Below are 56,067 nucleotides of genomic sequence, written 5' to 3' on the forward strand. Positions count from 1 at the left end.
ACGGCTCCGACGCCTACGCCCACGGTGACGCCCACGGTGACGCCGACGGCTCCGACGCCTACGCCCACGGTGACGCCCACGGTGACGCCCACGGCTCCGACGCCTACGCCCACGGTGACGCCCACGGTGACGCCCACGGCTCCGACGCCTACGCCCACGGTGACGCCCACGGTGACGCCCACGGCTCCGACGCCTACGCCCACGGGTAAGCCGACCTGCAAGCACCATGACAAGAAGGGCTGCAACTGCGAGAAGCAGTGCCAGGAGGAGTGCCAGTCCCACGGAAAGCCCAAGTCCTGCCACAACGGGCTTCCTCCGGCACCCGCTCCTAAGCCGGTCAAAGGGGACTACCCCGTGGACGATTGGATGGCTCCGCCAAGCTGAACCATCGCGTTCTTTCCTCACGGAGGACTTGAGCTCCGACGAAGGATCGTGATGGGGACCTAGCGGGTCGCGAAGGGCCCGGCCCACAGAAACATGGGCCGGGCCCCTTCGTCCGCGGTCGCGTGGAACGCGCTCCGCAGATCAATTACTGTCTGTGATATATCTGTCGCAGAAGGTGAGCGACAGGAGGAGGGATAATCGTGGGACATAGGTTCTGGGCTGTTACCGCGCCGGGAGCCGCGGCGATTGTCGCCATGGTCACGGTGGCGGGCTGCAGTGGTTCGCACGGCGGGGCGCGGGCTCAAGGGGATGACCTCGACATCTCGAGGCTCCTCGAAGCGACCACCTATTCGACGGTTCTCAAGGCGCCGCTGGATACGAACTCGTCCAATCCTGGCGATGGGACGGTCCTGCATCCCAAGACGCCACAGCCGGTGTACGAGCGGCCGGGCGGCCCTCCGATCGCGCGGCTACCGGTGACACAGCTGAACAGTCCTGCTTGGATGCCGGTGATCGCCAGCCGCGCAGGATGGCATCAGGTGCTGCTGCCATCCCGTCCTAATGGCGCTACCGGCTGGGTTGCCGCCAACGACAGTCTGCAAGTGGCTTACACCCCCTACGTCATAAAGGTTGGGCTGTCGGATCGGCGGCTCATTCTGCTGAAGTCGGGTCGGCAGGTGGGGAGCTGGAAGGTCGCGGTGGGCACCGCCGCCACCCCCACCCCGGTCGGCCGCACGTTCCTGCTCTCCTCACTGAAGGGGTCCAAAACCGGGCCCAGCCCGCTGATCCTTCCCGTGGGTGCGCATTCGCAAGCCCGCGACACCATCGGGGGCGGGCCGGGCACGGTCGCCTTGCACGGCTGGCGCGACCGGTCGGTGTTCGGGCGGGCGAGCACACACGGCAGCGTCGCCGTGCCCAAGAAAGCCTTGAAGGCGCTGTCGGTCGTGCCACTGGGAAGCCTGGTCCTCATCAGCAAGTGACCCATGGGCCCTGGCCCCGGGACGACTGCGGACGGCGCCCGCCCGCGCCCGGCGGTGGTGAAGAGTGCCGAGTCGCCACCGAGCTGCCACGGGGATGAAGTGGGGCATAGCGAGCGGCGGGCAAACCGGGCATTCTCGCGTTTGCCCTGGTCAGGATGGTGGGTCGCGTGGGACTCGAACCCACAACCTACGGATTAAAAGTCCGGAGCTCTGCCAATTGAGCTAGCGACCCGTCTGGCAAGGGTACCGAGATCGGCGAGGGGTTCGCGACGGGGTTATGGGGTGGGGGTCAGGTGGACGGGGAGGTGCTTCAGGCCGTTCTGGAAGTTGGAGGCCAGGCGGACGGGGGCCCCGGTGAGGGTGATGCGGTGGGGGAGGAGTTCGCGGAACATGGCGCGCATCTGGGTTCGGGCCAGGTGGGCGCCCAGGCAGAAGTGGGGGCCGAAGCCGAAGCTGACGTGGTCGTTGGGGGTGCGGGTGATGTCGAAGCGGTCGGGGGAAGGGAAGACGGTTTCGTCGCGGTTGGCGGAGGCGTGGTAGACGACCACCTTGTCGCCGGCCTCGACCTTCTGGCCGGAGAGGGTGACGGGTGTCGTGGCGGTGCGGCGGAAGTCCATGACGGGGGGCCAGTAGCGGAGCATCTCCTCGACGGCCGTTGGGAGGCGGGACGGGTCCGCGCGGAGGCGGGCCAGTTCGGAGGGGTGGGAGAGGAGGGTCAGGAGGCCGCCGGGGATGCCGTTGCGGAGGGTCTCGTTCCCCGCGACGGCGAAGAGGAAGAACATGTTCTCGAACTCGTGGGTGGTGAGGCCGCCCTCCAGCATGCGGGACATGATGTCGTCCGAGGGGTGGGAGCGTTTCTCGGCGGCCAGGGCGTGGGCATAGGCGAACATGTCGGCTAGGGCCGTGTAGGAGCGCGGGTTGATGGGGCGGCCGTCCGGGTGGGTGGTGGTGTCCGGGCGGTAGGTCATCGCCTTGCGGGCCACGGGGGTCATGGAGGCGGCGTCGGCGGTGGAGAGGCCCGCGTATTCGTCGTCCTGGTAGCCGATGACGCGGGACGCCCAGTCGTAGAGGAGGCGGCGGTCGGCGTCGGGGACGCCCATGATGTGGGCGAGCGTCCAGACGGGGAGGTCGGCGGCGAGTTCGACGAAGTCGGTGTCGTTGCCGAGGGCGGAGGTGATGAGTGTGCGGGCCCGGTGCTCGATCGTCTCCTCCAGGGCGCGGACGGCGCGGGGGGTGAAGGCGGCGGCGACGATGCGGCGGAGGCGGGAGTGGTCGGGCGGGTCCTGGTTGAGCATCATCGCGCGGACGAACGCGAGATCCTCGGGCGTGTCGGGGTCGCGGATCTGGGTGGCGCCGAGGTTGGACGAGAAGAGGTCCGGGGAGCGCAGGACGTGCTTGACGTCGGCGTGCCGGAAGACCGCCCAGTAGCCGGGGCCGGCGGGCCAGGGGCCGACGGCCGGTTCGGGGACCCGGGTGACCGGGGATTCGGCGCGGAGCCTCGCGAAGGTGTCGTAGGGCACCCCCGTGGCGTACGTGGTGGGCAGGAAGATCTCCTCGTGCATGCCATCAGCGTGCATCATGTCGGGATGACGTTGAAGCCCGATGAGATTCTGCGTGACAATTTCGCGCCCTGGGTGCTGGACCTCGGCCTCGTCGCGGAGGAGGTGGGGGATGGGACGGCGGTGCTGCGGCTGCCGTGGTCCGACCGGCTGGCGCGGGAGGGCGGCGCGCTGTCGGGGCAGGCGTTGATGGCGGCGGCCGATACGGCTGTCGTGCTAGCGGTTTCAGGGGCCAAGGGCGGGTTCGTGCCGATGACGACCGTGCAGCTCAGTACGACATTTCAGCGGCCCGTGGTGGGACGGGACGTGCTCGTGGGCGTCGAGCTCAGCAAGCTGGGGCGGACGATGGCGTTCGCGGAGATCGATATGACGGTCGATTCGATGACCGTGGCCCACGCCAGCGCGGTCTACGCCATCATCGGGTGACATGACGCGTATTGAGAAGGTCGTTGTTGCGGACGGTGAGTTCGACCTGCGGGTGTGGGGGACGCGAGGGCCGGGGGTTCTGCTCGTCCAGGAGATCTTCGGGGTGGGCGAGTACATGGAGGCGGTCGCCGAAGACCTGGTGGCGCTCGGGTACGTGGTTGCGGCGCCCGACATGTTCTGGCGAATCCAGCCGAACTGGACGACGAAGCACAACGAAGAGGCTCTCCCCAAGGGGATGTCGATGGTCTCCCAGTTCGACTGGGAGAAGGGCGTAGAGGACGCTGAGGCCGCGCTGGACGTTCTCAAGGGCCTGCCCGAGGTCGGCAAGGTCGGTGTCCTCGGGTTCTGTTTCGGCGGGACGCTCGCTTACCTGCTCGCCGCCCGGACGCAGGTCGATTCCCTGGTGTCGTTCTACGGGTCCGGTGTGCCCGGGGCCTTGGACCAACTCGATGCCGTCCATGCTCCGGTGCAGTTCCACTTCGGTGGCGCCGACGCGTACATCCCCAGGGAGGACGTCGCCCGAGTGGAGCAGGCCGCGGACGGACGGGAGAACGTCGAAATCCACGTCCAGGAAGATGGCGGCCACGCGTTCCACAACCGGAAGGCGCCGATGTTCCATCAGCCGGAGCCAGCCGAACGGGCGTGGCGGCTTACGGAGGACTTCCTGCGGCGGACGCTCTCATAGCGCCGTGATGGCGAGCGGCGGCCCAGAGCGTGAAAGGACGGGGCGCCGTGATGCAGGGAGGCGTGGGGGGTCACACGGGCTCCAGGGTGAGGCGGGACAGTTCCCTGCGGGACGAGATGCCGAGCTTGGGGTACGCCTTGTAGAGGTGGTACTCGACCGTGCGCGGGCTCAGGAAGAGTTGGGCGGCTATCTCGCGGCTGCTCGTGCCCGCGGCCGCCAGGCGGACGACTTGCAGTTCCTGCGGGGTGAGGCGGTCGACGAGGTCCGGAGCGGTGGGTGTGGACGAGCCGGACTCGCCTGTGGCCCGTAGTTCGGCGCGCGCGCGGTCCAGCCAGGGGGCGGCGCGTAGGCGTTCGAAGATGGACGCCGCCGAACGGAGCGGGACGCGTGCGTCCGAGCGGCGGCGGGCCCGGCGCAGGTACTCGCCGTAGAGAAGTTCTGTACGCGCCCGCTCGAACGGCCGTGACGACTGCTCGTGCAGGCGCAACGCTTCGACGAACGGTTCCTCGCTGTCGTCCAGTAGGGCCTCGCAGTGCAGGGCCACCGCTTGAGCCCAAGGCTGCTTACCTGCCTCGGCCCAAGTGCGGAACCGGGAGAAGGCCGCGCGCGCTAGCGAGATCTCCCCTGCACGTACGGCGGCCTCCACCTGGTCTGCGGCGGCTAGGACGTTGCCGTGCCGGTGCGGGCCGTGCGCGATCTCTTCCAGGCGGCGCAACGCGTCGTCGTAGCGTCCGAGGCCCAGGTCGAGGAGGGCGAACGCGCCGTCCGCCAAGCCCGGCGGTGCGGAGGCCGTCAGCTCGCGCAGCCGGGGCTCGTCGCCCTCGATGGCCGCGACGCGGGCCAGGACGGCGCGGAGCCGTCCCTCGCGCTGCGGGCGGCCGGTGTCGCGGGCCAGTGCGATCGCCTCCGCGACGGTGGCCTCCGCGTCCGCGTGCCGTCCCGCCGCGATCTGCGTCTGCGCCCGCACCTGCAGGATGGTCGGCAGCTCGCCGACCAGGCCGTGCCGGCGGCAGTGCGCGACCTCGGCGGCGGCGAGTTCGAGCGCCGCGTCGTCCGCGCCGATGATCAGTGCGAGCCAGGCGCCGCGCAGCCGGTCGCCGGCGCCGTCGCGTGCGGCCGCGACCTGCTCGGCGAGCAGCGGCACGCCGCCCGCGCCGTCCCCGTCCGCGAGCAGCGCCAGGCCGCGGAGCGTCCGGTCGTCCGGCAGCAGTTCGGACGCGCGCCGCACGGCGGGCAGCTCGCCGGACGTCCACCCGTACATGGCACTGGTCCGCAGCATCGCCGCGCGCTCCGCGCCGGCGGCGCGGTCGACCAGCATGCGGGCCGCGGCGCGCGGGTCGCCGCGCTCGTACTCGACCGCGGCGTGCACGCGGGCGAGCCCGGCCAGGTCCGCCGTGCCGAGCTTCTCCGCGTGGACGGCGAGGTCCCCGGCCTCGTCCAGCCGGCCCGCCTGCAGGGTCAGTGACGCGGCGGCGCCGAGCCGGGCCGCGCGCTCCTCCCGGCCGGGCGTGAGGTCCGCGGCCTGCCGGTAGAGCGCCGCCGCCGTCGCGTGGCCGGCGCGGACGCGGGCGCGCTCGGCGGCCTCCTGCAGGTCGGCGGCGACGTCCTCGTCCGGGGCCAGGGCGGCGGACGCGCGGTGCCGCGCCCGGCAGTCGAGGTCGGTCGCGGACTCGGCGAGCGCCCGGTGGACGGCGATGCGCCGCGCCGCCGTCGCGCCCTGGTACGCGGCCGCCCTGATCAGCGGGTGCCGGAACTCGATGTTGCGCCCGGCGACCCGCACCAGCCCGGCGCGTTCGGCCTCCTCCAGATCGGTGAGCCCGACGCCGAGCGTGCCCGCGGCGGCGAGCTGGCTCGGCATGTGCCCGCGGCCCTCGGCGGCCGCGATCAGCAGCATGAGCCGCGCCTTCTCCGGCAGCCGCGCGATCTGGTCCTGGAACGCGGCGAGGACGCGGTCGGCGACGGGCAGCGGCGAGGTCTCGGGCGGACGCTCCCCGGCGGCGGCGAACTCCCGCAGCGCGAGCGGGTTGCCCGCCGCCTCCCGCAGCACCCGTTCGCGGGCGAGCGGCGCCAGGCCGCGCGCCGCGAGGAACCGCTCGGCGTCGGCGCGGCCGAGCCGGCCGAGCCGCAGCTCGGGCAGGCCGGTGCCGGTGAACCCCTCGTCCCGCGCGGCGAACAGCATGACGACGCCCTCGACGGCCAGCCGCCGCGCCGCGAACAGCAGCGCCTCGGCGGTCGCGGTGTCGATCCAGTGCGCGTCGTCGACGACGCACAGCACCGGGTCGTCCTCGGCGAGGTCGGCGAGCAGCGTCAGCACGGCGAGCCCGGTGGCGAAGCGGCCCGGCCCGTCGGCCGTCTCGCCGAGCGCGGTCCGCAGCGCGGCGGACTGCGCCGCGGGCAGCGCGCCCAGCCGGTCCCGGACCGGCCACAGCAGCTGGTTGAGACCGGCGAACGCCATGCCGGACTCCGCCTCGATCCCGGTCACCCGCAGCACGTGCGGCACCCGGGCGGCGGCCTCCGCCAGCAGCGCCGACTTGCCGATGCCGGCCTCGCCGCGCAGGACGAGCGCGCCGCTGCGCCGCTGCTCGTGCGCCTCGTCGATCAGCGAGGTGAGCCGCGACCGTTCGTCGTTCCGCCCGTAGAGCACAAGACCAAACTACGGGGCCAACTACCGAAACCTTACGGATTCGCCCCCTAGCTGGCGGCTCGTACGTTCTTGATCAGCGATAACGCCAGATGGAGGACGTCATGCAGGGACTCTTCGAGCCGCTCTCCGCCGGAAAGCTGGAACTGCCCAACCGCCTCGTGATGGCGCCGATGACCCGCAGCAGAGCGGGCGAGGGCGGCGCCGTCACCGAGCTGACCGCCGAGTACTACCGGCAGCGCGCCGGGGCCGGCCTGATCATCACCGAGGGCACGCAGCCGAGCGTCCGGGGCCAGGGCTACATCAACACGCCGGGCCTGCACTCCGGCGACCAGGTCGCGGCGTGGCGGACCGTGACCGGCGCCGTGCACGCCGAGGGCGGGCGGATCTTCGCGCAGCTGATGCACTCCGGGCGCGTCGGCCACCCCGTCCTGTACCCGGACGGCGGCCTGCCGCTGGGGCCCTCGCCGATCGCGACCGGCGAGCAGCTGTTCACCCCCGGCGGGATGCTCGACCATCCTGTCCCGCAGGAGATGACCCTGGACGACATCGCGCAGGCCGTCGCGGAGTTCGCCGCCGCGGCACGCAACGCGGTCGCGGCCGGGTTCGACGGCGTCGAACTGCACGGCGCGAACGGCTACCTGATCCAGCAGTTCCTCGCCGACGGCAGCAACACCCGCACCGACGCCTACGGCGGGACGGTCGCCAACCGCATCAGGTTCGCCGTCGAGGCCGTCCGGGCGGCATCGGACGCGATCGGCCCCGAGCGCGTCGCACTGCGCATATCGCCGGGCGGCACGTCGAGCGGCGTCAGCGAGAGCGACACGCCGGAGCTGTACTCGGCCCTGATCGAGGCGCTCGCCCCGCAGGACCTCGCGTACCTGCACGTCATGGAGGAGGTGAACCGCGACATGACCCGCCGGATCCGCGCAGAGTGGCCGGGCACGCTGATCCTGAACCCGCACCCGACCCCCGACTCCTTCCCCGCGAGGCCCGAACACGGCGTCGAGGCACTGCGCGACGGCGTGGCCGACGCGATCGCCTTCGGCGAATTGTGGCTGGCCAATCCCGACCTGCCTGCCCGCATCAAGGCCGGCGGCCCCTACAACAAGGCCGACCGAGCGACCTTCTACGGCGGCGACCAGCATGGCTACACCGACTACCCGCCCCTCCGCTGACCCGCCGCCCGGCACCCCCGTGGTCGCGCAGATGGGTGCCGCCGCGGACGATGGGGTGTGCGGGTGGTGGAGCGCAACCCGCGGCCCTCGGTGGGGCCGCGGGTTGGGCGGGGTGCCCGGAACCGGGGTCAGAGACCCGGGCGGACGGCGCCGTTGAAGTGGCGCTTGTAGTACTTCGTCAGCTTGATCTTCTTGACGCGCTTGCCAGAGCTGGGCGCGTGGATCATGTAGCCGTGCCCGGCGTAGACGCCGACGTGGGTGCGGCCGCCGTAGAAGAAGAGGAGGTCGCCCTTGACGGCGCCCTTCCACGAGACCTTCTTCTTGACGGCGCGGTAGATCTGCTGGCTGGTGCGGGGCATCTTCACCCCGGCCTTGCGCCAGGCGCCTCCGGCGAGGCCGGAGCAGTCCCAGGAGCCGGGGCCGGTGCCGCCGTAGCGGTACGGGTCGCCGATCTGCTTCGCCGCGTACTTCACGGCGTAGGCGGCGCGCTTCTTCTGCTTGGCGGCCCGGGACTGCGTGGCGGAGACCTTCGCGACGGTCGTCACGACGGCGGCCTGCCGCGGTGGCGCCGCCTCGGCGCTGCCCGCGACGAGGACGCTCGCGCCGAGCGCCGCGGTCGTGGTGAGCACGAGGCCACCGGTGGTGATTCCGGCCTTCAGGGGGTTTCGAGGGGTATGCAGAATGTCTCCAGACCTCACGGTGGATGCCTACCGGGCAGCCGTCACCCCGGTGGTCTTCCACAGGGGGCGGCATGCCGCGGCCATTCCGCGGCGCCATTGGGGGGACGCGAGGAAAGGTGTGGCCGCTTCCGGTTCCGTGCCTCTTGGCTGCACGGATTCGGCGTCCGACGGCGGTTTCCGAGCGGGGTCCATGGAGGGGACGACCTGGGGGGTCCGCGCCCGGCCCCGGTCGAGGGTGGCCGTGCGCGCCGCAGTTGCGCGTCGGGGTACGTGTTCTGTTATTCGGGCGGCTGCTGTGCCGCATGAACCGGCAGGAACGTATGCAGACTCGGATGGGCATGGCAAATCCTTCCGGGCATTCCGGGGTCGGCGGGCCTTGGTAAGGGAGCACTTGCCCCAGCCTTGGCCTGCGCTGATTTCGATCAGCGCGAGAAAAGTGTGAACTGGGTCACGAATTCCCGAATGAAGATCGACTTCATCGTGGCGGACGCCGGGCCGGACGGGAGCTGGAATCGCGTTCTGTGGAAAACTCGGCCGCCGCTTCGGGGAGATTTGTGGCGTATATCACGTATCGGTAAACGTGGCGGAAGTGCCGAGGGGCGGCTGTCTCCCACCGGCTCGGCCCGCCCGAGGAGGAGGAGGACGAGGCCCGGTTGCGGACAGTCAAGATCCCCGGATTCGGTCTGGACGAGGGTTGACGGCCCGGCTTCGGCCACCTGTAGTCCGAAGGAGATGCAGGTTCCGTTCCGGCCGGCGAAGGAGTCCCGTGTTCGGCAGGCTCGCCAGACCGACCCGCACCGCCCGACCGACCCGCACCGCCCGACCGACTCACACCGGCGTCCACCTCCTGTGCGGGCTCGTCCTGTCGGCCGCGTTGGTGCTCCTTCCCGTGCCGCCGGCGGCTGGCGCAGCAGGCCCGGCCTCGACGGCGGCCGGACCCGCGACCGCGAAGTTTCCGGATGGGTTCCTGTGGGGGGTCTCGACCTCCGGCTTCCAGGGTGAAGGGTTCTTTCCCGACAGCAACTGGACGCGCTACGCCGAGCGCAAGGCGAACGGGGTCACCGATCCGTACGGCAACTCCGTCGACTTCAGGCACCGGTACCCGGCCGATCTGAGCCTTGCCAAGGGGCTTGGGGTCGGCGTCTTCCGGACGTCCATCGAGTGGGCGCGAGTCGAGCCGCGGCGCGGGCATCGGGACGCTGCGGCGCTCGCCTACTACGACGACCTCGTGCGCAGGATCAAGGCGAACGGGATGCGGCCCATGCTGACCCTTGACCATTGGGTCTACCCCGGCTGGGTCGCCGACCAGGGTGCCTGGGACAACCCCCGTACACAGGACGACTGGCTCCGCAACGCGCGGTTCATCGTCAACCGGTATAAGGGTCAGGGCGTCATCTGGATCACCTTCAACGAGGCCAGCGCCTACATCTACAAGGAGCTCACCACCCGTCCGATGGATCTCGGGCAGATGCTGAAGATGCGCGATGCCCTCATCAAGACGCACCGGGCTGCCTACGACATGATTCACAAGGTCGACCCAGGCGCGCCCGTGTCGAGCAATGTCGCCTATGGGACGGCCCTCAACGGCATCTTCGACGCGGCCCTGTTCAATGACGCCACCGACAAGCTCGACTTCATCGGCATCGACTACTACTACGGCGCCAACCTGCAGAACTTCACGTCGGTGTACGCGCTCACCGGTGAGTTCTGGAAGATCGACCCTGAGCCGGAGGGGCTGTACTACGTCCTCAAGAACTACCAGCGGCGGCTGCCGAACCTGCCGGTCTACATCGTCGAGAACGGCATGCCCACCGACAACGGCAAGCCGCACAAGGACGGTTACACGCGCTCGGACCATCTCCGCGACCACATCTACTGGATCCAGCGCGCGATGGCCGACGGCGTGAAGATGATGGGCTACAACTACTGGAGCCTCACCGACAACTACGAGTGGGGCAGTTACCGGCCGCGGTTCGGCCTCTACACGGTGGACGCGCTGACCGACCCGACCCTCGAGCGGCGTCCGACCGACGCCGTTCCGACGTACCGGTCGATCATCAAGAACCGGGGCGTCCCCGCCGGGTACGTGCCGGTGCGCAAGCCCGGCTGGTGCTCGATCGAGGACCCCGTCGCGACCTGTCTCGGCACGACTCCGACGCCGCCCGCCGCGTACCGCGTCCCTGGATGAGGGGAATGACCTGCGTGTCCGGGGGTACCGCCACGGCGACCACAATCGACCTGGGGAACGCGTGGGGGACGTGCAGACCGAGCCGATGGCCGCTACGCGCGGGTCCGGCACCGCGGCGCGGGGCGCGGGCGGCGTCGCCGAGGGTCTGCTCAACGCCCTGAAGCGCGCCGCCGCCGGGCTCCGCGACGCCGGAATCGGGTACGCGCTCGCCGGCGGTTTCGCGGCGTACGCGCATGGCGCTGCCGTGTCGACGCATGACGTCGACTTCGTGGTGCGTGAGCGCGATGTCCAGGTCGCCTTGGACGCGCTCGAAGCGGTGGGCATGACCCATCTGGAAAGCCCGGAGAACTGGCTGGAGAAGGCGTACGACGGCGAGCACGTCATCGACCTGATCCACACCCCGTCCGGCCGTCCGGTGGACGTGGAGCGATCGACTCGGCCGGCCGGCTACGAGCCGGGCCGGTGGACGATCGCGAGATCGCGCGGAGGGGAGTGATCTCCCGGTCGCCCCACCGGCTCAGCCGGACGCCGAGCGCAGCAGGTCGAGGACGGCCTGCTCGACCGGTCCCTGCGTCGCCAGTTCGCCCTCGGACGTCTCCACGCCGAGCCGGCCGAGCGCGGGCGCGACCGTCTCGCCGTCCTCGTAGAGCGTGATGATGCGCGGGTCGATGTAGGACGCCCGCGCCACGGCCGGGGTGTTGCCGAGGTAGGCGGCGACCTCCTTGACGACGCGGACGATGGCGCGCTTGCGGGCGGTGTCGCTGCCGCCCGCGCGGACCGACACCGCGAGCCCGACCGCCGCGAGGACGGTGGCGTGCCAGGTGCGGAAGTCCTTGGCGGTGAAGTCGCCGCTGGTGACCTCCCGGATGAAGTCGTTGATGTCGGACGTCGTGACGTCGTGCCAGCCGTCCCGCGTCCGGTACGCGAGCAGTTCGGGGCCGCCGCCGCGGCGCCGCTTGAGGCCGCCGACGACCCGGCACACGTTCTCCTCCGCGACCGCCCGGTACAGGTCCTTCGAGCCCTTGGCCGGGTACTCGAACGTCACTTCGGCGCGGCGGCACGTCACGTGCTCCCGCAGGACGGTAGCGAGCCCGAACGTGCCGTTCTCCGCCGCGTACGACTCCCCGCCGATGCGGAAGAAGCCGAGGTCGATGAGGCGGACCGCCGCCGCCAGGACCCGCTCCCGCGTGTAGCCCCGCCCGGCCAGGTGCTCGTTGATCGTGTAGCGGACCTTGGGGAGCCGTTCGGCCAGTTCCAGGACGTGGTCATGCTTCTCTTGGTCGCGCTGTTCCCGCCATGCCTCGTGGTAGAGGTACTGACGCCGTCCGGCCGCGTCGGTGCCCATCGCCTGGATGTGGCCGTCCGGGTCCGGGCAGATCCAGACGTCCTTCCAGGCGGGTGGTATGACGAGCGCCTTGATGCGTTCCTTCTCGGCGGGGTCTTGTAAGGGACGGCCGTCCAGCCCGAGATAAACGAAGCCCTTGCCGGCCCTGCGCCGTCCGTAACCGGATTCTCCTGTGTCGCTCCGCTGCAGCTCCATCAGCCCGGATGTATCTCTCCACCGGCAGGGACCAGAGTCTGCCCGGTGTAGTACGACGACTGGCGGTTGGAGGCGAAGAACACGTAGGACGGCGCGATCTCGTCGGGGTCGGCGGGACGTCCCATCGGCGCGTTCTTCCCGAAGCTCTCCACACGCTCCTCGTCGAACGTCGCGGGGATCAGCGGCGTCCACACCGGGCCCGGCGCGACGCAGTTGACCCGGATCTCACGGTCCATGAGGCTCTGCGCGAGGCTGGAGGTGAGAGACATCACGGCTCCCTTGCTCGCCGAGTAGTCGATGAGCGACTTGTTGCCGCGCAGCCCGTTGATGGATCCGGTGATGACGATGGACGACCCGGGCCCCAGGTGGTCGAGGGCCTGCTGGATCGTCCAGAACACGGCGAACACGTTCACCTCGAACGTCCGGCGGAGCTGCTCGTCGTCGATCTCCCGGACGTCCTTCACCGGCGTCTGCGTGCCGTGGTGCAGGACGAGCACGTCCAGCCCGCCCAGGTCGCGGACGGTGTGCTCGACGACCTCGCGGCAGTGCCGCTCCTCGGCCATGTCGCCGCCGAACGTGACGCAGCGCCGTCCCTCTGCCTCGACCAGGTCGGCGGTGTGCCGCGCGTCGTCGTCCTCCACCAGGTAGGTGATCGCGACGTCGGCGCCCTCCTTGGCGAACGCGACGGCGGTGGCGCGCCCGATGCCGGAGTCGCCGCCGGTGATCAGCGCGCGGCGGCCGCGCAGCAGGTGGCCGCCGGTGTAGTCGCGCATCTCGTCGCGGGGTTCGGGTGCCATGTCCCCGGTCCGGCCGGGGTAGGACTGGCTCTGTGGCGGACGCTCGCTCATGTTCGGCGGGTGCCCGCAGCCGCGAGGAGCAAACGCGACCCCTATTGTAACTCGTGAGTAATAAGCGCCTCCGTGATCCGCCGGGGTGTGAGCGGAGCGCGCGACGACGTCTGGATAGCATCACCCCGAACCACATTCGGTCCCTCACGTAAGGTGTCGCTTATGGACCTGAACGGAGTTTCCGCCGTCGTATCCGGTGGCGCGAGCGGCCTCGGTGAGGCCACCGTCCGCGCGCTGGCCGCCGAAGGCGCCAAGGTGGTCGTCGCCGACCTGAACGAGGACAGGGGCAAGGCCCTCGCCGACGAGATCGGCGGCGTCTTCGTCAAGACCGACGTCTCCAGCGAGGAGCAGGTGCAGGCCGCCGTCCAGGCCGCCGTCGACACCGGCGCCCCGCTGCGCGTCATCGTCAACAGCGCCGGGATCGGCTGGGCCTCGCGGACCGTGGGCCGCGACGGCACCCCGCACGACCTCGCGTCCTACGAGACCGTCATCCGGGTCAACCTCATCGGCACCTTCAACCTGATGCGGATCGGTGCCGCCGCCATCTCCAAGACCGAGCCCGCCGACGCCGACGGCGCCCGCGGCGTGGTGATCAACACCGCGTCCGTCGCCGGCTTGGAGGGCCAGACCGGGCAGATCGCCTACTCCGCGTCCAAGGGCGGCATCATCGGCATGACGCTGCCGGCGGCGCGCGACCTCGCCGCGATCGGCGTCCGGGTCAACACCATCTGCCCGGGCATCATCGACACGCCGATCTACGGCCAGGGCGAGCAGGCGGACGCGTTCAAGGCCAAGCTCGCCGCGCCCGTCCCGTTCCCGAAGCGGATGGGCAAGGCGTCGGAGTTCGCGCACCTCGTCAAGGCCCTGATCGAGAACGACTACATGAACGGCGAGACGATCCGCTTCGACGGCGGTATCCGCTTCCAGCCGAAGTGAGGCACTGAATGACCGACGCTGTTCTAACCGAGGAAGACGGCGCCGTCCTCGTCATCACCATCAACCGCCCGGAGGCCCGCAACGCGGTCAACGGCGAGGTGGCGCGGGGCATCGCGGCGGCCGCTGAGGAACTCGAGTCCCGCAAGGACCTCTCCATCGGCATCCTCACCGGCGCCGGCGGGACGTTCTGCGCGGGCATGGACCTCAAGGGCTTCCTGACCGGCGACAACCCCGTCGTCGAGGGACGCGGGTTCGCCGGCCTGACCGAGCGTCCCCCGGCCAAGCCGATGATCGCCGCGATCGAGGGCTACGCCCTGGCCGGCGGCTGCGAGGTGGCGCTGTCCTGCGACATGATCGTCGCGGCGCGGGACGCCCAGTTCGGGCTGCCCGAGCCGAAGCGCGGCCTGGTCGCGGCGGGCGGCGGGCTGCTGCGGCTGCCGCAGCGCATCCCGTACCACATCGCCATGGAGATCGCCCTGACCGGCGACAAGTACCCGGCGGAGCGGATGGCCGAGCTCGGGTTCGTCAACCGGCTCGCCGAGCCGGGCGGCGCGCTCGCCGCGGCCAAGGAGCTGGCCCTCAAAGTCGCCGAGAACGCGCCGCTGGCGCTCGCGGCGACGAAGAGGGTCATCGTCGAGTCCGCCGACTGGTCGACCGAGGAGGCGTGGAAGAAGCAGCAGGAGATCACCCTGCCGGTCTTCACGTCCAAGGACGCCCAGGAGGGCCCGGCGGCGTTCGCCGAGAAGCGCAAGCCGAACTGGAAGGGCGAGTAGCCCGTCCCGTTGTGAGACGCCCGGAACCGCGTGGTTTCGGGCGTCTTGACGTCTGTGACTGATGTGACTGGTGCGTCCTGATCCGGCCGGGTGGGGGGTTCCCCTTACCGTGCAGTAAGTAATGCCGTACTCTTTTGCCCACGCTTGGTGTGATCTTGGGAGTGGGAGCATATGAGACGCAACGCGGCGCTGGTGGTCGCCACCGTCCTGGCCTGTGGCGCCGGGACGGTCGTGGTGGCCGCTCCGGCGAACGCCGCCGGCTGGAAGAACATCTCCAGCGGGGCGCTGAACTACAACGGCAGCCTCGACCGGGTCGACTTCGGCGCGAAGAACGCCGGCTGGGCGGTCGGCGCCGCCGGCTCCTTCTTCAGCCCGCAGGCGAAGATCGTCCGCTGGACCGGTTCCGCGTGGGCCGCCGACGCGAGCCCGGTCGGCTTCACCCCGACCGACGTCGCCGTCGCCAGCGCGTCCAAGGCATGGATCATCGGCTACAACCTCGGCGGCACCCTCGGCCTCTACTGGAACGGCACCAAGTGGAGCCAGGTCGCCTACCCGATGGTGGGCTTCCCGAGCGCCGTGTCCGCCGCCTCCGACGGCACCGCCTACTCCGTCGCCGGCATCGACGCCGCCGCCGGCGGCCCGTCCGCCATCCTCCGCTGGACGGGCAGCGCCTGGGTCGACCCCAAGGTCCCGCTGCCGGCGTCCTCGTCCATCACCGCGGTCGACGTCCGCTCCAAGAGCGACGTGTGGCTGGCGGGCACGACCTCCGCCACCGGCACGTCCGTCACCGGCCTGGTGATGCACTTCGACGGCACGTCCTGGAAGAAGATCGACGTCCCCGGCTCCCTGGGCGTCCCCGGCTACCAGGGCACCCTGCACCGCATCGTCGCGAACTCGCCGACGAACGTCTACGTGCTGCGCGTCCGGCAGAACGCCCAGATCACCAACGCGATCCAGCGCTACGACGGCAAGACCTGGACGACGATCAACACCCCGCTGAACGCGGCCGGCATCGGCCTGTCGGCGGACGGCAAGGGCGGCGTGGTCATGCTCCCGATCACGACCGGCACGAAGAGCCAGTACATGCACTACAACGGCTCGTCCTGGACGACCCTGAACGGCCCGGCACGCACCGGCACCGTCCAGGCGTCCGACGCCGACGCCCGTCCCGGCACGACCGCCATCGTGAGCACCGGAACGGCTTCCCAGCCCTCCAAGAACGTCCCGTTCATCGAGTACTTCAGCTGACCTGGACCCCCTGCGAACGCCCGTCCCGCCACCCCGGCGGGACGGGCGTTCGCGTTGGCGTCCCGGACGACGAGATGCGGCGCCGCGCGAAACCCTAGGCGAGCCTGACCCGGACGGCGCGATCGATGACCGGGGCAAGGCACGTCCCGCTGCTGCACGCACCATAGGAGACCACGACCTCCCCCGAGCGTCCCGACCTCTCGACAGGCAGGGAAAGCGCGACCGGACCGTCCGGGTAGACCGGCAGCCTCACCCCGAGTGAGGGCAGGTCGAGCATTCGCACGGGCTTGTCGGCGGTGACGCGTCCCGAGGCGGTCAATCCTCCGCGCACGGCCACTCTGGTCGGAATGCCCAGGCCGTCGACGCCGCCGTCCGGCATGTCAACGCTGTAGACGTGGAATCCGGGCCGTGTCGGCCGGAACACCGCCTTGACCTCGGAGCCCGACACGGTGACGGAAACCTCGACGCCACTCTCGGTGAAGCCGGCCGACGCCGGCGGAGCCTCCTGCCGGCCGCACCCGCAGGCCAGCAGCAGAAGACCCGCGCCCAGTGCCGCCCACCTCATTGCCAGCGCTTCAGGAAGGCGGCCACCTGCGCCGGCTTCATCGAGCGCGCATTGGCGAACGAACCGTCATTCGTCCTGGTCTTCACCTTCCCGCCACTGGACACGACGACCAGCGCGGGGATCCCGCTCGTCTGCAGGTTCAGCCCGTATTTGCGTGCCACCGACAGATTGCGATCGAACTGCCCCACGTCAATCGAGACCACGTGGTAGCGAGCGATGACCGGACGCACCGTTCTCGTCCGGAAAGTGCGCCCCAGGACGACGCAGTCCGGGCACCAGTCCGCGCCGAAGTCGAGCAGCACCGGACGCTTGTCGAGTTTCGCCCTCGTGAGCGCCTCGGCGATGTCGGCCTTCGGGTTCCGGGCCGGGTCATAACCGTCCGGCAGCGGCTCGCTGCTCGCGGAACGCTCGGGCGAAGGAGCCGCGGACGCCTCTTTCGCCGCGGCGGTGGCCGGGGCCTCGGACGTGGCGGAACCGCCATCACCGCAGGCCGCGACGACGAATAGCCCGCAGGTGAGCACAAGGAATGGCTTGATGTGCATCGAGGACGAACTCCCACAGTTAAGGAACCGCCCAAGAATACCGACTCCAGAACCCGGCCAGAACCCGATTCGGGCGAAAAGCGGAACACTTCCTCAACGCTTGGCCACCGTGCGCGATCCCGCTGACCGCCCGGCGTCACGACTGACCGCCCGCGTCAGTCCCAGCGGGAGGAGCGCTGGCGTTTGACCGCGGAGCGGCGCTTCTTGTTCTCCAGGCGGCGCTCGTTGATGCCGCGCGGGACCTTTTTCGGAATGCGCTTCTTCGGGGGTGGGGCCGTCGCCTCGGCGAGGAGGGTCGCGAGGCGGGTGCGGGCGGCGTCGCGGTTGCGCTGCTGGGAGCGGTACTCCTCGGCGCGGATCGTGAGGACGCCGCGGACGAGGCGTCCGGCCAGGCGGTCGAGGGCGCGGGCGCGCAGGTGCTCGGGGAGGGACGGCGAGTTCGCGACGTCGAAGGAGAGTTCGGCGGCGGTGGCGCTGGTGTTGACGTGCTGGCCGCCCGGACCCGAGGAACGGGAGAAGCGCCAGCCGAGCTCGGACTCCGGGATGGAGACCGAGCCGCGGACGTGGATCTCGGCGGGCATGTCCCCATTGTCGCAGCAGACAGATGATCTCGTCGCCTGAATTACCCCGGGTAGCGGCGACTGCAAGTACTTACTTACACTGCTGGTCATGACTGAGGGAATCTTCAAGGACGGCGATCTCATCCGCCTGATCGCGCAGGAGGGCGCGCTCATCGCGGCGGGCGGGGCGGCCTCGCTGCTGCAGACGGCGCATCCCAAGGTGGCGCAGGGCGTGTACGACCACAGCTACACGGCGGACGATCCGGCGCGGCGGCTGCGGAACACGATGGGATGGCTCTACGTCGTGCAGTTCGGGACGCGGGAGGAGGCCGAGACCCTCAGCGCGCTCGTCACCAAGGGGCACGAGTCCATCACCGGGCCCGGCTACGAGGCCAACGACCCCGAGTTGCAGGTGTGGGTCGCGTCCACGCTGTTCGCGGTGGCGACGCAGTTCTACCAGCTGCTCTTCCGCCGGACGTTCAGCGAGGCCGAGCTTGAGGAGTTCTACCGGCAGACCAAGGTCTACGCGACGATCCTGGGCTGCCCCGAGGAGCGGATGCCGGCGACCTACCGGGACTTCCGCGAGTACTACGCGGGCATGCTCAGCAGCTTGAAGATCAGCGACGCGTCGCGGGCGGTCGCGGAGCAGGTGCTGCACCCGAAGCTGCCGGGCGGGCCGCTGAACGCGCCGGGGCTGATGATGATCCGGCTGCTCACGGCGGGGCTGATGCCGGAGCCGATCCGCGTGCAGTACGGGTGGAAGTGGAGCAGGGCGCGGGAGGCGCGGTTCCGGCTGCTCGTGGCGGTGCTGGCCACGGTGTACCCGCGGCTGCCGGTGCGGGTCCGGACGCTGCCGCGGGACGCCTACCTGCTCGCCACCCGCAAGATGCTGTCGAAGCTGAAGCGCAAGCAGCCGGCGATCAGGGTGCGGAGCTGAACGGCCGCGTGACCCACAGGCAGGGCACGCGGCCGTTCTCCCTTGCCGGTCCTCCCGTGCCCGGCCCGGCCGGGAGGACCTTCTGACCGGTCCGCCGCCCGTCCGCCCGCTCCCCCCAGAGCCTGGCCGGACGGCGATCCGGGTCAAGAGTGCGTCCCGGGGCTGCAGGCCGCCTGGATTGAAGCTGAAAGTGTGCTGAAAGCCGCTTTGGTATGAAAAAACCGCAGCTGGGGGGACGTGTGGCGTCTCGTCCCCAGCCGCGGTGTCCGGGCGACCCGGAGTGAACCGGCCCGGAGTGAAGCTGGCCAGGGCGCGGACTCCCGTACTCCGTCGAGTCCGGGGCGCGCCCTGTGCGGCCACCTAACAGCACCCACCTGAACGCTGCCTGAATGTGGCCCGCGTCTCTCTCGGCGCATCTCTTCTAGTCGTCGTCGAGGGGCAGGACGACCCGGAACGCGGCGCCCTCGCCGGGGGTGGAGTCGGCCTCCACGACGCCGTCGTGGGCGGCGACGAGCGCGGCGACGATGGCGAGGCCGAGACCGGCGCCGCCGTAGTCGCGGGAGCGGGCCTCGTCCGCGCGGTAGAACCGCTCGAAGACCCGTTCGGCCTGCTCGGGCGGGAGGCCGGGCCCTTCGTCCGCGACCGTGATGACGGCCGCCGGGACTCCGCGCAGCGTGCCCGGCGTGAGCCGGACCTCGGCCGGCGTGCCCTCCGGGGTGTGCGCGATCGCGTTGGTCAGCAGGTTCCCGATCACCTGGCGGAGCCGCGGCTCGTCCCCCCGCACCTGGTAGGCCAGCCCGCCTTCGACTGACAGGTCTATCCTGCGGTCGAGTGCGAGAACTCTGGCCTCCTGGACAGAGTCGGCGGCGACGGCGAGCAGATCCACCGGTCGCCGCTCGATCGGCCGCTGCCGGTCCAGCCGGGCGAGCAGCAGCAGGTCCTCGACGAGCAGCCCCATCCGGGACGCGGTCTCCTCGATCCGGCCGATCAGCCGGTCCAGCTCCGCGGGGCTGCGCGCCGCGCCCTGCCGGTAGAACTCGGCGAACCCGCGGATCGCGGTCAGCGGGGTGCGCAGCTCGTGGCTGGCGTCCGCGACGAACCGGCGCATCCGCTCCTCCGACCGCAGCGCCGTCTCCTCCGAGCGCCGCGCCGCCGCCTCCGACTCGGCGCGCGCGACGAACGCCGCCTCGATCTGCCCCAGCATCGTGTTCAGCGACCCGCCGAGCCGCCCCATCTCGGTCCGCGGATCCGCCTGCGGGACGCGGCGGGACAGGTCCCCGGCCGCGATCGCGCCCGCGGTCTCCTCCACGGCGGCGAGCGGGCGCAGGCTCGCCCGCACGACCCACACGCCCAGCACCACCAGGACGGCGAGCACCAGCAGGCCCACGATCGCGTCGATCACGACGAGCCGCTGGACGGTGCGGTCCACCTCGTCCAGGCTGAACGCGAGGACGATCACGCCGCCCGGGAGGTGCTCGGCCAGGATCCGCCACTGCGAGCCGCCGGTCCCGCGCACGGTGAACGGGCGGTCGATGTGCCGGTCCAGATCGGCGGGGAGCCGCGGGTGGCCGGTTTCGCTCCACGCCGGGTTCTGCCCGACGGCCCGCCCGTCGTCGGTGATGACCTGCCCGTACATCTCGCTCGGGATCCGGACCTCGATGTTCTTGTCGCCGCGCCGCAGCTGCGGGACGACCTGCTCGACCGCCCGCCCGACCGAGCCGCGCAGCTGGTCGTCGGCCCGCCCCACCAGGTACTGGCGCAGCACCGACGCGCCCGCCGCGCTCATCACCGTCATCCCCAGCGTCACGAGGACGAGCATCCCGGCGATCAGCTTGACGCGCAGCGGCGTCCGCCCCCACAGCCGTGCGAGGCCGCGGCGCGGCGTCCGGGCCGGCGCGCCGGCCGGGACGCCCTCCCGTTCCGGCGCTCCCGGGCCGTCCGTCGCGGACGCGGGGACGCGAGCGGTCATCAGCCCGGTCTCGACGGCTCGCGCAGGACGTACCCCACACCGCGCAGCGTGTGGATGAGGCGCGGCTCGGCGTTGTCCACCTTGCGGCGCAGCGCGGACACGTACGACTCGACGATGCCCGCGTCGCCGCGGAAGTCGTAGTTCCACACGTGGTCGAGGATCTGCGCCTTGGACACGACGCGGCCCGCGTTGGCCATGAAGTAGCGCAGCAGCTTGAACTCGGTCGGCGACAGCTGGATGGACGTGCCGCCGCGCCACACCTCGTGGCTGTCCTCGTCCAGTTCGACGTCCGCGAACACCATGCGGGGCGGGGGGTCGGACAGGCCGCCGCGGAACCGGCGCAGCACGGCGCGGATGCGGGCGATGACCTCCTCCAGGCTGAACGGCTTGGTGACGTAGTCGTCGCCGCCGATCGTCAGCCCCTTGATCCGGTCCTGCACGGCGTCGCGCGCCGTCAGGAACAGGACGGGGGTGTGGTCGCCGCCGGAGCGCAGCCGCCGCGCGACGTCGAACCCGTCGATGTCGGGCAGCATCACGTCCAGGACGATCAGGTCGGGACGGTGCCGGCGCGCCGACTGCACCGCGTCCGCGCCGTTGGTCGCGGTGACCACGTCGAAGCCGGTGAAGCGCAGGCTGCCGGCGAGCAGCTCCAGGATGTTGGGCTCGTCCTCGACGACGAGCAGGGTCGCCTCCGCCGTCGCCGACTTGCCTCCGCCGTTCGCGGTCCGTTCAGTCACGTGCCCAGTCCCCCTCCACATCATCGCAGAGGATTCCAGCCGAACCTGGACGTCCGCTGAACGTCCGCAGAGGAACGGTCGAGTGCGGGCCCGGTCACTCCTGGAGTGCGCGGATGGCCCTCATTGCCTCGCGGCGCGCGTCCCCGGACAGGACGTCGATGTAGACGCCGCCCTCCAGGTGACCGCACTCGTGCTGCAGGCAGCGGGCGAAGTACCCGGTGCCCTCGACGCGGACGGGCCTCCCCTTCACGTCCACGCCCTCGACGACGGCGTGCGCGTGGCGAGGCGTGTCGAACCGCAGGCCCGGGAGGGACAGGCAGCCCTCCGACTCGACGAGCTGCTCGCCGTCGGCCGCGACCAGCGCCGGGTTGACCACGTGGCCGATGTGCCGGCGCCCCTTGTCGTCCTCGCAGTCGTACACGAACAGCCGCAGGCCGACCCCGATCTGGTTCGCGGCCAGCCCGGCGCCGTCCTCCTCGTACATGGTGACGAACATGTCGTCGACGAGGCGCTCAAGGGAGGCGTCGAACGCCCGGACCGGGTCGCATCCGGTCCGCAGCACCGGATCCCCGAGCAGCCTGACCGGGCGGACGTTCCCGCCCCGCGCGTGTCTCCGCTTCCTCACCCGGAAGATCCTATAGAGCGTCCGGCGGTGCGCCCCGCCCGCGAGGGGCCGGGCGCACCGCCGGACGTGCCGAGGGCCGGGCCCCCGCTACAGCTCGATCGGGCCGCGGGGCTGCTGCGGCGGGACCGGGTGCTGGGACGGGCCGGCGTCCTCGGCCGGGCGGACGGGCTTGGGCTGCGGCGGTGCGGGCGGCGCCGGCGGCACCGGGGTGTCGGCGGACGTGGGCTCGGGCTTCTTCATCGCCGGTGCGGCCGGCGGCGCGGCGGCAGGGGCCGGCTTGGGCGCGGGCGCCGCCTGGGCGGGCTTGGGGGCCGTGGCCTGCATCGGCTTGACGGCGGGCGCTGCGGCCTGCGGCGCGGGCTGCGCCGGCGGGGCCTGCTTGCGCGGGGCGCTCTGCCGGACGGCGTCCTCGACCATCTTCTCCAGCGGGCCCGCCTCGTTCTCGGCGCTGAGCAGCCGGTGCAGCGTGTCACTGATCTCGGTGAGGCGCTGCAGCGCCTGCGTGTGGTTCTTGGTGAGCGCGGTGAGCCGCTGCGTCGCGCCCTCGTTGATCACGCTGGCGCGGCGCTCGGACGCGGTGAGGGTGCGCTCGGCCTCCAGCCGCGCGCTCGTCACCGTCTGCTCCGCCTCCTGCTTGGCCGACGAGAGGACGCTGTCCGACTCCTTCTTGGCGGAGGCGAGCACCTGGTCGGCCTTCTCCTGCGCCTGGGAGAGGTTCTTGTCGGCGTGCGCGCGGGCGTCGTCGATGATCCGCTTGGACTCCTGCGCGGCGTCCTCGCGGATCTCGGCGCCCTTGGCCTCGGCCTCGGCGACCTTGTCCTGGGCCTCGTCCTCGGCGAGGTTGATGATCTGCCGGAGCCGGTCGCTCAGGTCGTCGCCGGTGGGCTTGCGCGCCTCCCTGAGCTCGGCCATCTCGCGGCGGAGGCGTTCGCCGTCGTCCTGGGCGCGGGCGAGCCGCGCCTCCAGTTCGCGGTGCTTCTGGTGGGCGCGGGCGATGTAGTCGTCGACCTGGCGGCGGTTGTAGCCGCGCATCACGATCTCGAAGGACTCGTCTTGGAGGAGGTTCGGCAGGATCTCGGCTTCGTTGCTCATGGTGCCTTGGGGGGTCGTTGGCGGGGGTCATCACCCCGTCAGGGTCGGTTGCGATAACAGCCACCCGCCTGGGCGGGCCCACATGGAAACGTCAGGACGACTCTCGTCCGGTCCACCCCATTCGCGCAACCGGAACGCGCTTCTTGCTGCCGTTTCTTCATATGGATGAGCTCGACAAACTATCTAATCCCGGCAAAGTCCGCTTCCCGGACGGGGCCGTGCCGGGGGCCGGAACCGGCCCCGCCGGGCGGGGGCGCCCTGCGGGACGGCGCCGGACGCGTCCTAGCATCGGCGCCATGAGCAACCCCGTGAGCTACGTCGGAGCGCTGGGCGAGGACCGGCCGGAGATCGACCCGGAGGCGTGGGTCGCGCCCGGCGCGGTCGTCGTCGGGCGGGTGACGCTGGGCCGCGCGTCCAGCGTCTGGTACGGCTCGGTGCTGCGCGGCGAGGACGAGGAGATCGTCGTCGGCGCCGAGTGCAACATCCAGGACCTCAGCTGCCTGCACTGCGACCCGGGCATGCCCGCGATCCTGGAGGACCGCGTCAGCCTCGGCCACAAGGCGATGGTGCACGGCGCGCACGTCGAGACCGGCGCGCTCATCGGCATCGGCGCGATCGTGCTGAACGGCGCCCGCATCGGGGCCGGGACGCTGATCGCCGCCGGCGCGCTGGTGCCGCCCGGCAAGAAGATCCCGTCCGGGGTGCTCGTCGCCGGCACGCCGGGCAAGATCGTCCGGGAGCTGAACGACGGCGACCGGCTCGTCCTGGAGCACACGCCGACGATCTACATGGAGAAGGCGAAGCGGCACCGGGCCGCCGCGTGGGAGTAGCGTCAAGGCCGGTTTAGCCCCCCGCTGACCTGGGGTGACGCGGCTTCTGTGCCGGTCAGGGACAGCCCGGCCGATTTCTGCTGACTACGATGACCATCGTGGTGTGGGGACCAGGCTATGGCAGTGCTCCGCCGGCCGGCCCGCAGCGGGGACAGGGGCCGTTCGCGGATCCGTTCGCGGAGGCGGAGCGCGACACGCGGGCGATGGTGGCCGCCGCGTGGTGGCCGACCGCGCCCCCGCAGCAGCGCCACCACGCCATCGGCGGCCGCATGCTCGTGCTGCCCGACGGGACGTGGTGGCTGTTCGGCGCGTGGGCCCGCTGGTACCGGCTGCACCCGTCCGACGGCCAGTGGTACCTGTGCCCGCCGCCCCGCACGCCCGCCGTCCGGATGGCGGCGCGGCCCGCGCAGCAGGGCGCCGGGCAGGTGCCGAACCTGCCGCCGCACGTCGTCCCGGCCGGGCCCGACTTCGCCTACGACCCGCCGTCTGGGCTGCCGTTCGTCGGACACGGGTTCGCGACGGAGCTGACGTCGCGCGTCCGGTCGACCCTGGAGTCCGCGGCGGCGCTGCCGGCGCCCGACTACCCGCACCCGTGGCCGGACTTCACGAACGGGACGCCGTCCACCGTCGCCGCCGCGTGGGGCGTGATGCTGTGGTGCTCGGCCGCGCCCGCGTTCGACGCGCGGCTCGACGCGCAGATGCTCGATCTCTGGAAGCCGTACCGCGCCAAGCCCCTGCCGGACGTGGACGGCCCGCGCTGGCTCACCCCGCCCACCCTCGAATCGCTCGTCGCGCTCTACGCCGAGCGCCTGCGCGCGAGCCGCGTGGACGCGGCGGTCGTCATCCTGCGGACGATGTGGGCCATCGCCAGCGTGCTCCGCGAGGACGTCCGGTTCCAGGTTCGGGCGGACGCGCTGCTCGCCATCCTCGGAACCACGCTCGCCAACCCGACGGTCGACTACGGGGCGCTGCCGTACGGGGACCAGGCGATCGTCCAGCAGTGGCTTACGCGGTGCCCGCCGAACCTGGTTCCCTCGCTGCGGAACGAGAGCTCGCCAGGGGACAACTTCAGGCATGCCTTCTACACGCTCAGCGAGCTGATTGCGGAGCTGTCGGGCGACCCGGCGGAACCTGCCTACCTGGAGCCCCGGCTGGTGGCCGCCGCGCTGGTCGCCGCCGATCTGAACGTCGTCCGCAAGGACATGGTGGGCACCATCGTCCCTTGGCTGGATCCTGAGATCCGCTACACGGTGCAGGCGGTGGCGGAGCAGAAGGGGCATCCGCTGCGCCGCCTGTGGCCGGAGGACATGCGACTTCCCGAGCCGCTGCGGTCGGCGGCCGGGTCCGGTCCGGGCGCCGAGTCGCTGCTGGCCGCGATGTACGAGGTGGACCTGGCCTGGTGCCGGCTCGGCGGGATGCCCGCGCGCCCGCGCGGCTTCCCCGTCCCGACCGCGATCATCGCCGGGATCATCGGCCGCAACCGGGCCCGCGCCACCGCCGCGTCCCAGCTGCCGACGCCGCCGCCGAACCCCGCGCCCGCGCAGCCGGCGCCGTTCGGGCTGCAGAGCCAGCCCGGCCTCGCCCCGGGCACGCCGCCGCACCCGCAGGGGACGCCGTCGGAGCCCGACCGCCCGTTCGTCCAGCCGCCCGCGCAGCCGGGGTGGGAGAACGCGCCCGGCCCGGCCGCCGTCCCGGCGGGCAACCAGCTGCCGGGGCCCGGTCAGCAGGCCGCGTTCGCCTCGCCGGACCCGATCATCAGCGGGTCTTCGGGCGAGGAGGACGAGGCGGGCGCCGCGCCGCCGTACACCGAGCTCGGTTTCCAGCGTGGCGCGCCCGCCGCCCGGCCCGCGCCCATGCAGAGCCCGGCGCCGCCTCCGCCCGAGCCGGAGCCGCAGGCCGGCGGCTTCTCCCCGCCGGAGGAGGAGAAGCGGGACGAGAACTTCGTGCCGCCGTACACGCAGCTCGGCTACCAGCCGGCCGGCGCCGCCCCGCCCCAGCAGCCCGCCTCCCCGCAGCAGGCCGCCCCACCTCAGCAGGTCGCCCCGCCTCAGCAGGTCGCCCCGCCTCAGCAGGTCGCCCCGCCTCAGCAGGTCGCCTCCCCGCAGCAGGCCGCTCCGCAGCAGGCCGCGCCGCCGAAGCCCGTGGCGCCGCCGCAGAGCCCTGCCGCGGGGGAGCCGCAGCCGACCGCGTTCGACGCGTACGCGACCCGCGTCGAAGGGGGCCGGGGATCGCCGCGGCCCGGCCCGCCCGCGCCTCCGAACTCGCCGCCCGGCACGCGCGTCCTCGGCCCGGGGGACCTCGAGGACGAGCCGGCCGCGCCGCCGCCGCCCGTCGCGGGAGGCGGCCCGGGAACGAAGGTCATGTCCAAGACGATGGTCGGCGACTTCGACTTCCTGGACGACACGCCGTCCCCGGAGCGTCCCGTCGCCGAGATCCCGCCGCCCAGCGACCGCAGCACCCGCCGCGTCCTGGAGCGGTTCGGGTTCGGGTTCCTCTACGGGGAGCACGACGCGTCCGTCCTGCTCGGCGACGTCCGCGCGCAGGCCGAGGAGTGGAACGCACCGGCCGGCGACGAGATCGAGCAGACGCGGGTGGACGGCGCGCCCAGCGCGATCAAGTCGGGCCTGCCGGGCGTGCTGCTGGTCGGCGACCCGCACTCGGGGCAGCGCCGGCTGTCCCGGATGATCGCGCTGACGCTGGCGAACGCCGGGCTCGGCGACGGGTCGATCCGCGCGCACGACGCCGAGGACGTCCGGAACGCGCCGCCGGAGCGGATCGGGCTGCTCCTCGCCCAGCCGGGGCCGGTGATCCTGTTCGAGCGGCTGGACGTCGCGATCAACGACGCGGCCGATCCCGGCGCCGTCGTCGGGGCGGTGCGCCGCGCCCGCCGCGACCCGGTGAACACGACGCCGATGATCGCGACGTGCGAGCCGCGCGCGTACCGGCGCCTCCTGCAGCAGCATCCGAAGCTCGTGCAGGCGTTCCGCGTCCACCGGCTGCCCGACTTCAGCGACCTCGACAACCGGATGACGCTGCTGCACCTGCTCGCGGACGAGCGGCGCGTCACGATCGGCGCGTCCGCGCTGGAGACCGTCCGAGCCGACCTGGAGCGTCTCCGCGGCCCCGGCGACCTGGTCAACGCGCGCCTGGTCGAGGCGTACCTCGACCAGGCGGCCCAGCGGAACATGGAGCGCGCCGGGGCGTCCCACGACCGGCTCGTCCTCACCCCGGACGACCTGGCGGGCGTCGCCGAGGGCATCGAGCCGGCGCTGCGCCCGCCCGGCGACATCGGCGGCTACCTGCGGCAGCTCGACCAGCTCACCGGGCTGGAGGACGTCAAGACGGCCGTCCGGGAACTGGCCGACGAGGCGGCGCTGGCCGCCGACCGGGCTCGGTACGGGGTGTCCGGCGAGGACGCCCGGCATCTGGTCTTCACCGGTCCGCCCGGCACCGGCAAGACGACCGTGGCGGGGCTCCTGGGCGGCATCTACGCGGCGCTGGGGCTGCTGCGGTCCGGGCACGTGGTGGCGTGCCGCCCCGTCCACCTGGCGGGACGCGACCAGACCGACACCCGCAACCGCGTCGGCGGCATGGTCGACCAGGCGCTCGGCGGGGTGCTGCTCATCCAGGAGGCGTATCGGCTCGACCGGACGCCCGCCGTGGTCGACGAGCTGCTGCGCCGCATGAGCCAGGGCCGGTTCATCGTCGTCTGTTCGAGCCCGGCGGCGGAGATGGAGGGCTTCCTCGCGGGCAACCCCGCGTTCCGCGCCGAGTTCGGCCGGATCCTGGAGTTCACCGGGATGGGCGACCGCGACATGGTGCACCTCTTCCAGAGCTATGCCGAGCGCGATCTCTACATGCTGGACGAGGAGCTGCGCGTCGAGCTGCTGTCCCGGCTGGCGACGATGCGCGAGGACCCCCGGTTCGCCTACGCCCGGACCGTCCGGGCGCTGTTCGAGCAGACGGTCGCGCGGCAGGCTGCCCGGCTGGCGGGCGCCGACGTCAACGCCGCGACCGTGGCCCGGCTGACCGCCCGCGACCTGCCCGAAACGCCCCTGGAGCAGCTGCTCGGCGACTTCCGGGCGGGGGGCTGACCGTCCTGCGCGTCCCGTCCGGGCGGGTCGGTGGCATCAGATGGGCATCACCCGGGAAGACCAGTGGGCAAGGTGGTCCGCGAATGGCCCTCTTGGGTCATGCGCCCGTCGGGGCCCGAAGCGTAGCCTCGACTTGGGTGTGGGGGAACGAACGGAGGTGGACGCGGTGCGCCAGAATCTCGATCTGCGCGTCCACGACCGTGTTGCGCTGGACGAGATCGAACTCTATGCCGAGATGCTCAGTGCGGTGGCGGCGGCGGAGCGGCCGCTGACCGTCGCGGAGATCGACATGGTGCTCGGGGTACGGTCCGACGAAGCCGGTCGTCGCGAGCTGACGCCGCAGGACTAGTTCCGCAGGGCTCGCAGGTTCCGGGGACGCCGATTCGGGGCGTCCCCGGTTCGTCATTTCAGCCCCGCCCCGCCCCCGTCCGCCCCGGCCCCACTCGGCCCCGCCCGTCCGGGGTGTCACCTTGGGCGATGTAAGCAATGTCACTGCGGCGCGCCGGTGCGGCCGGAGGTGGCCGCCGCGCAGGCCCGAACTGGCGGGCGTTCCTCCAGATAGGGCCGCCCGCGGGGGGTATGTACCTGGTGATCTCGGGCAATCTTGTAGGTGAGAGGATGGGTGACACCAGTCGAAGCTGGGGCAAAGGTTCTTTTTACGGCGGGTAGCGCCTACGATCCTCTGCGGACTGTTCCGGCACATCAGGAGAACGACGTGCGCTTGCGTCTCACGCCGCGTGAGGACAGCTTCTACGACATGTTCGCCGACTCGGCGAACAACCTGGTCACCGGCGCCAGGTTGCTCGTGGAACTCATCAGCGACGGCGCCGACCGGGCGGCGATCGCGGAGAAGATGCGCGCCTGCGAACACGCAGGCGACGAATGCACCCACGCGATCATGCGCCGGTTGAACGAAACGTTCATCACGCCCTTCGATCGCGAGGACATCTACCGGCTGGCGTCGACCATAGACGACGTCATGGACGAGATGGAGGAGGCGGCGGACCTCGTCGTCCTCTACAAGATCGACGAGTTCCCCAAGGGCATCGTCCACATGGTGGAGGTGCTGGAGCGCGCCGCTGAGCTGACCGCCGAGGCCATGCCCAGGCTGCGCTCGATGAAGGAGCTCAACGAGTACTGGATCGAGATCAACCGGCTCGAGAACCAGGGCGACCAGATCTACCGCAAGCTGCTGGCGCACCTGTTCAGCGGCGAGTACGACACGCTGACCGTGCTGAAGCTGAAGCAGGTCATCGACCGGCTGGAGGACGCGGCGGACGCCTTCGAGCACGTCGCGAACACGGTCGAGACCATCTCGGTCAAGGAATCATGAGCGCTGCCAAGGATCCCGGCGTGACCATCACCCGGGAACCGTCCGCGGAGGACGATGCCGCCTCCCTTGGAGAGCAGGCCACGCGCCGGGTCTCCGGACGGGCCTGGCTGCTGCTGCTGGCCGGGATCCTGCTGGTCATGGTGGGCGGCGCGCTCGGGCTCCGGTCCGACGCGCAGATGGCCGTCCTCATCCTCGTGGTGGTCGTGGCCCTGGTCTTCGACTACACCAACGGCTTCCACGACGCGGCCAACGCGATCGCCACCGCCGTGTCGACCCGCGCGCTGACACCGCGCGTCGCGCTGGGCATGGCCGCGGCCATGAACATGATCGGCGCGCTGCTCGGGGTGGGGGTCGCCAAGACCGTCAGCGAGGTCATCAGCCCGCCGTCCGGCCTGCACGGGCTCACCGTGGTCGCCGCCGGCGTGCTCGGCGCGATCACCTGGAACCTGATCACCTGGTACTTCGGGCTGCCGTCGTCGTCCTCGCACGCCCTCATCGGCGGCGTGGTCGGCGCCGGGCTGGCGTCGCTGTCGGCGGTGAACTGGTCGACCGTGGTCGACAAGGTCGCGATCCCGATGGTGGTGTCGCCGGTCGTCGGCTTCTGCCTCGCCTACATGGCGATGGTGGCGATCCTGTGGATCTTCCGGCACGCCAACCCGTCCCGGGTCGGCCGCCGGTTCCGCATCGCGCAGACGATGTCCGCCGCGTCCCTCGCGCTCGGGCACGGCCTGCAGGACGCCCAGAAGACGATGGGCATCATCGTCCTCGCGCTCGTCACCACCGGGCACGCGGACGGCAGCACGGTGCCGTGGTGGGTCATCGTCTCGTGCGCGGGCGCGCTGTCCGCGGGGACGTACGCGGGCGGCTGGCGGATCATGCGGACGCTCGGCCGGAAGGTCATCGAGGTCGACCCGCCGAAGGGCTTCGCCGCCGAGGCGACCGCCTCCCTCGTCCTCTACACCACCGCGTTCATCTGGCACGCTCCAATCTCCACCACCCACACGATCACCTCGGCGATCATGGGCTCGGGCGCCACCAAGCGCCTGTCCGCGGTCCGCTGGGGCGTGGCGGGCAACATCCTCGTGGCCTGGGTCCTCACCATGCCCGCCGCCGGGGCCGTGGCCGCGGTGGTCTACTACGTCGTCCACTTCTTCGGCGCGTGACCGAACGGCACGGCCCGCCGTCCCGTCCGGGGCGGCGGGCCGTTCTGGTTCCTACTGGCCGGAGATGCGGTCGAGGGGTGGCGGGGCGATGGTGCCCTGGGCGTTGAAGTAGGCGACGAAGGTGTCCAGGTCGATGGCGCCGAGGACCTGGCCCGTGCCCTCGGTGAAGACGGTGAAGCCGTCCCCGCCGCCGAGGAGGAAGTTGTTCGCCGCGACCTTGTAGGCGGTGGCCGGGTCGACCGAGGCGCCGTTGATCGTGATCGCGGAGACGCGGTCGCCGGCGGGCTTGGAGCGGTCGATGGTGAAGTTCAGGTTCGCCGAGGGCTGCAGGATCTTCTCGCCCGCGGACGTCCACTGCTGTTCGAGGAGGGCGTCGAGCTGCGCGCCGGTCAGGGACGTCACGCCCATGACGTTGCTGAACGGCTGGACGGCGAACGCCTCGCCGTAGGTGACGACGCCGTCGCCCTCGGAACCGCTCGCCGCGTAGGTGAGGTCGGTGCGGACGCCGCCGGGGTTCATCAGCGCGATCTGCGCGCCGAGGTCCTGCGTGCCGGCGAGCTGGGCGTCGGCGATGACGTCGCCGAGCGCGGTCTCGCCCGCGGGAGACGGGGTGCGGGTCAGGTCGGCGGTGATCTTGCCGATGGGCTTGTCGGCGATGCCGGAGACGCGGTCCTTCCAGGTCTGGACGAACTTCTCCGTCGCAGGGTCCGGCGGGACGTCACGGGTCACGACGTGGTTGTCGGCCTTGACGGTCGAGCGGATGATGTCGCCCGTGCGCCGGTTCACCTTGAGGTCGACCTGGGTGATCACGCGGCCGAACGACGAGCCGGACGAGAACAGGCGGGGGTTGCCGTCCGGGTCCTTCACCGAGCAGATGTACTGCTGGTGCGTGTGGCCCGACAGGACCATGTCGATCTCGGGGTCGGCCTCCTGCGCGATGCGGGAGCCGGCGCCGGGGACGATGCCGCACTGGTCGGGACGGGTGCCGGGCACGACCTGGTCGCCCTCGTGGACCAGCAGCACCATCGCGCGGACGTGCCGGCGCTTCAGCTCGCGGGCGGCCCGGTTCGCGGCGGCGACCTCGTCGTCGAACTTCAGGCCCTTGATGCCCTCGGCGGTGACGATGCTCGGGGTGGTCTTGGTGACGACGCCGATGAACCCGACGCGGACGCCGTTGATGCGCCGGATCGTCCACGGCTTCAGGATCGGACGATCCCGGTGGCCGCGCTGCTTCAGCACGTTCGCGGCGAGGTAGTCGAACTTCGCGCCGCGCCAGCGTCCCTCGGGTGAGCAGCCGTCGACCGGGTGGCAGCCGCCGTTCTGGATGCGCAGCAGCTCCTGGTAGCCCTCGTCGAACTCGTGGTTGCCGACCGCCGACGCCGTCACGCCGATGTCGCCCATGAACTGGACGGACGGCTCGTCGTGGTAGGCGGCCGAGAGCAGCGGCGAGGCGCCGATCAGGTCGCCCTGCGCGACGGTGAGGGTGTCGCGGTTCCGCAACTGCTTGAGGTGGGTCGCGATGTAGGCGGCGCCGCCCGCGAGGACGGTGTCGCCGTTCTCGTCGATGGCCCTGCCCGAGCTCCCGGTCGGCGGTTCCAGGTTGCCGTGGAAGTCGTTCAGCGCGAGCAGGCGCACGGACGCGGTCGGTGCGGGGCGCGCGGCGGCGGGTTGCGCCGACAGGCCCACGACCGTCAGCCCCGCCGCGGCGCAGGCCAGGATGGTGCGTCGTCGAGTCATTCTGTGGACGCTAGGTTCGCCCGGCATACGGATCCCGGCGGTGCGGTGACGTTTTTGTGACGAATTGATCAGGATCCCAGGTGATCTTCGCTTCCGGCCGTCCGCATAGGGTGGCGAACGTGAGTGAGCTGCGGGCGCGCGGGACGCTGGGGGAGACCGAGGTCGCGGAGGCGCTGGCGCTGGCCGAGGCGGCCGCGCGGGCCGACGGGGTGGGGCCGCTGTCCGAGCACGCCCTGCTGGCCCTGCGCGGCGGGCGGTCCGGGCCGGCGATCTCCGCCGCCGGGACGATCGTGGCCTACGCGCACGTCGACCCGGCGAGCGGGGACGAGCCCGCGGCCGGGGAGCTGGTCGTGCATCCGGAGCATCGGCGCAGGGGGCACGGGCGCACGCTGCTGCGGGCGCTGCGGGACGAGGCCGCCCCGCTGCGGGTGTGGGCGCACGGCGATCTTCCGGCCGCCGCCGCGCTGGCGGCCGCGGAGGGGATGGCGCGGGTCCGCGCGCTGTTCCAGCTGCGGCGCCCGGCGTCCGAGCCGCTGCCGGAGACGAGTGCCGCCGGCGGGGTGACGGTGCGGACCTTCGAGCCCGGACGGGACGAGCAGGCGTGGCTGGACGTCAACGCCCGCGCGTTCGCCGGCCACCCCGAGCAGGGCGCTTGGACGATGGACGACGTCCGCGAGCGCGAGGCCGAGGACTGGTTCGACCCGGCGGGCTTCTTCCTCGCCGAGCGTGACGGGCGGCTCGCCGGCTTCCACTGGACGAAGGTCCACCCGGGGAAGATCGGTGAGGTGTACGTCGTGGGCGTCGACCCCGATGCGCAGGGTCTCGGGCTGGGACGCACCCTCACGCTGAAGGGCCTGCATCACCTGCGTGACACCGGCATGGAGCAGATCATGCTCTACGTGGACGAGTCCAACGTCGCGGCCGTCCGCCTGTACGAGTCGCTGGGCTTCACCCGCTACGCCGTCGACGTCATGTACGCCTGAGGCGCCGGCGCTCAAACCCGGTGGGGCAAATCCCGACCGGGTTTTTCCATGCGTGAGCTGCGCTGTTAACCCGGCGTCCACGGCAAATCGGGGCATTCTTCGTGACCGTGCACGTCTCCGTTCATCTGCCGTTCACCTGGAGCGGGGCGGCTGGTCACCTCGCCTACTTAGCGTCGGACTCGACGGCGAAACCGCCGCCCGGCCGAGGCCGGGACGGGGATCCGCCCCACGAAACTAAGAGGAGACCCTCCGGTGAAGAACGGTTCCCGACTTGCCGCCCTGGGCGGCGTGGTCGTCGCGGGCGTGCTGGCCCTGTCCGCCTGCGGGAGCGACAACAACACGACGGCCACCACGGGCAACGCCCCGTCCGGTGACATCGACTGCGCGAAGGGCAGCGTCAACGCGGCCGGGTCCAGCGCGCAGAAGAACGCGATCGAGGAGTGGACGAAGGTCTACGCGAGCAAGTGCGCGGGCGCCAACCTGAACTACAACCCGAGCGGCTCCGGCGCCGGCATCCAGGCGTTCACCGGCGGGCAGGTGTCGTTCGCCGGCTCGGACTCGGCGCTCAAGCCCGAGGAGGTTCCCGCCGCGCAGAAGCGCTGCCAGGGGGGCAACGCGCTGAACCTGCCGATGGTCGTCGGCCCGGTCGCGGTCGTCTACAACGTGCCGGGCGTGGACGGGCTGAAGCTGGCGCCGGAGAACATCGCCAAGATCTTCTCAGGCAAGATCACGAAGTGGAACGATCCGGCGATCGCCAAGGAGAACGAGGGCGCCAAGCTCCCCGCCTCCGCGATCAAGCCGGTCTACCGCTCGGACGAGTCCGGCACGACCGACAACTTCACGAACTACCTGCACACGGTCGCTCCGGACATCTGGACGTGGGAGAAGGCCAAGAAGTGGCCGAACTCCACCGGCCAGGGCGCCGCCAAGTCCGACGGCGTCACCAGCCAGGTGAAGAGCACCGAGGGCGCGGTCTCCTACGTGGAGATGTCGTACGCGACCAACAACAAGCTCCAGACCGCGCAGGTGAAGAACGGCGCCGGCGAGTACACCCGGCTCTCGCCGGAGACCGCGTCCAAGGCCGTCGCGGGGGCGAAGGTCGTCGGCACCGGCAACGACGTCGCGCTGAAGATCGACTACGCGACCAAGGAGCCGGGCGCCTACCCGATCGTCCTGGTCACCTACGAGATCGCCTGCGAGAAGGGGCTGCCGGCCGAGCAGGCCGGGTTCGTCAAGTCCTTCCTCACCTACACCTCCAGCGCGGACGGCCAGAAGATCCTCACCGAGCAGGGTTACGCGCCGCTGCCGCAGAGCGTGCTCACGAAGGTCCAGGCATCCGTGAAGGCCCTGTCCTGACACCGGACGACGGCTCCCGCAGCCCCGCCGCCGATGACCTCGGCGGCGGGGCCGGCGCGGGTTCCGCCGTGATCGAAGGAGGTTCCCCCATGACCACCGAGACCGGTGTCGCGGCGCGCGCCGCCGCCCGGCGGGGCGCCCTCGGGCCGATGGGCACCGGACGGGCCGGCGACCGCGTCTTCGCCGGCGCGGCCCGGGGCTCCGGCATCACGGTGCTGGCGATCGTCGCCGCGATCGCCGCCTTCCTCGTCTGGAAGGCGATCCCCGCGCTCCAGGACAACCGGGCGAACTTCCTCACCACCGAGGAGTGGAACCCGAACGCGACGCCGCCGGAGTTCGGCATTGCGCAGCTGGCGTTCGGCACGGTGCTCTCGTCGCTGCTCGCGATGCTCATCGCCACGCCGATCGCGATCGGGATCGCGCTGTTCATCTCGTTCTACTCGCCGCGGCGGCTGGCGTCCGGGCTCGGCTACGTCGTGGACCTGCTCGCCGCCGTCCCCAGCATCGTCTACGGGCTGTGGGGCCTCGCGTTCCTGTCCCAGCACATGGAGGGGATCAGCGCGGCGCTCAACGCGGCGCTCGGCTGGATCCCGCTGTTCGGCGGCGACAGCCCCGGCAAGAACTCGATCTTCACCGCCTCGGTGGTGCTGGCGATCATGATCCTGCCGATCATCTCGTCCATCTCCCGGGAGGTGTTCCTGCAGGTCCCGCGCGCCAACGTGGAGGCGGCGCTGGCGATCGGCGCGACCCGCTGGGAGATGATCCGGCTGGCGGTGCTGCCGTACGGGCGGTCCGGCATGATCGGCGCCTCGATGCTCGGCCTCGGCCGCGCGATGGGCGAGACGATCGCCGTCGCGATGGTGCTGACGTTCGTGCCCGGCATCAACTGGCACATCCTGGAGAACGGCGGCGCGACGTTCGCCGCGAACATCGCCAACAGCTTCGCCGAGGCGTCCGTCACCGGGCGCGGCGCGCTCATCGCCTCCGGGCTCGTGCTGTTCGTGATCACCCTGGTCGTCAACATGGCCGCCCGCGCGGTCGTCGCACGCCGGAAGGAGTTCGCGTGACCACCCTCACGACGGGCGAGGGCGGGAGCCTGACCTCGGTGTCGCCCGCCCGCAAGATCAAGGACCGGCTCGTCCAGGGGCTGGTCTATCTGGCGTTCGCGCTCGCGCTCATCCCGCTCGTGTCGGTGCTGTGGACGGTCGCCGTCAACGGCGCCAAGCGGTTCGACCTGACGTTCTTCCAGTTCTCGATGAACGCGGTCAGCGGCAGCGACGCCGGCGGCGGCGCCTACCACGCCATCATCGGCACCCTGGAGCAGGTCGCGATCACCACCGCGATCGCCGTGCCGCTCTCCATCCTCACCGCGATCTACCTGGTCGAGTACGCCGGCAACGGGCGCCTCGGCAAGGTCGTCAGCTTCACCGTGGACGTGATGACGGGCATCCCGTCCATCGTCGCGGGCCTGTTCGTGCTGGCGCTGTGGCTGCTCACGTTCGGGTTCGACTTCTCCGGCTTCGCCGGGGCGCTGTCCCTGACGATCCTGATGATCCCGACCGTGGTCCGGTCCGCGGAGGAGATGCTGAAGCTCGTCCCGAACGACCTGCGGGAGGCGTCCTTCGCGCTCGGCGTGCCCCGCTGGCGGACGGTCTGCTTCGTCGTCCTGCCGACCGCGATGACCGGGATGGTGACCGGCGTGATGCTCGCCGTCGCCCGCGTCATGGGCGAGACCGCGCCGCTGCTGCTCACGATCTTCTTCACCAAGGCGATCAACAACGACCCGTTCAACGGACCGCAGGCGTCCCTGCCCACCTTCATCTGGGAGCAGGCCGCCGACCCCAGCCAGCACTCGATCGACCGCGCCTGGACCGGCGCGCTCGTGCTGATCGGCATCATCATGCTGCTCAACCTGGTCGCCCGCCTCGTCGCCCGGCGCACCGCGCCCACGAGCCGCTGACCGTCAGAAAGGAAAACCCATGGCCAAGCGGATCGACGTCTCCGGGCTGCACGCCTACTACGGCGGCGTCCACGCCATCGAGGACATCTCGATGACGATCGAGCCGCGCTCGGTGACGGCGTTCATCGGTCCGTCGGGGTGCGGCAAGTCCACGTTCCTGCGCACGCTGAACCGGATGCACGAGGTCATCCCGGGCGCGCGCGTCGAGGGCAAGGTCATGCTGGACGACGAGGACCTGTACGACTCGTCCGTCGACCCCGTCGCGGTGCGCCGCGTCGTCGGCATGGTGTTCCAGCGGCCCAACCCGTTCCCCACCATGTCGATCTACGACAACGTCGCCGCCGGCCTCAAGCTGAACGGCGTGCGCCGCAAGTCCCGCCTGGACGAGATCGTCGAGGAGTCGCTGCGCGGCGCCAACCTGTGGAACGAGGTCAAGGACCGCCTCGGCAGGCCCGGCGCCGGCCTCTCCGGCGGCCAGCAGCAGCGCCTGTGCATCGCGCGCGCCATCGCCGTCCAGCCCCAGGTCCTGCTGATGGACGAGCCGTGCTCCGCCCTCGACCCCATCTCCACCCTCGCGATCGAGGACCTGATCGACAAGCTGAAGACCCAGTACACGATCGTGATCGTCACCCACAACATGCAGCAGGCCGCCCGCGTCAGCGACCGCACCGCCTTCTTCAACATCGCCGGCACCGGCAAACCCGGCAAGCTCATCGAGATCGACGACACCAGCAAGATCTTCGCGAACCCCGAACAAAAGGCCACCGAGGACTACATCACCGGCCGCTTCGGTTAACGGCGTCCCCCGGCCGCCGGCCGGAGGGTCACGTGCGGGCGGCTGTCTTCTCCTCCGCGTCGCCGGGGCGGTGGTCGGGCACGAAGCGGTAGCCGACGTTGCGGACGGTCCCGATCAGCGACTCGTACTCGGCGCCCAGCTTGGCGCGGAGGCGGCGGACGTGGACGTCGACGGTGCGGGTGCCGCCGAAGTAGTCGTAGCCCCAGACCTCCTGGAGGAGCTGGGCGCGGGTGAAGACGCGGCCCGGGTGCTGGGCCAGGTACTTCAGCAGCTCGAACTCCTTGAACGTCAGGTCGAGGACGCGGCCGCGGAGGCGGGCGGTGTAGGTGGCCTCGTCGATGGTGAGGTCGCCGCTGCGAATCTCGCCGGGCACGTCGTCCTCGCCGGCGCCGGCGGCGGCGCGCCCGACGGCGAGGCGGAGGCGGGCCTCGACCTCGGCGGGGCCGGCGGCCTGCAGGAGCACGTCGTCCAGGCCCCATTCGGGGCTGAGCGCGGCGAGGCCGCCTTCGGTCACGATGGCGAGGAGGGGGCAGTCCAGGCCGGTGGTGCGGAGCAGGCGGCACAGGCTCTTGGCCTGGACGAGGTCGCGCCGGGCGTCCACCAGCACGATGTCGGCCGGTGGCGCGTCGATGAGCGCGGACGCCTCGGCGGGGGCGACGCGCACCGAATGCAGCAGAAGTCCGAGCGCGGGGAGGACCTCGTCGGAGGGCTCCAGCGCGTTGGTCAGCAAGAGCAGGCTGCTCAAGTGCCGTCTCCCGTCAAAAGACGTAGGACCCAGGCGGCTCATCCTCCAGCCCAGCGGCGATGGCCAGCGGCTCGAGGACGAGGTGACCGTGAAGGGCCTTACGGATGAACTCCATGGCCTCGTCGCCCGGATCCCTCACCCCAGAGCATAACCGAGTCGCCCGCGCCGACCATGGACCGGTCTGCGCCACACTGGAGCCATGGCCAAGGGGACGATGCGGTACTGGGCGGCGGCCAAGGCGGCGGCGGGGACGCACGAGGAGCCGTACGACGCGGTGACGCTGGCGGAGGCGCTGGAAGCGGCGGCCTCGGCGCGGGGCGCGGAGTTCGCGCGGGTCGTCGCGCGGAGTTCGTTCCTCGTCGACGGGGATCCGGTCGGGAGCCGCCCGCACGAGTCGATCGTGCTGCCGGACGGCGGAGCGGTCGAGGTACTGCCGCCGTTCGCCGGCGGATGACCGAAGGTCATTCTGTGGCGTGACCCGGTAGGGGAGGAATGCGCATTAAGGTGTGGCGATCGCATGCCGCAGCCCTGAAGGAGAGACATGCGGAAAGTACTGCTGGTGCTGTTGATCTTCGCGGCCGTGGTGCTGGTCGCCGCGGACCGGATCGGTGTCCGGGTCGCGCAGGACAAGATCGGCGAGCAGGTGGCCGCGCAGTACGACCTGCAGCAGCAGCCGGACGTCACCATCCACGGCATCCCGTTCCTCACGCAGGCGGCCGGCGGCGAGTACGAGCACATCGAGGTCGCCATCGGGGACTGGACGGAGCAGGGCGTCACCGTCACCGGCGTCAAGGTGGACATGCGGGGCGTGCAGGCGCCGCTGTCGGAGGTCAGCAAGGGCAGCGCCGCGAACGTCACCGCGCGCACGGCGACCGCGTCCGCGATCGTCCCCTATGACGTGATCAAGAAGGAGGCGCCGAAGGAGGTCAAGTCGATCAAGCCGAAGGGGGACGACCTCGCGGTGGAGATGACCGGCACCATCCTCGGCTTCAACGTCGCCGGTACCGCGGTCGTGGAGCTCAAGCCGACCGCGAAGGGCATCGCCGTCACCCCCGTGTCGGTGGGGTCGAACGGCGCCGCGCAGATCCCGCTCGCGCTGGTGAAACGGCAGCTGACCTGGATCGTCCCGGTCGCCGACCTGCCCGTCGGGTCGCGGATCAGCCAGATCCAGCCCACGCCGGACGGCCTGCGGGTCGCGGCGACGGCCCAGAACGTCCACCTGAACGACCTCCAGCAGGCCGGAAATACCCGCAACCCGGGATGAACCAGCTGACCGGGGCGTACGTGTACGTGGTGTGGGTCCGACCGCGGATGAGGGTTTGCTTCGCGCCCTGTACAGCGAGCATGGGGGTCCCCTCCACGGCTACGTCCTGCGGCTGACGGGCGGGGACCGAACCCAGGCCGAGGACGTCGTGCAGGAGACGCTGCTGCGCGCCTGGCGGCATCCGGAGGCGCTGGCGGGGCGCCCGGTGCGGCCGTGGCTGTTCACGGTCGTGCGGAACCTGGTCGTGGACGCGCACCGCGCGAAGCGCGCCCGGCCGCCGGAGACCGGCATCGACGAGCACGCCCTCATGACCGCCGACGGCTCCGACGACATCGACCGGGCGCTGGAGTCCTGGACGGTGGCGGAGGCGCTGGCCGGGCTGAGCCCGCCGCACCGGGCCGTGCTGATCGAGACCTACTACAAGGGCCGGTCGGTGGCGGAGGCTTCCACGACGCTCGGCGTACCGCCCGGCACGGTGAAGTCCCGCACCTTCTACGCGTTGCGGGCCCTCAAACTCGCATTGGAGGAGCGGGGGCTGGCGCCATGAACGACTGCACGGACGTGCGCACGTCCCTCGGCGTGTACGTGCTCGGCGCGCTGGATCCCGCCGAGCGGAGCCGGCTGGAGGGCCACCTGGAGTACTGCCCCGCCTGCCGGGACGAGCTCGCCGGGCTGGCGGGCCTGCCCGCGATGCTCGGGCGGGTCGAGCGGGAGCAGCTCGAACGGGTGACCGGGCCGCCGCCCGAGCTGCTCGACGGGCTGCTGACCAGGGCGGCCGAGCGACGGAGGGGATGGCTCGGCCGCCTGCGCGGCGGGCGGGGCGTCGGCGGGCGGGGCATCGGGGGGTGGGCCCCGCTCGCCGCCGCCGCGTGCCTGCTGCTCGTCCTCGGCAGCCTGTTCGGCGGGTTCGTCCTTCCAGTCGGATCGGACGGCGGCACCGTCGCGAACCCGCCGCCGGCCGCGACGTCGGGGCCGCCGGAGACCGAGCGGATCAGCGCCGCGAACCCGGAGGGCGACATCAAGGGCTACGTCGTCCTGCGCAAGAAGGAGTGGGGGACCGAGGTCGAGCTCCATCTGGCCGGCGTCCCGAAGGGATCGCACTGCCGGCTGCTGGTGATCGCGCGGGACGGCCGCCGGGACGCGCTGGGCAGCTGGTACGTCCCGTACGAGGAGGGCTACGGCGAGTACGTCGGGTCGACGATGTTCCCGCGCGGCCAGCTGTTCTCGTTCGAGATCGTCGGGCTGGACGGACGGCCGCTCCTCACCATTCCGACCTGACCGGAAGAAAACGCGGCCCGGCCCGGTTGTGCTTGTCGATGACCGGAGCACTGATCGCCGCGGCGGTCCTGATCGCGGCCACGGCGTTCGCCCTCGTGCGGCGGCGCCGTGACGGCGTGCTGCGCCCGCGGCGCGGGGAGGGCGGCGACGTGGCGGAGACCGTCCGGCCGGACGACATGGGCGCCGAACTGGGCGAGACGGCCACGCTGCTGCAGTTCTCCAGCGCGTTCTGCGCGCCGTGCCGCGCCACCCGCCGCGTCCTCGGCGAGGTGAGCGAGATGGTGGACGGCGTCGCGCACGTCGAACTCGACGCCGAGGCGCACCTGGACCTCGTCCGCCGGCTGAACGTCGTGCGGACCCCGACCGTCCTCATCCTGGACGGCGCCGGACGCGTCGTCCGCCGCGCCGCCGGTGCGCCCCGCAAACCCGACGTCATCGCTGCTCTCGGTGAGGTCATCCCGTGAGCCCCACCCTGACGACCTGCGATAAGACGAATGTCACTGTCTCGGAAGGCGAGACGGATGTGACAGCGCGTGGATTGCCGCTTAACATCGAGTCCGTGCGTTACTGGACAGAGCAGACGCTCACGAAGCGCCGCGCGGTGGACTTCTGCCGCGTCGCCGCCTCGCTCTGTCGCATGGCCTGAGGCATCGAGCCCGTCCGCCCCCGAGCACTTCCACTTCTAGCTCGTACGCACGCTTCCACTCCGCCAGGAGCACCCCGATGCAGGTTGATCCGCGTGGGCCGCGCTTCGCTGCGACCGTCACGACAGTCGTTCTCATCGTGGTGCTGGTGACCGGAAGCTGGGCATTGCTCGCCGCTCAGGCCGTCGTGTTCGCGCTCGCGACCTTCCTCGGCCTCCGGTACGCCCCGTACGGACTGGCGTTCAAAGTGCTGATCCGTCCCCGGCTCGCTCCTCCCAGGGAACTGGAGGACGCCGCCGCGCCCCGCTTCGCGCAGGGTGTCGGTCTCGCGTTCGCCCTGGTGGGAACGGTCGGTTATGCGACGGGGATCAGCTGGCTCGGCATCGGTGCCACCGCCCTCGCGCTGGCGGCGGCGTTCCTGAACGCGGCGTTCGGGTTCTGCCTCGGCTGCGAGATGTATCCGCTCTTCCGACGTATCACCGCGAAAGTTCGCTCCGAGAGGGAGGTTCCCGCATGAGCCGCTCAGACGTCCTGGTGGACACCGACTGGGTTGAGTCCAACCTGGACGCGCCCGGCCTGGTTCTCGTCGAGGTCGACGAGGACGTGTCCGCCTATGACAAGGGCCACATCCGTGGCGCCGTGAAGATCGACTGGAAGACCGAGCTGCAGGACCCGGTCCGCCGCGACTTCGTGGACAAGACCGGGTTCGAGCAGCTGCTGTCCGCCAAGGGCATCGCCAACGACGACCTCGTGATCCTGTACGGCGGCAACAACAACTGGTTCGCGTCCTACGCGTACTGGTACTTCAAGCTGTACGGCCACGACAAGGTGAAGCTGCTCGACGGCGGCCGCAAGAAGTGGGAGCTCGACTCCCGGGAGCTGGTGACGGACGTCCCGTCCCGTCCCGCGACCGACTACAAGGCCAAGGACCAGGACCTGACGATCCGCGCCTTCCGCGACGAGGTCGTCGAGGCGATCGGCAAGCAGAACCTGGTGGACGTCCGGTCGCCGGACGAGTTCAGCGGCAAGCTGCTCGCCCCGGCGCACCTGCCGCAGGAGCAGTCGCAGCGGGCCGGGCACATCCCGACCGCGGCCAACATCCCGTGGTCGAAGGCGGCCAACGACGACGGCACGTTCAAGTCCGACGAGGAGCTCCGCGAGCTGTACACCGCGGCCGGCGTCGACCTGGGCAAGGACACCATCGCCTACTGCCGCATCGGCGAGCGCTCCTCGCACACCTGGTTCGCGCTGCGCGAGCTGCTCGGCATCGAGAACGTGAAGAACTACGACGGTTCCTGGACCGAGTACGGCTCGCTGATCGGCGTGCCGATCGAGCTCGGCGCCGCCAAGTAACCCGGCCGAACTTCCCACAGTTGGAGGAGCAATGACCCAGGGCTGCGCAGCGCCCGAGCAGACCGCTCACCTGCCCGCGACCGTCGACCTGACCAACGAGGCCGTCATCCAGGGCACCGTCACCCGTGACGGCGCCCCGGTGTCCAGCGCCTACGCCCGCCTGCTCGACTCGTCCGGCGAGTTCACCGCCGAGGTGGTCACGGGCGACGAGGGCGTGTTCCGGTTCTTCGCCGCCGACGGCGACTGGACCGTCCGCGTCCTCGCGGCCGGCGGCGTGAGCGTCGACAACAGCGTCACCGCGAAGACCGGCACGGTCGCCGGCCTCGAAGTCGCGATCTGACGGATCCGTCCGCGTCGAAACCCCGCCGTCCCGCCCATCCGGGACGGCGGGGTTTCGTCGTGAGATGACCGGAATCCTCTACGATCGGGCGCCATGGCATGGCCGACCGCGCGTTCGCCGCTCATCCTCCCGTGGGCCGCGCTGAAGCTCGCGGGACGGTTCGTCCTGCCGCTGTCCCTGTGGTTCACCGTGGGGGAGCTGCTCCGCTACGGCGCCATGTACGGGGGCTACAAGCTCGGGACGATGAAGGGCACGGCCGCATCCGTCGCGCCGATCGTCACCATCGGCCTGCTCGTGGTGATCACGCTGACGGTCACGGTGCTCATGGTGCACAGCGTCCGGGAGGGCCTGGACGTGGTGCACGCCCGCGAGGCGGACGGCGACCTCACGCCCTGGGCGGTCGGCAACGAGGAGCCGGTGATCGGCGCGATCGGCCGCGCCGCGCTCCCGTTCGTCATCTTCTACCTGGCGTGGGGGATGCAGGGCGAGGACGCCCGCGAGTTCGCGTCGGCGGCGGCGAGCCGCGGGTTCGCCGAGGGCGGCATCGAGGGGCAGATCAAGGGCGCGGAGATGCTGCTGTCGCTGGAGAAGCACGTCGGCCTCGCGATCGGGCTCACCGCGGGCCTGTTCCTGCTGAAGGTGCTGGCGGAGTGGCGGCTGGAGGAGCGGCTGCCCCGCGCCATCGGCGCGCTCGTCGCCCTCCTGGAGATCAACTTCGCGCTGTTCGGCATCTTCACCATCGACCACCTGCGCGGCCTCGGCGTCGGCTGGCTCACCGGGCGGGAGGTGTGGGGCTGGGTGACCGGCGTCGCGGGCCCCGCCTTCGCGCTGTGGCCGCCGTTCAAGGACGCGGTGCTCGGCGCGCTGATCTGGCTGGTGGTCGCGGGGGTGATCCTCGGGCTGGACGCGGCGGACGAGCGGGTCGTGCTCAGCGGTGGCCGGGCGGCGCGGCGGCTGGCGCGGGCCGGCGGGATCGACCGGACGAACAGCCCCCGCGAGCTGCTCACCCGCGGGTTCCGGGAGATGTGGCTGCCCGCCTGGTACGGGCTGCGGCTCGTCCGCCGGTCCGGGATGATGCCGTTCGCCACGTTCGCCCTGCTGTTCGCGGGGCTCTACGTGGGGGAGGACGCGGCCCGCCGGGTCATGTACGAGCTGATCGGCCCGCACGAGGTGACGTGGTGGATGCAGTGGCTGCCGGCCATCGGCTACGGAACCGGTCTCGTCTTCGAGATCCTGCGGGTGTGCCTGCTGGCGGCGGCGTTCAACCTGGTGATGGCGCGGGTCAGCGCTCGAAACGCAGCGAAGGCAGTGGGTCCCCCGCCTTCCGCGTCTCCTTCGGCGCCTGGATCTCCAGCTCCAGCGCGTCCGCCTCGGTCCGGGGCACCGTCCCCTTGACGGTGATGCGCAGCGCGACGCCCGCCTTCGGCTCGGTCGTGCGGAGCCCGTCCGCGGACCAGGTGCGGCCGTCGTCGTCGCGGAGCCGGTACGCCAGGCCGTACGAGCCGACCGCCTTGACGCCGGCGGCGTCCGAAGGCCGGACGGCCACGTCCAGCTGCAGTTCGACCACCTCGCCCTGCCGGTCGCCGAGGGGGGCGGCCGTCCGCCGGTCGACGACCTTCCATTGCGCGCCGGCCAGCTTGCCGACCTGGCCTTCGCGGACGGTCGTCACCTTCTCCGGCGGTTTCAGGAATTTCCGGACCTTGTCGGTCTCGTCCGCCCACGGCAGGACGAGCATCGCCGACACGGCGCACACGAGCGCGACCGCCTGCACGATCCGCAGGTCGCGGGGACGCATTCCCGGGCGCCCGGGAAGCGGGATCCCGTCGGGGCGGGTGTCGGAGGCCGTCATGGGGTGTCCGCCCTGACCTGGTATCGGTCGGTCGCGCCCTGGATCAGTTTCGCCGCCCGGTCCTTGCCGAGCTCGAGGTCGATGTCGGCGGCCGAGGACAGCTGCGGCAGCAGCCCGCCGGTGCCCACGACCAGGTGCGCGCCCTCGACCCGGTTCTCGGGCAGCTCGAACACCAGCTTCGTGGACGTCCAGATCATCGGCTGGAACGTGGGCTGGTTCAGCGCGGCCGCCGCGGTTCGCGGGCCGCTCTTGAACGTGTAGCCGCCGGGGGTCTCCAGCTCCGCCGACGCGAGCTGCAGCGGTTCGCGGGCCGCCGTCGCGCTGAGCCGCACGACGAGGTAGACGCCGTCGGTCCCCACCGGGGGACTGCCGCCGATCGAGAAGCCCGGCTCCAGCGACCGCGCCGCGTCGACCCCGTCGACCCGCACGCTGAAGTCGCGGGTCGTGACCTTCGCGCCTACCGTCCCGCCGGTCCGGATCGGGTCCAGTTCCCCCGCCCGCACCTCGGGCCGGACGGAGTGCAGCCACATCGCGCCGGCGAGCAGGACCGTCCCGCCGAGCCCGGCCCCGCCCCGTAACAGCACCCGCCGCGCGTTCAAGACGGACTCACCGGCAGGGTGAGGCGGGCGGCGAGCGCGTCGCTCTTCGGATCGACCAGCCAGTTGTAGCCGCTGTCGGTGAACCCGTGCTCGTACTTCCACTGGCGCAGGCCCACGGTCAGCGTCGACGGCGAGTCCGCCGGGCCCATCTCCCACATCGCGGACGCCTCGACCGGCAGCCCCGGCTGCGCCATGTCGGTCTTCGCGCCGCCCGCGACCCCTTCGACCCGCTCGGGCTCCACCCACTTGCCGGCCCTGGTCAGCGCGACGACGCCGTCCGTCAGCCCGCCGCCGCCCAGCGACTCGGTCTCCTTGCCCTTGTTGAGCACCCGCATCCGCATGATGAGGAACCGCTTCTTGCCGCTGCCGAACGCCTCGTCGGCGAGCCCGATCCTCACGTCATGGACGGTCACGCTGAACAACCCGAGGTCGAGCCGTTCACCGGCCTTCTTCGCGGGCTGCTCGGGCGTCGCCTTGAACCCGCCCGCGACCCACACCACCGGCACCAGGACCACGAGGACGCCCAGCACGGCCAGCGGCACGACCCACCGCCGCGCCGCCGCGCGCTGCCCGGCCTCTGGGGGAACCGGCGCCGTCGACTGCATCCGCCAGATGGTATTACGCCGGCCGTCCTCGGGCCGCCGGACGTCCGGCGGTCAGCCGTCGCCGCGCGGGTCCGCCGGGTCGGGGGCGACCGCGGCGTAGCCGGGACGCCAGCCGCGGCGCCGGCCGAGCGGGATCAGCATGCCGGCCGCCGCCACCAGTGCGGCCAGGCCCAGCGCGCCGCCCGCGATGCCCAGGGCGACGGCGCGGGTCGTCGGGTCGGGACGGTCCGCCATGGCGATCTTCACGGGCGGTCCGGCGGCGCCGGGCTGCCCGGCGTCCGCGACGCCCACCGCGGTCAGTGCCTCGAACGGGTTGATCATGCCGTGCCCGCTGCCCGTCCCCTTGCTGCCCTCCGCGGTCGCCTCGATCCGCCGCTTGACCTGCGCGGGGGTGAGGTTCGGGTAGAGCTGCTCGATCAGCGCGGCGAGCCCCGCGACGAACGGCGTGGCGAAGCTCGTGCCCTGCTCGGCGACGGCGTAGGTGCCGTCCGGCGCGGTCGTCACGATGTCCTTGCCCGGCGCGATCACCGAGACGGGGGTCGCGGGGTTGGAGAACGTGGTGACCTGCCCGTCCTGGCCGACGGCGCCCACCGAGATCACGCCCGGGTAGGCGCCCGGGTACATCAGCCCGGGGACGCTGCCCTTCTCCGGGTCGATGTTGCCGGCCGCGGCCACGATGACGACGCCCTTCGCGAGCGCGTCCTCCACCGACTTGCGCAGCCGCGGGTCGTCCCCCATCGACTGGGTCGAGACGTTGATGACGTCCGCGCCGAGCCGGACGGCCTCGTCGATGCCCTTGGCGGCGAGGCCGCTGTCGACGCCGGTGGACTGGGCCGCGAACTTGACCGGGATGATCTGCGCGTCCGGGGCGACGCCGTAGAAGGGGCTGACGCCCTGCTTCGCGGCGATGATCCCGGCCACCCAGGTGCCGTGCCCGAGGCAGTCCTTCGCGCCCGTCTTCGTCAGGTCGACCCCCTTGAGGACCTTCCCGGCGAGCTGCGGGTTCGCCGCGGTGACGCCGCTGTCCACCACCGCGACCTTGACCCCGCGGCCGGTGGCCCGCTCGTGCGCGGCGCCGAAGTTGAGGATGCGCTGCGCCCAGGGCTGGCCGTTCTGGTCGAGCTGCTGCTTCGTCATGACCCCGGCGGGCGGGTTGCAGTTCGCCGGCGCCGCCGGCGCCGCATGGGCGACCGGCGCCGTGCACAGGGGCGCGAGGCAGCCGGCCAGCACGGCGACCGCTGTCCATCTCATCCCGGAAGCTCCTTTCACCGGACACGACTGTAGAGGACGGCGGGCCGGTCATGCCGAGATCATCCGGTGTACTGCACCGGCGGGACGCCATGACCTATCCTGCCGATCCGAGGAAGCGTCCGTCAGGACGGCGGGAACGGCGACCGAAGGAGCTGGAGTGGGCGGCGAGATCTCCGTGAACCCGGCACGGATCGACCAGCACGGCAAAGAGATCAAGAGCGCGGTCCGCCCGGCTCTCGACAAGGCGCGCAGCACCCTGAACGACAACGGGACGATCGAGGGCGGCGATTTCAGCGTCACCGGCACGATGGCGTCGATGGCCTATCCGATGGGCCTCCAGTTCGCCTACGAGGACCTGAACACCCACCTTGAGATGCTGGACGGATTCGCCGAGAAACTGGGCACCGCGGCGAAGAACTACGGCGGCGCCGAGACCGCCAGCAAGATCAAGTACGTCTGACGAGGGGCAGGGCGCCGCGATGACCGCATTCAATTCCTATGACACCCTCATGGGCACCGCCGACATCGAGACCGGCATCGCCCAGTTCATCCTTCCGCCGGCCGCCTGGGTGAAGCTCCAGTTCACACTGAGCAAGGGCAACCCGGCCAATCTCGAAAAGGCGGGGCAGGCGTGGCAGCAGGCCGCCCAGTCCGTCGAGCAGACGAAGACGCTGCTGCGGCAGCGGGTGGCCGCGATCTCCCCGCAGGACTGGACCGCAGACGACCGTCCCGGCTACGAGCAGAAGGTCCAGGAGTTCATCGCGCAGCTCGACATCCTGCAGACCTACTTCCAGGCCGTGAGCATCGCGCTGATCTCGTTCGCCTGGGCGCTGATGATCTACGCGGTCTTCGCCGTGGCGATGGGCACGTTCCTCGCCGCGCTCGCCGCCGTCGCCGCCGCGGCCCTCGCCGGGATCATCACCGCGGAGATCACCGCGACCTGCGAGGCGATCGCCGCGACCTGCCTGACCGTCACGATCGTCGCCACCGGCGTCCTCGGGATGGCCGCGCAGCTCGCGGCCATGGTGTTCCAGGGCGGGTCGCTGCTCGCCGCGGTCGCCGAGTCGGGCAAGGGCAACGACCAGGCCCTGTCCGACTTCATGACCGCCCAGGCGACCGGCTCTGCCGCCGCCCTCGCCAACCTCGGGCAGAACGCCCTCAACGGGGGCCTCGCGGCCGCCGGGGCGCGCGGCGGCCGGGGCATGCCCGTCTCCAACGTCGACCTCGACGCCGACCGCAACGCCAACCACACGTGGAACGTCGGCGGCGGCGCCACCGTCAAGACCGGCACCGGGAACGAGATCACCGGCGGCGGCCACGTCAAGTGGGGCGACCACGGCCTCGCGGGCGGCGACCTGTCCGGCGGCTTCAAGTCCTCGACCGGGCTCGGCGTCGACGGCAACGTCGAGTACACCGACGAGGACGGCATCGGCCGGGGCGACCACGGCAGCGTGAAGTACGGCGCCGGGGCGAGCGCGGAGACCCCCGGGTCCGTGCCCATCGGGGGCCGCGGCCCCAACGGCGCCGCGGGCGGGCCGGAGCTGCCCCTCCCGACCGCCGGCGGCAAGGTGGGCCTCGAAGGCACCCACGACTTCGAGACCGGCCAGGGCAAGGTGTCGGAGTCCGGCAGCGTCCAGGTCAACGGCGGCGACGTCGTCAAGGGCACCGGGAACCTCGACTACGACGGCAAGGGCCACACGTCCACGTCAGGATCGCTGGACCTGCCGATCGGAACCGTCAAGGCGGGCGACGAGACTCCGCCCTGGGACAAGTGAGGAGCCGTCCCCCCGCCCCTCTCCCAGTCAGGAAAGCTCCCATGTTCGACTATCCGGCGCTGCGCATCGAGCAGATCTCGTCCCAGTTCGAGTACGAGGTCAGCGACCCGGGCGGGCAGTCCCTCGGCCGGACCACGCAGGTCTCCGGCCCGAAACCGCGCAAGGGGCCGCTGGCGATGTTCGGCGCGGGCGTCGGCGACGCCCGCGTGGTCCTCCAGCTCTTCGCGGCGGACGGCACACCGGCCTTCTTCGTCGACTACCAGCGCGGCGCGCCGGTCGCGTTCGTCGCACCCGACGGCACCGTGATCGGCCGGTACGCCGAGGACCGGACGTCCGCCGCGCAGCAGATGGCCGGGCAGGGCGCCCTCCGCAGGATGATGGCGGCCATGGCGCCCGCCATGTGCAACGTCCTCCTGGACGGCGCCGACCGTCCGCTGTGCCGCCTCAACTGGGAGATGCGGCTGGACAGTACGCAGAACGACAACCGGCAGTGGCACGTCGTCGGCTGCTCCTACACCGACATGAACGGCGTCCAGGTCGCGAAACTCGACGTGAACGAGGGCTTCTACAAGGGCAAGTACGACCTCCAGTTCTTCTATCAGCTGCCCGAGCCGATGCGGACGCTCATCCTCGCCTCGCCCATCGCGTTCGACCTGACCCGGAGCTGACATGCCGGGCCTGTACGAGACGCTGACCTGGACGATCGACGAACCCGGGCAGCAGCGCACGTACGTCTTCCACGACCGGGACGAGCCGCTCGCCAACGGCACCCGGGTGCCGGTCCGGCGTCCGGACGACGCGGCGATGCCGTACGCGAACCCGCACGTGCAGTACGACGAATCGCGCGTCGTCATCTGCGTCGCCGCCCCGGACGGCGGCCCGTACTTCTACGTCGACCGGACGAACGACCCGATGCGTCCGCAACCGGCGTACGTCGTCGCGGCGAACGGCGCGCTGATCGGCTCCATCGCCGCCGCCACCGGGGGCGTGAAGGGCGTCTTCTCCCTCATGTCCGGGAAGAGCGGCGGCCGGTTCTCGCTTCTGGACGCGCAGTCCAGGCCGCTCGCGACGTTCACCGGCCCCGGCCTGCGCAACCCGAACGCGGAGGGCGTCCTCGTGGACCCGTCCGGGAAGGAGGTCGCCCGGGTGGCCACCGACCGCTCGCCGTACAACGACCGCAGGCGCCGCCGGACCGTGCGCGTCCACGGCCCGCTTCCCGAACCGCTGCACACCCTGGTCCTCGCGCTGGTCATCGGCGTGGAACTGATGGTCCCGGCCACCTGACGGCCGTTTGCGGGCAATTGGCGCGATCGTCCTTTATGATCAACCTTCAGAACCGAGGAGCGCACACGTGACGACACCGAAGGCAGCGGACCCCCAGCGCATCGCCCTGCACGGCAAGGACCTCACCGACCAGGTCGTCCCCCGGCTGCGGACGGCCGGCGACAAGCTCAACACCGACGGCACCTACAACCTTGAGGGCGGCGACTTCAGCATCACCTGCTCCGCCGCCTCGGCCGCCTACCCGATCGCCGTCCAGTTCGGCTTCGAGGACGTCAAGCTGCTGATGGAGACGGCCAAGGGCTTCGCAGAGAAGATCGACACGACGGCGAAGACGTACGCCGACGCCGAGCGCTCCAGCACGGTCTGACGGAGAGGAACGACAGCGTGACCACCCCCAGCGGCGGACGGACGGCGGGCGGGACGACCCCGTCGGGCGGCGGCTCCACGAGCGGGTCCCGGGGCGGCTCGTCCACCACCACCCCGGCCTCGCCGACGCAGGGCGCCCGCAACAAGGGGCTCGCGGGCGGCGCGGGCGCGGCGGGCGGCGCGGTCGTCGCGGCGGCGACGGGCGGTTCGGCCCTCGCCACCGCCGAGTCGCTGATGGCGATGGCCACCACCATGGTCAGCGCGGCCGTCATCCTGCCGCCGGCGCTGATGATCTCGTTCATGTTCCGGCTCTCCACCAGCAAGCCGCAGAACCTCGACAAGGCCGGAAGCGACTGGGCCGCGGCCGCCCAGGAGCTGGAGCAGGCGTCCCACGATCTCCGGCAGCTCGCGGAGGGCATCCCCGCGCAGGCGTGGAGCATGGACGACCGGAACGCCTACGAGAACAAGGTCGGCGACTTCTGCCTGCAGGTCGACGCCCTGCACAACTACCTGATGGCGGTCTCGATCGCGCTGAAGATCCTCGCGTGGGCGCTGTTCGCCTACGCGGTGTTCGCGATGGGCATGGCCGTCTACATCGACGCGCTCGCCGTCCTGGCGGTCGCGTCCCTCGCCAGCATCGTCGGCTCCGTCGACTACCCGGCGCTGCTGGCGCTCGCCCAGACCGCCTCGTTGATCACCAACATCTCGACCGGCGTCCTCGCCGCCGCGGGCGGGATCGCCTCCATGGCGATGTTCGGCGGCGCCTCCTTCACCGGCGACTACCAGGCCGACCACGGCAACGCGGGCGCGAAGGCCGCGTTCGACAAGGCGTTCGCGACGGGCTCCGCCGGCGCCGCCGCCAACCTGCTGCAGAACGCCGGCAACGCCGGGCTGAACTGGCTCAACCGCTCCGGCGGGCAGACCATCAGCGGCGGCCTGCCCGGCGGCCGGTCCGCGGGCGGCAAGGGCTTCCCCCTCACCGAGATCGACCTGGACGCCGACCGCGACATCAACAAGACCTGGACGGTCGGCGGCGGCGCCAAGTTCGAGACCCCCGCGGGTGAGACCGAGGTCTCCGGCAACGTCAAGAAGAACGACGAGGGCTGGGCCGGCGGCGAGGTCGGCGTCAACCAGAAGACCCCGATCCTCGGCGGCACCGCGGACGTGACCGGCGGCGGCAAGCTCACCTGGGACGAGAACGAGAACCTCGCCGGCGGCTACAAGGTGGGCGCCGGCCACCCGGGCTCCGGCAGCCAGACCGAGTACGAGGGCAACTGGGACAACAAGGGCGACTACTCCGACAAGTACAAGGTCAACACCCCGGCCTTCAACAGGGAGGGCTCCTTCGCCGAGGGCCCCAAGGACGAAACCCCGCCTTGGGACAAGTAACAACGCACGCCCTCGGCGGTTGACCCGGCAGTCACGAGGAATCACGGGTTAAGGCCAGGCCATTACCGCAGATTTCAGATCCAAATTTCCGCATATGTGACCTGCATGGAACCGTCTACTGTGCAGGAACGCCGTCCAAGATGCGGAATGTCAATGTTCGGCGACGATCGTCCTTTTTGGCCGTAATCCACGAGAACCCGTCCGTGCCCCTGACTGCGAGTGGAGCGCGGCAGGGGAGGCCCCCTACCATCCGTGTCGACAAACGACCCAGGTGAATCTCTTTCACCGCGGCCGGGAGGACGGATGGCGCCCAAGGACGCCGATCCAGCGCGGATCGGGCAGCACAGCAAGGACCTCGCCGACATCGTCGTACCGCTCGTCGACAGAGCGGGGCAGACACTGTCCCAGGACGGGGCGTACAACCTGGAGGGCGGTGATTTCAGCATCGCCTGCTTCGCCGCTTCGGCGGCCTATCCCTTCGCGGTCCAGTTCGCGTTCGAGGACATGAAGTCGCAGAAGAAGGTCGCCGACTCTTACGTGCAGCGCCTTGACGCGACGGCCAAGAACTACGCCAAGGCTGATCAGCAGAGCAACATCGGGAACTGAGCCCGGCCGCTGAGGACACATGGATCGGAGAAGCGGAAATGACCCCTCCCCAGGAAGGCGGCGGCGGGCCGTCGGCGGCCGATACACGAGCGGCGCGGAACAAGGGCCTGGTGCGCGGCGGCGGGGCCGGGGGCGCGGCGGCCGGCGCCGCCGTGGCGGGCGCCTTCGTCCCCGGCAACTCCGTGACCGGCGCGGCAGAGGCGATGATGGGCGCGGCATTCGCCATGGCCGCAGGGGCGGGCGTCCTTCCCCCGGCTCTCATGGTGGCGTTCCAGTTCAAACTCGCCACCGGCAAGCCGCAGAACCTCGAGAAGGCCGCCGGATACTGGGAAAGCGCCGCGAAGGATCTGGAAAAGGCCGCACAGGAGCTGAAAACCCTGGTCGAGGGCATCCCGGGGCCCGCCTGGAACATGGACGACCGGAAAAAGTACGAGAGCACCGCCGAGGAATACCGCCTCCAGCTGGACTACCTGCACAACTACTGCATGGCGGTTCACTACGCGCTCATCGTCCTGGCATGGGCCCTGTTCGCCTACGCGATCTTCGCGGTGGCCATGGGTGGTTTCCTGGACGGACTGGCCATCGCGGCGGTGGCGAGTGCCGGGACCGCCTACGCAGCCTGCCTCGGGTTGGCGACGACCGCCGCGAACGTCACCTGGGTAGTGACGGGAACTCTCGGCATGGCCGGCCAACTCTGCGGCGCGGTGCTCGCGGGCGGAGCGGCGGTGACGGCGGGCTACCAGTCCTCGCACGGCAACGACGAGGCCTGGGCGGCGTTCAGGAAGGCCGTCGTGACCGGCTCGGCGGGCGCGGGCGCCAACCTCCTGCAGAGCGCCGCCAACGCCGGCCTCGCCTACCTCAACCGCTCCGATGGCCAGATAGCAAAAATACCGAACTCGGAACGTACCTCTGGAACCCACGGTTTTCCGCTCCAAGAGATCGACCTGGACGCAGACCGCAAGTACGACACGACCTGGAACATCGGCGGTGGGGTCAAGGTGAGGATTCCTCATGAAGGCCCGGAGCTCGAAGTGTCCGGCCATCGGCAATGGGGGCCGGACGGGTATGCGGGCAGCGACTTCGAGTTGAAAGGAAAGCAGCCTACGCCGGGCGGGATCGTGGATCTTACCGGAGGAATCAAAAAAGAATGGGACGGGCAAGGTAACGAAAAGACCACCTACGGCGTGGGCGCCGAACAGCCCCACACTGGGTCGAAGGGTGGATACGAGGGCACGGTCGGCCCCGACGGAAAAACAGAGAACAAGGCAACATGGGTCGCGCCCTGGGGAAGCCAGGAAAAGAACTTCGATCCGCCTTGGACTGATTCCGGTAAATGATCGCGACTGGCTGAGACTCGACGTGCGGGGAAGGCCACACCCATGCCGCTCATTACCGGCGGCTCCGAAAGTTCATGCACGACGCCATTGCCGAACGCGGCTCGCGACGAACACGGCTAGGAGATTGGTTTGTCCGCATTCCTTGAGTTGAGCAAGGTGGCATACAAGAATCTGGGGCGTCGCCGGTATCAATATTTTGCCGAGGATGGCGAACTCGTAGCGGATGTGGCGCAGATCCATGGCGGTAAGCCGCGCGGGCGGCTGGCGCGCATGTTCGCTCCCGAGCGTGATTACTCCAATGCGGCCCTCCGGGCGGCCTCACCCGATGGCAATTCCATATTTACCATTTCGAGGGAAATGGAAAGGACGGGCTCGCACGGTGCGATCACTCTCTACTCTCCCGACGGGAAAATGGTGGGAGGAGTTCGGAGCGATCCCCTCCTCGATGGCGACTTCATCATGCAGAACATATGGCGGCTGGTGGACCAAGAAGCATGCGTCCAAAGTTCTGCTGTGCAGAGGCTTATTTCCAAGGGGCGCAAGCCGCCCGGAAACCCACCTGTGCACAGCGAAAAGATCGACTACGCCAACACGTACGGGACGGAGATCGCGTTCTTTGACGGCAAGTGGATAACATTAGAGCGGGAGCTTCCGGAGTTTCTGCAGTTGCTTGTGGTGGCTTCGCCTATCGCTTTTGACCTGCTCGATGGCGCGTGAGAGGCCGAATCTTACGGGAGTTGATTTGTCCGGGATTCTTGGGTCGGGCAAGGTGCGGTTCGTGAGTTTGGGGCGTCGTCGGTATCAGTATTTGCGCAGTTCGACTGCGGACCGGGATTTCCCAGGGCCCGGAAACTGGTCCGCCTGCGGGAGAAGACTCCGGTCGCAATGCGCATGGCCGCCATAGCCTGGATGCTCACTGATGATGAGGCGCGCCGAGAGGAAGTCCTCGCTCCCGACCCGAGAGCCCCCGAGCCCTATCCAGAATTCAGCCACACTCATGCCGCTCATTACAGGCGGCTGCGGAAGTTCATGGACGACACCATCGCCGAACGCTGGCGACAGCAGACGGGTTAGCAGTTGTTGCACGAAAGTGTGAAGCGTCGCCGGCATCGACATTTCGGATGAGGGCGATGCGTGAGGGTCCGGTGCTCTAGGATGAGCCGGACGCCCGGCGAGAGAGGTTGATATGGCTCCCAATTCGGTTAGGGGTGCGTGATGGCCCTGTTCGCCAGCCCTTCGCTGGTTCTGAACCCGGCGGACCTGTACGAGTTCCAGGACGCCCGTTCCGGGGCTGGGCAGGCTCGGCTCGTCGAGGTGGCGCGGGTTCGGTCGCCGCGCGGGAGTTTCCTCACCCCCGACCGGGTGCAGACGCCGCGCCTCACGTTCGCCGTCACGGCGCCGGACGGTACGACGCTCATGTACGCGGATCGCGCCGAGCATCTGAAGCTCAACCCCGTCGCGCCGCAGATGGCGTTCGTCGGCACTGACGGAACCGTCCTGGGGCGGGTCGAGTACGACAGCCATTCCACGTTCCACGGTGGCGGACGGGTCATCGGAACGACTCAGGAGGGCTGGCACCTGACGCCCGCCGCCCGGCTGCTCGACGCGGAGGGCCGACCGGTTGCCGACCTGGTCGCCGCGCAGCCACCGGACATGAGCCGACCGCGGCTGCCCGACGGGCGGGACGCGCGCACCATCCGGTGGATCACTTCGGACGGCGCTCAACTGGCGGAACGACGTGAAGGCGTCCTCTATATCGATGAGCGGGTCACCGGGGTCTGGCGCGCCCTCATCATCGGTTCGTATCTGGCGGTCGCCTTCGAGTTCCATCTGCCCATCGGGGACGGGCAGGTTTCCGAGGCGGTTCCGGACGTCTATCCCGGTTACGCGAATGTGCACGCCGCCTACGACGAGTTCCAGCGGAACTTCATGACCGAGTACCGGAGGCCGGTCCGTACGCGGGTCTCGCCGGCGGTGTTCATGCCGGGCGTCCAGCGGGACCAGTTGGAGCACCTGGTCAAACTGTTCTTCCCGGTG

58 protein-coding genes, 1 tRNA gene and 1 pseudogene (1 of these 60 only partly in view) are annotated in these 56,067 nt (G+C 70.8%); 41 read left to right on the top strand and 19 right to left on the bottom strand.

The window, feature by feature from the left end; translation table 11 throughout:
• Both AL2_RS14960 and AL2_RS14965 read left to right on the top strand, forming a co-directional pair.
• A pseudogene (locus AL2_RS14960) lies at positions 1-209 on the top strand (hypothetical protein); the annotation flags it as partial.
• A 375-nt stretch (positions 210-584) separates the two neighbouring features.
• Complete coding sequence (locus AL2_RS14965; RefSeq protein ID WP_210747603.1) at positions 585-1,364, top strand: L,D-transpeptidase; 780 nt, start codon at positions 585-587, stop codon at positions 1,362-1,364.
• A gap of 156 nt (positions 1,365-1,520) precedes the next feature.
• Here AL2_RS14965 and AL2_RS14970 read toward each other — a convergent pair.
• Both AL2_RS14970 and AL2_RS14975 read right to left on the bottom strand, forming a co-directional pair.
• Positions 1,521-1,596, bottom strand: a tRNA-Lys gene (locus AL2_RS14970).
• A gap of 43 nt (positions 1,597-1,639) precedes the next feature.
• Complete coding sequence (locus tag AL2_RS14975) at positions 1,640-2,926, bottom strand: cytochrome P450 (protein WP_067634266.1); 1,287 nt, start codon at positions 2,924-2,926, stop codon at positions 1,640-1,642.
• On the opposite strand from AL2_RS14975, the gene AL2_RS14980 reads away from it, so the two are divergent.
• Both AL2_RS14980 and AL2_RS14985 read left to right on the top strand, forming a co-directional pair.
• The gene (locus tag AL2_RS14980; RefSeq protein WP_210747604.1) at positions 2,921-3,349 is read left to right on the top strand and encodes a PaaI family thioesterase; all 429 of its coding nucleotides are present in this window, start codon (positions 2,921-2,923) and stop codon (positions 3,347-3,349) included. The two genes, AL2_RS14975 and AL2_RS14980, sit on opposite strands and share 6 nt — an antisense overlap.
• Position 3,350: 1 nt before the next feature.
• Positions 3,351-4,034, top strand: a complete 684-nt coding sequence (locus tag AL2_RS14985) for a dienelactone hydrolase family protein (RefSeq protein WP_067634268.1) — start codon at positions 3,351-3,353, stop codon at positions 4,032-4,034.
• A gap of 70 nt (positions 4,035-4,104) precedes the next feature.
• Here the strand turns inward: AL2_RS14985 and AL2_RS14990 are convergent, their stop codons facing one another.
• Complete coding sequence (locus tag AL2_RS14990; protein ID WP_067634269.1) at positions 4,105-6,678, bottom strand: ATP-binding protein; 2,574 nt, start codon at positions 6,676-6,678, stop codon at positions 4,105-4,107.
• A 101-nt stretch (positions 6,679-6,779) separates the two neighbouring features.
• On the opposite strand from AL2_RS14990, the gene AL2_RS14995 reads away from it, so the two are divergent.
• Positions 6,780-7,853, top strand: coding sequence for an alkene reductase (locus AL2_RS14995; protein WP_067634597.1), 1,074 nt, complete (start codon positions 6,780-6,782; stop codon positions 7,851-7,853).
• Between the two features lie 128 nt (positions 7,854-7,981).
• Here AL2_RS14995 and AL2_RS15000 read toward each other — a convergent pair whose 3' ends face one another.
• On the bottom strand, positions 7,982-8,482 hold the full coding sequence (locus tag AL2_RS15000; protein ID WP_083946529.1) for a C40 family peptidase: 501 nt from the start codon (positions 8,480-8,482) through the stop codon (positions 7,982-7,984).
• An 817-nt stretch (positions 8,483-9,299) separates the two neighbouring features.
• Here AL2_RS15000 and AL2_RS15005 point away from each other — a divergent pair.
• A complete protein-coding gene (locus tag AL2_RS15005; RefSeq protein WP_218003660.1) occupies positions 9,300-10,721 on the top strand; it encodes a family 1 glycosylhydrolase in 1,422 nt (473 codons plus the stop codon).
• Positions 10,722-10,782: 61 nt separating this feature from the next.
• Positions 10,783-11,217 carry a hypothetical protein gene (locus tag AL2_RS15010; RefSeq protein ID WP_067634271.1) on the top strand — a complete coding sequence of 145 codons (435 nt, stop codon included), beginning with the start codon at positions 10,783-10,785 and terminating at the stop codon, positions 11,215-11,217.
• 21 nt (positions 11,218-11,238) lie between these two features.
• Here the strand turns inward: AL2_RS15010 and AL2_RS15015 are convergent, their stop codons facing one another.
• A complete protein-coding gene (locus tag AL2_RS15015) occupies positions 11,239-12,261 on the bottom strand; it encodes a DNA topoisomerase IB (RefSeq protein WP_067634273.1) in 1,023 nt (340 codons plus the stop codon).
• Entirely contained in the window at positions 12,261-13,058 is a 798-nt protein-coding gene (locus tag AL2_RS15020) for an SDR family oxidoreductase (RefSeq protein WP_376741293.1), read from the bottom strand. The genes AL2_RS15015 and AL2_RS15020 overlap by 1 nt, the downstream gene beginning before the upstream one ends.
• A 213-nt stretch (positions 13,059-13,271) precedes the next feature.
• On the opposite strand from AL2_RS15020, the gene AL2_RS15025 reads away from it, so the two are divergent.
• The 3 genes from AL2_RS15025 (at position 13,272) to AL2_RS15035 (ending at position 16,066) form a co-directional block, all read left to right on the top strand.
• Complete coding sequence (locus tag AL2_RS15025) at positions 13,272-14,045, top strand: SDR family NAD(P)-dependent oxidoreductase (RefSeq protein WP_067634275.1); 774 nt, start codon at positions 13,272-13,274, stop codon at positions 14,043-14,045.
• 8 nt (positions 14,046-14,053) lie between these two features.
• Positions 14,054-14,818, top strand: a complete 765-nt coding sequence (locus tag AL2_RS15030) for a crotonase/enoyl-CoA hydratase family protein (protein ID WP_067634276.1) — start codon at positions 14,054-14,056, stop codon at positions 14,816-14,818.
• Positions 14,819-14,989: 171 nt separating this feature from the next.
• Positions 14,990-16,066, top strand: coding sequence for a hypothetical protein (locus AL2_RS15035; RefSeq protein WP_067634278.1), 1,077 nt, complete (start codon positions 14,990-14,992; stop codon positions 16,064-16,066).
• A 94-nt stretch (positions 16,067-16,160) separates the two neighbouring features.
• Here the strand turns inward: AL2_RS15035 and AL2_RS15040 are convergent, their stop codons facing one another.
• The 3 genes from AL2_RS15040 to arfB form a co-directional block, all read right to left on the bottom strand.
• Positions 16,161-16,631 carry a hypothetical protein gene (locus tag AL2_RS15040; RefSeq protein ID WP_067634280.1) on the bottom strand — a complete coding sequence of 157 codons (471 nt, stop codon included), beginning with the start codon at positions 16,629-16,631 and terminating at the stop codon, positions 16,161-16,163.
• Positions 16,628-17,173 carry a thioredoxin family protein gene (locus AL2_RS15045; protein ID WP_083946530.1) on the bottom strand — a complete coding sequence of 182 codons (546 nt, stop codon included), beginning with the start codon at positions 17,171-17,173 and terminating at the stop codon, positions 16,628-16,630. Before AL2_RS15045 ends, AL2_RS15040 begins: the two co-directional genes overlap by 4 nt.
• Before the next feature lie 155 nt (positions 17,174-17,328).
• On the bottom strand, positions 17,329-17,754 hold the full coding sequence (gene arfB, locus AL2_RS15050; protein WP_067634282.1) for an alternative ribosome rescue aminoacyl-tRNA hydrolase ArfB: 426 nt from the start codon (positions 17,752-17,754) through the stop codon (positions 17,329-17,331).
• A gap of 88 nt (positions 17,755-17,842) precedes the next feature.
• Here arfB and AL2_RS15055 point away from each other — a divergent pair, with 88 nt between their 5' ends.
• Positions 17,843-18,670 (top strand): oxygenase MpaB family protein, encoded by an 828-nt coding sequence (locus AL2_RS15055; RefSeq protein WP_067634284.1) that lies wholly within the window; start codon positions 17,843-17,845, stop codon positions 18,668-18,670.
• 421 nt (positions 18,671-19,091) lie between these two features.
• On the opposite strand, the gene AL2_RS15060 is transcribed toward AL2_RS15055, so the two are convergent.
• The 4 genes from AL2_RS15060 to AL2_RS15075 all read right to left on the bottom strand — a co-directional run bounded on the left by AL2_RS15060 (position 19,092) and on the right by AL2_RS15075 (position 23,093).
• On the bottom strand, positions 19,092-20,639 hold the full coding sequence (locus AL2_RS15060; RefSeq protein ID WP_083946531.1) for a sensor histidine kinase: 1,548 nt from the start codon (positions 20,637-20,639) through the stop codon (positions 19,092-19,094).
• Positions 20,639-21,376 (bottom strand): response regulator transcription factor, encoded by a 738-nt coding sequence (locus AL2_RS15065; RefSeq protein WP_245666666.1) that lies wholly within the window; start codon positions 21,374-21,376, stop codon positions 20,639-20,641. Before AL2_RS15065 ends, AL2_RS15060 begins: the two co-directional genes overlap by 1 nt.
• Before the next feature lie 94 nt (positions 21,377-21,470).
• Entirely contained in the window at positions 21,471-22,001 is a 531-nt protein-coding gene (gene def / locus AL2_RS15070) for a peptide deformylase (protein WP_067634285.1), read from the bottom strand.
• 87 nt (positions 22,002-22,088) lie between these two features.
• Entirely contained in the window at positions 22,089-23,093 is a 1,005-nt protein-coding gene (locus tag AL2_RS15075) for a DivIVA domain-containing protein (RefSeq protein ID WP_067634287.1), read from the bottom strand.
• A gap of 296 nt (positions 23,094-23,389) precedes the next feature.
• On the opposite strand from AL2_RS15075, the gene AL2_RS15080 reads away from it, so the two are divergent.
• The 5 genes from AL2_RS15080 to AL2_RS15100 all read left to right on the top strand — a co-directional run bounded on the left by AL2_RS15080 (position 23,390) and on the right by AL2_RS15100 (position 30,513).
• On the top strand, positions 23,390-23,923 hold the full coding sequence (locus AL2_RS15080) for a gamma carbonic anhydrase family protein (protein WP_067634289.1): 534 nt from the start codon (positions 23,390-23,392) through the stop codon (positions 23,921-23,923).
• Positions 23,924-24,012: 89 nt separating this feature from the next.
• The gene (locus AL2_RS15085) at positions 24,013-28,017 is read left to right on the top strand and encodes an EccA family type VII secretion system protein (RefSeq protein WP_157438168.1); all 4,005 of its coding nucleotides are present in this window, start codon (positions 24,013-24,015) and stop codon (positions 28,015-28,017) included.
• A 157-nt stretch (positions 28,018-28,174) separates the two neighbouring features.
• Positions 28,175-28,366 carry a hypothetical protein gene (locus AL2_RS15090; protein WP_021597037.1) on the top strand — a complete coding sequence of 64 codons (192 nt, stop codon included), beginning with the start codon at positions 28,175-28,177 and terminating at the stop codon, positions 28,364-28,366.
• A 366-nt stretch (positions 28,367-28,732) separates the two neighbouring features.
• Positions 28,733-29,350 (top strand): DUF47 domain-containing protein, encoded by a 618-nt coding sequence (locus AL2_RS15095; RefSeq protein ID WP_067634292.1) that lies wholly within the window; start codon positions 28,733-28,735, stop codon positions 29,348-29,350.
• Entirely contained in the window at positions 29,347-30,513 is a 1,167-nt protein-coding gene (locus AL2_RS15100; RefSeq protein ID WP_083946532.1) for an inorganic phosphate transporter, read from the top strand. Before AL2_RS15095 ends, AL2_RS15100 begins: the two co-directional genes overlap by 4 nt.
• Before the next feature lie 51 nt (positions 30,514-30,564).
• Here AL2_RS15100 and AL2_RS15105 read toward each other — a convergent pair whose 3' ends face one another.
• Positions 30,565-32,250, bottom strand: coding sequence for a bifunctional metallophosphatase/5'-nucleotidase (locus tag AL2_RS15105; RefSeq protein ID WP_067634294.1), 1,686 nt, complete (start codon positions 32,248-32,250; stop codon positions 30,565-30,567).
• 119 nt (positions 32,251-32,369) lie between these two features.
• Here AL2_RS15105 and mshD point away from each other — a divergent pair, with 119 nt between their 5' ends.
• From mshD to pstB, 5 genes are all read left to right on the top strand, one after another.
• On the top strand, positions 32,370-33,233 hold the full coding sequence (gene mshD, locus AL2_RS15110; protein ID WP_157438169.1) for a mycothiol synthase: 864 nt from the start codon (positions 32,370-32,372) through the stop codon (positions 33,231-33,233).
• 252 nt (positions 33,234-33,485) lie between these two features.
• Entirely contained in the window at positions 33,486-34,589 is a 1,104-nt protein-coding gene (gene pstS, locus AL2_RS15115; protein WP_067634300.1) for a phosphate ABC transporter substrate-binding protein PstS, read from the top strand.
• A gap of 89 nt (positions 34,590-34,678) precedes the next feature.
• Complete coding sequence (pstC, locus tag AL2_RS15120; protein WP_067634302.1) at positions 34,679-35,656, top strand: phosphate ABC transporter permease subunit PstC; 978 nt, start codon at positions 34,679-34,681, stop codon at positions 35,654-35,656.
• A complete protein-coding gene (pstA, locus tag AL2_RS15125) occupies positions 35,653-36,549 on the top strand; it encodes a phosphate ABC transporter permease PstA (protein WP_067634304.1) in 897 nt (298 codons plus the stop codon). Before pstC ends, pstA begins: the two co-directional genes overlap by 4 nt.
• Positions 36,550-36,568: 19 nt before the next feature.
• A complete protein-coding gene (pstB, locus tag AL2_RS15130; protein ID WP_067634306.1) occupies positions 36,569-37,345 on the top strand; it encodes a phosphate ABC transporter ATP-binding protein PstB in 777 nt (258 codons plus the stop codon).
• 28 nt (positions 37,346-37,373) lie between these two features.
• On the opposite strand, the gene AL2_RS15135 is transcribed toward pstB, so the two are convergent.
• Complete coding sequence (locus AL2_RS15135; RefSeq protein ID WP_067634308.1) at positions 37,374-38,090, bottom strand: winged helix-turn-helix transcriptional regulator; 717 nt, start codon at positions 38,088-38,090, stop codon at positions 37,374-37,376.
• Between the two features lie 199 nt (positions 38,091-38,289).
• Between AL2_RS15135 and AL2_RS15140 the strand changes: the two genes are divergently transcribed.
• The 10 genes from AL2_RS15140 (at position 38,290) to AL2_RS15185 (ending at position 44,364) form a co-directional block, all read left to right on the top strand.
• A complete protein-coding gene (locus tag AL2_RS15140; protein WP_067634310.1) occupies positions 38,290-38,544 on the top strand; it encodes a MoaD/ThiS family protein in 255 nt (84 codons plus the stop codon).
• 87 nt (positions 38,545-38,631) lie between these two features.
• Positions 38,632-39,354: an LmeA family phospholipid-binding protein gene (locus AL2_RS15145; RefSeq protein WP_067634311.1), complete on the top strand. Its 723-nt coding sequence runs from the start codon at positions 38,632-38,634 to the stop codon at positions 39,352-39,354.
• Between the two features lie 31 nt (positions 39,355-39,385).
• Complete coding sequence (locus AL2_RS15150) at positions 39,386-39,901, top strand: sigma-70 family RNA polymerase sigma factor (protein ID WP_067634313.1); 516 nt, start codon at positions 39,386-39,388, stop codon at positions 39,899-39,901.
• Positions 39,898-40,632 (top strand): anti-sigma factor family protein, encoded by a 735-nt coding sequence (locus tag AL2_RS15155; RefSeq protein WP_067634314.1) that lies wholly within the window; start codon positions 39,898-39,900, stop codon positions 40,630-40,632. The genes AL2_RS15150 and AL2_RS15155 overlap by 4 nt, the downstream gene beginning before the upstream one ends.
• Before the next feature lie 38 nt (positions 40,633-40,670).
• The gene (locus tag AL2_RS15160) at positions 40,671-41,096 is read left to right on the top strand and encodes a thioredoxin family protein (RefSeq protein WP_067634316.1); all 426 of its coding nucleotides are present in this window, start codon (positions 40,671-40,673) and stop codon (positions 41,094-41,096) included.
• Positions 41,093-41,278: a putative leader peptide gene (locus AL2_RS15165; RefSeq protein WP_067634318.1), complete on the top strand. Its 186-nt coding sequence runs from the start codon at positions 41,093-41,095 to the stop codon at positions 41,276-41,278. Before AL2_RS15160 ends, AL2_RS15165 begins: the two co-directional genes overlap by 4 nt.
• 77 nt (positions 41,279-41,355) lie before the next feature.
• Entirely contained in the window at positions 41,356-41,793 is a 438-nt protein-coding gene (locus AL2_RS15170) for a DUF4395 domain-containing protein (RefSeq protein ID WP_067634320.1), read from the top strand.
• Positions 41,790-42,629 carry a sulfurtransferase gene (locus tag AL2_RS15175; protein ID WP_067634322.1) on the top strand — a complete coding sequence of 280 codons (840 nt, stop codon included), beginning with the start codon at positions 41,790-41,792 and terminating at the stop codon, positions 42,627-42,629. The genes AL2_RS15170 and AL2_RS15175 overlap by 4 nt, the downstream gene beginning before the upstream one ends.
• A 31-nt stretch (positions 42,630-42,660) precedes the next feature.
• The gene (locus AL2_RS15180; RefSeq protein ID WP_067634324.1) at positions 42,661-42,969 is read left to right on the top strand and encodes a DUF1416 domain-containing protein; all 309 of its coding nucleotides are present in this window, start codon (positions 42,661-42,663) and stop codon (positions 42,967-42,969) included.
• A 93-nt stretch (positions 42,970-43,062) separates the two neighbouring features.
• On the top strand, positions 43,063-44,364 hold the full coding sequence (locus tag AL2_RS15185) for a hypothetical protein (protein ID WP_067634325.1): 1,302 nt from the start codon (positions 43,063-43,065) through the stop codon (positions 44,362-44,364).
• Here AL2_RS15185 and AL2_RS37425 read toward each other — a convergent pair.
• Genes AL2_RS37425 through AL2_RS15205 form a run of 4 tightly spaced genes read right to left on the bottom strand, consistent with a single transcriptional unit; the run spans position 44,252 to position 47,273 of the window.
• Complete coding sequence (locus AL2_RS37425) at positions 44,252-44,818, bottom strand: hypothetical protein (protein ID WP_157438170.1); 567 nt, start codon at positions 44,816-44,818, stop codon at positions 44,252-44,254. The genes AL2_RS15185 and AL2_RS37425 overlap by 113 nt on opposite strands.
• Positions 44,815-45,417, bottom strand: a complete 603-nt coding sequence (locus tag AL2_RS15195; protein WP_067634328.1) for a hypothetical protein — start codon at positions 45,415-45,417, stop codon at positions 44,815-44,817. The genes AL2_RS37425 and AL2_RS15195 overlap by 4 nt, the downstream gene beginning before the upstream one ends.
• Positions 45,414-46,022 (bottom strand): hypothetical protein, encoded by a 609-nt coding sequence (locus AL2_RS15200; RefSeq protein WP_067634329.1) that lies wholly within the window; start codon positions 46,020-46,022, stop codon positions 45,414-45,416. The genes AL2_RS15195 and AL2_RS15200 overlap by 4 nt, the downstream gene beginning before the upstream one ends.
• A 51-nt stretch (positions 46,023-46,073) precedes the next feature.
• On the bottom strand, positions 46,074-47,273 hold the full coding sequence (locus AL2_RS15205) for a S8 family serine peptidase (protein ID WP_067634330.1): 1,200 nt from the start codon (positions 47,271-47,273) through the stop codon (positions 46,074-46,076).
• A 157-nt stretch (positions 47,274-47,430) separates the two neighbouring features.
• On the opposite strand from AL2_RS15205, the gene AL2_RS15210 reads away from it, so the two are divergent.
• The 10 genes from AL2_RS15210 to AL2_RS15255 form a co-directional block, all read left to right on the top strand.
• Positions 47,431-47,733 carry a hypothetical protein gene (locus AL2_RS15210; protein WP_067634331.1) on the top strand — a complete coding sequence of 101 codons (303 nt, stop codon included), beginning with the start codon at positions 47,431-47,433 and terminating at the stop codon, positions 47,731-47,733.
• A gap of 19 nt (positions 47,734-47,752) precedes the next feature.
• Positions 47,753-49,048 carry a hypothetical protein gene (locus tag AL2_RS15215; protein ID WP_067634340.1) on the top strand — a complete coding sequence of 432 codons (1,296 nt, stop codon included), beginning with the start codon at positions 47,753-47,755 and terminating at the stop codon, positions 49,046-49,048.
• A gap of 41 nt (positions 49,049-49,089) precedes the next feature.
• Positions 49,090-49,716, top strand: coding sequence for a hypothetical protein (locus tag AL2_RS37430; protein WP_067634344.1), 627 nt, complete (start codon positions 49,090-49,092; stop codon positions 49,714-49,716).
• A 1-nt stretch (position 49,717) separates the two neighbouring features.
• Positions 49,718-50,332 (top strand): hypothetical protein, encoded by a 615-nt coding sequence (locus AL2_RS15225; protein ID WP_067634345.1) that lies wholly within the window; start codon positions 49,718-49,720, stop codon positions 50,330-50,332.
• A gap of 67 nt (positions 50,333-50,399) precedes the next feature.
• A complete protein-coding gene (locus AL2_RS15230) occupies positions 50,400-50,699 on the top strand; it encodes a hypothetical protein (RefSeq protein ID WP_067634346.1) in 300 nt (99 codons plus the stop codon).
• A gap of 17 nt (positions 50,700-50,716) precedes the next feature.
• On the top strand, positions 50,717-52,087 hold the full coding sequence (locus tag AL2_RS15235; protein ID WP_067634349.1) for a hypothetical protein: 1,371 nt from the start codon (positions 50,717-50,719) through the stop codon (positions 52,085-52,087).
• A 303-nt stretch (positions 52,088-52,390) separates the two neighbouring features.
• Positions 52,391-52,693: a hypothetical protein gene (locus AL2_RS15240; protein ID WP_067634350.1), complete on the top strand. Its 303-nt coding sequence runs from the start codon at positions 52,391-52,393 to the stop codon at positions 52,691-52,693.
• A gap of 38 nt (positions 52,694-52,731) precedes the next feature.
• A complete protein-coding gene (locus AL2_RS15245; protein WP_157438171.1) occupies positions 52,732-54,030 on the top strand; it encodes a hypothetical protein in 1,299 nt (432 codons plus the stop codon).
• A 129-nt stretch (positions 54,031-54,159) separates the two neighbouring features.
• Positions 54,160-54,747, top strand: a complete 588-nt coding sequence (locus AL2_RS37435; protein WP_157438172.1) for a hypothetical protein — start codon at positions 54,160-54,162, stop codon at positions 54,745-54,747.
• A 498-nt stretch (positions 54,748-55,245) separates the two neighbouring features.
• Positions 55,246-56,067, top strand: the 5' portion of a protein-coding gene (locus AL2_RS15255) for a hypothetical protein (RefSeq protein ID WP_067634357.1). 48 nt of this gene lie beyond the right edge of the window; the window shows 822 of its 870 coding nt (coding positions 1-822); the start codon lies at positions 55,246-55,248; its stop codon lies off the right edge, out of view.

This window comes from Actinomadura latina NBRC 106108 (assembly GCF_001552195.1).
GTDB lineage: Bacteria > Actinomycetota > Actinomycetes > Streptosporangiales > Streptosporangiaceae > Spirillospora > Spirillospora latina.

Bases quoted from the DNA above. Each gene is read 5' to 3' on its own strand.
- AL2_RS15200 (WP_067634329.1), bottom strand. From the start codon at position 46,022: ATGCAGTCGACGGCGCCGGTTCCCCCAGAGGCCGGGCAGCGCGCGGCG.
- pstC (WP_067634302.1), top strand. From the start codon at position 34,679: ATGACCACCGAGACCGGTGTCGCGGCGCGCGCCGCCGCCCGGCGGGGC.
- AL2_RS37430 (WP_067634344.1), top strand. From the start codon at position 49,090: ATGTTCGACTATCCGGCGCTGCGCATCGAGCAGATCTCGTCCCAGTTC.
- AL2_RS14995 (WP_067634597.1), top strand. From the start codon at position 6,780: ATGCAGGGACTCTTCGAGCCGCTCTCCGCCGGAAAGCTGGAACTGCCC.
- AL2_RS15080 (WP_067634289.1), top strand. From the start codon at position 23,390: ATGAGCAACCCCGTGAGCTACGTCGGAGCGCTGGGCGAGGACCGGCCG.
- AL2_RS15140 (WP_067634310.1), top strand. From the start codon at position 38,290: ATGGCCAAGGGGACGATGCGGTACTGGGCGGCGGCCAAGGCGGCGGCG.
- AL2_RS15180 (WP_067634324.1), top strand. From the start codon at position 42,661: ATGACCCAGGGCTGCGCAGCGCCCGAGCAGACCGCTCACCTGCCCGCG.
- AL2_RS15225 (WP_067634345.1), top strand. From the start codon at position 49,718: ATGCCGGGCCTGTACGAGACGCTGACCTGGACGATCGACGAACCCGGG.
- AL2_RS15035 (WP_067634278.1), top strand. From the start codon at position 14,990: ATGAGACGCAACGCGGCGCTGGTGGTCGCCACCGTCCTGGCCTGTGGC.
- pstB (WP_067634306.1), top strand. From the start codon at position 36,569: ATGGCCAAGCGGATCGACGTCTCCGGGCTGCACGCCTACTACGGCGGC.
- AL2_RS15205 (WP_067634330.1), bottom strand. From the start codon at position 47,273: ATGAGATGGACAGCGGTCGCCGTGCTGGCCGGCTGCCTCGCGCCCCTG.
- arfB (WP_067634282.1), bottom strand. From the start codon at position 17,754: ATGCCCGCCGAGATCCACGTCCGCGGCTCGGTCTCCATCCCGGAGTCC.
- AL2_RS15170 (WP_067634320.1), top strand. From the start codon at position 41,356: ATGCAGGTTGATCCGCGTGGGCCGCGCTTCGCTGCGACCGTCACGACA.
- AL2_RS15060 (WP_083946531.1), bottom strand. From the start codon at position 20,639: ATGACCGCTCGCGTCCCCGCGTCCGCGACGGACGGCCCGGGAGCGCCG.
- AL2_RS15020 (WP_376741293.1), bottom strand. From the start codon at position 13,058: ATGGCACCCGAACCCCGCGACGAGATGCGCGACTACACCGGCGGCCAC.
- AL2_RS15185 (WP_067634325.1), top strand. From the start codon at position 43,063: ATGGCATGGCCGACCGCGCGTTCGCCGCTCATCCTCCCGTGGGCCGCG.
- AL2_RS15145 (WP_067634311.1), top strand. From the start codon at position 38,632: ATGCGGAAAGTACTGCTGGTGCTGTTGATCTTCGCGGCCGTGGTGCTG.
- AL2_RS15015 (WP_067634273.1), bottom strand. From the start codon at position 12,261: ATGGAGCTGCAGCGGAGCGACACAGGAGAATCCGGTTACGGACGGCGC.
- AL2_RS15105 (WP_067634294.1), bottom strand. From the start codon at position 32,250: ATGACTCGACGACGCACCATCCTGGCCTGCGCCGCGGCGGGGCTGACG.
- AL2_RS15075 (WP_067634287.1), bottom strand. From the start codon at position 23,093: ATGAGCAACGAAGCCGAGATCCTGCCGAACCTCCTCCAAGACGAGTCC.
- AL2_RS15155 (WP_067634314.1), top strand. From the start codon at position 39,898: ATGAACGACTGCACGGACGTGCGCACGTCCCTCGGCGTGTACGTGCTC.
- AL2_RS15175 (WP_067634322.1), top strand. From the start codon at position 41,790: ATGAGCCGCTCAGACGTCCTGGTGGACACCGACTGGGTTGAGTCCAAC.
- AL2_RS15245 (WP_157438171.1), top strand. From the start codon at position 52,732: ATGACCCCTCCCCAGGAAGGCGGCGGCGGGCCGTCGGCGGCCGATACA.
- AL2_RS15055 (WP_067634284.1), top strand. From the start codon at position 17,843: ATGACTGAGGGAATCTTCAAGGACGGCGATCTCATCCGCCTGATCGCG.
- AL2_RS15025 (WP_067634275.1), top strand. From the start codon at position 13,272: ATGGACCTGAACGGAGTTTCCGCCGTCGTATCCGGTGGCGCGAGCGGC.
- AL2_RS14985 (WP_067634268.1), top strand. From the start codon at position 3,351: ATGACGCGTATTGAGAAGGTCGTTGTTGCGGACGGTGAGTTCGACCTG.
- AL2_RS15085 (WP_157438168.1), top strand. From the start codon at position 24,013: ATGACCATCGTGGTGTGGGGACCAGGCTATGGCAGTGCTCCGCCGGCC.
- AL2_RS15045 (WP_083946530.1), bottom strand. From the start codon at position 17,173: ATGCACATCAAGCCATTCCTTGTGCTCACCTGCGGGCTATTCGTCGTC.
- AL2_RS37425 (WP_157438170.1), bottom strand. From the start codon at position 44,818: ATGACGGCCTCCGACACCCGCCCCGACGGGATCCCGCTTCCCGGGCGC.
- AL2_RS15030 (WP_067634276.1), top strand. From the start codon at position 14,054: ATGACCGACGCTGTTCTAACCGAGGAAGACGGCGCCGTCCTCGTCATC.
- AL2_RS15100 (WP_083946532.1), top strand. From the start codon at position 29,347: ATGAGCGCTGCCAAGGATCCCGGCGTGACCATCACCCGGGAACCGTCC.
- AL2_RS15040 (WP_067634280.1), bottom strand. From the start codon at position 16,631: ATGAGGTGGGCGGCACTGGGCGCGGGTCTTCTGCTGCTGGCCTGCGGG.
- AL2_RS15215 (WP_067634340.1), top strand. From the start codon at position 47,753: ATGACCGCATTCAATTCCTATGACACCCTCATGGGCACCGCCGACATC.
- AL2_RS15240 (WP_067634350.1), top strand. From the start codon at position 52,391: ATGGCGCCCAAGGACGCCGATCCAGCGCGGATCGGGCAGCACAGCAAG.
- AL2_RS14975 (WP_067634266.1), bottom strand. From the start codon at position 2,926: ATGCACGAGGAGATCTTCCTGCCCACCACGTACGCCACGGGGGTGCCC.
- AL2_RS15160 (WP_067634316.1), top strand. From the start codon at position 40,671: ATGACCGGAGCACTGATCGCCGCGGCGGTCCTGATCGCGGCCACGGCG.